Origin of the sequence: Micromonospora sp. CPCC 205554 (assembly GCF_036902745.1) — a bacterium.
In the GTDB taxonomy this organism is placed as follows: Bacteria; Actinomycetota; Actinomycetes; order Mycobacteriales; family Micromonosporaceae; genus Micromonospora; species Micromonospora tulbaghiae.
The window spans coordinates 449,117-506,787 of the sequence record NZ_JBAKHP010000003.1 but is presented as its reverse complement, the minus strand read 5'-3'; the positions used below and the strand labels follow the sequence as shown (position 1 = coordinate 506,787).

Below are 57,671 nucleotides of genomic sequence, written 5' to 3'. Positions count from 1 at the left end.
CGCTGGTGGCGGCCGGTGCCCCGCCCTCGGCGAAGAACGTGAGCGCACCGGAGCAGACGCTGCCGCCGATCGGCTGCGCCGCGCCCGGGCGGGTCTCACCCGGTTGCGCGCCCGGTGCCGGGGCGGCGGCGCCGTCGAGGCGTTCCACCACGTTGCGGCGGATGACGTTCTTGCCCGGCTCGCGTACCAGGTCCATGGCGGCGGCGTTCAGCAGCACGCAGCTCCCGGACGGCCCGGTCACGGTCACCGTGGCCACCTGGCGGTTGTCCAGGTTCGTCACCCGCAGCCGGGTGCCCACCGGGAACCGGTCGCTGGTCGCGGCCGGTGGGCCGCCCTCGGCCGAGAAGGTCACCGACCCGGCGCAGACCGACCGCGCGGCCGGCGCGGTGTCCGCGAAACCCAGTCCGGTCCCCACCGAGACCGCCACCGTGGCGGTCACCGCCACCGTGGCCGCCAGCACGTGCTTACGCTGCACCCTCACGTTCTCTCCCGTCGTCGCAGTCGTTCGACGCGTGGTACGGACGGGAGGGCCGGACCGTTCATCCGGACTCGTCGACTACAACGGACCGTAACGGGTGTGTGGCGCTCCGGTCATCAGCGCCCAGTATCTGTCGCCGTAGGACCAGTGCCACCACTCCGTCGGGTAGTTCACCAGCCCCGCGCCGCTCAGCGCCGCCACCAGTACGTTCCGGTTGCGCCACGCGCTCACCGGGATGTGCCGGGCCGCGGTGAAGCAGGCGTCGGCGCTCTCCTCCGGGGTGGCGTCGAGCGCGGTGCCCATGTCCAGTTCCACACCGTCGGCATCGCACAGGGTGAGGTCGACTGCCCCGCCGGTGCTGTGCGGGGCCACCTCGACCGGCGAGACGAACTTGGTCGTCTCGCGGTGCAGCCGGTCCGCCGGCCAGTCCGGGTGGCGCCGCCGCAGCTCGTCCCGGTAGCCGGTGAAGATGTCGAGCTGCGCCCGGTACGGCCGGTAACCCTCGACCACGAGCAGGCACAGCCCGGCGGGCAGCGCGCGCTGCGCGGCCAGCAACCGGTCCGCGACACCGCGCCGCACCCGGGCGTACGCCCCGGCCGGATCGGCGGCCCGCCCGTCCACCCGCAGCCCGGGCACCTCGCGCAGATCCACCAGCGGTTCGCCGTCGTCCCGGCTGGACACCGCGGCGACCCGGGGGTCGGAGAGCAGGATCACGGCGTACCCCCGGGGTGTTCACGCGACGGCCGGGCCGCGTGCCGGGTGAAGGCGAGCGCGACGAGCCGGTCCACCACCTCGGGGTACGCGACGCCTGACTCGGCCCACACCTTCGGGTACATCGAGTGCGCGGTGAAGCCGGGCAGCGTGTTCAGCTCGTTGACGAACAGGTCGCCGGTGACCTCGTCGTACAGGAAGTCGACCCGGGCCAGGCCCCAGCCGCCGATGGCGGTGAACGCCCGCACCGACAGCTCACGGATCCGCTCGGTGACCTCGTCCGGCAGCGGTGCCGGGACGATCATCGGGTCGGCGTCGCCGAAGTACTTCTGCCGGTAGTCGAACCAGCCGCCCGCGACCCGGACCTCGCCGACCGCCGACGCCTCCGGCTGCCAGCCGCCGAGCACGCCGCACTCCAGTTCCCGGCCGGTCACGCCCTGCTCGACCAGCACCACGTGGTCGTGCCGGAACGCCTCCTCCACCGCTGCCACCAGGTCGTCGCCGTCGGCGACCCGGGAGATGCCGATCGAGGAGCCCATCCGGGCGGGCTTGACGAACAGCGGCCCGCGCAGCCCGACCACCAGCTTCTCCGGGTCCGCCGCGGCCCGCCAGGTCGGCTCGTCGAACCAGACGTACGGCGTGGTCGGCACGTCCTCGGCGCGCAGCGCCCGCTTCATCGCCACCTTGTCCATGCCGACCGCGGAGGCGAGGATGCCGCACCCGACGTACGGCACGCCCAGTGATTCCAGCAGGCCCTGCACCACGCCGTCCTCCCCGTACGGGCCGTGCAGCACCGGGAACACCACGTCCAGTTCGGCGTGCACTGTGGCCGGGGCGTCGGCCGCGCTGACCGCGACGGTGCCGGTGGCCGTTCCGCGCCGCAGCTCGACCGCCGCGCCGGTGACCGGCAGCCGGTCGTCGATCGCGCGTCCGGCCGCCACGGTGCCGAGATGCTGCGCGAGCACGGCCTCCGGCAGCAGCCGGATCCCGCCGGTACGGGTGATGCCGAGCGCCACCACCCGGTGGCCCTGCTCCGCCAGGGCGCGGGCCACGCCGAGCGCCGAGGCGCAGGAGACCTCGTGTTCCGCCGACGGGCCTCCGAACAGGACACCGATCCGCACTGTCGACCTCATGCCGCCACTCCCGCCGTCATCCGGTCGCCCGCCAGCCGGGCCACCAGGTCCGCTTCCACGTTTCCGCCGGTCAGCACCACGCCGACCGTCCTTCGCCGCCCGCCGACCGACGGTCGGGGCGCCATCTCGCCCAGCCGCAGCGCACCGGCCAGCCCGGCCGCGCCGGACGGCTCGACCAGCACCTTGAGGTCCAGCAGGAGCAACCGGAACGCCTCGACGATCGCGTCGTCGTCGACCCGTACCACCCCGCGCACGCCGGTGCGGGCCACCGCGAACGGCAGGTCACCGACGCAGCCGGGACGGAGTCCGTCGGCCAGGCTCGGTGCCGGGGCGACAGGGGTGGGGCGTCCGGCGGCCAGGCTGCGGGCGAGCGAGTCGCACCCGACCGGCTCCACGCCGTACACCTCGATCGTGGTTCCGGCCGCGGCCAGGCAGGCCCCGGCGATGCCGCCGCCCCCGCCCACCGGCACCACGAGCGCGTCCAGCGGTGTGCCGCGCCGCGCCGCCTCCTCGATCAGTTCCAGGCTCGCGCTGCCCTGCCCGGCCACCACGTCCGGGTGGTCGTACGCGTCGACGAGCGGATGGCCCTCCGTCTCGGCGATCCGCCGGGCGACTGCGAGGCGCTCCTCGACAGTGGTGCCGGCCCGGACCACCCGGGCCCCGGCCGCCCGTGCCCGGTCCACCTTGACCGGCGCGGCGTCCACAGGCAGCACGACAGTCGCGGCGAGACCGTGCCGGCGCGCGGCGAGCGCCACCGCGACGGCGTGGTTCCCGGTGCTCTGCGCGACCACGCCGGTGTGCCCGGCGGCGGCGAGCCGGCCCACCGCCAGCATCGCCCCGCGCATCTTGTACGAGCCGCCGTCCTGGAGGTTCTCCGCCTTGAGCAGGATCCGGGCGCCGGCCAGGCGGTCGATCACCGGGCTGTGCAGCACCGGGGTACGCACCACCCGGCCGGACAGCTCGCGGGCGGCCTCCTCGACATGTGTTCGGTCCGGCAGCGCCGGCGCGTCGATTCGGGGCATGGTTTCTCCTTCGGGATTCGAGTGGGCGCGGCGGGGCGGCAGATCGAACAGCCGGTGCGCGCCGAGCGCGGTGAGGCCGCGGTGCGCGGCGAGGCTCAGTGCCAGCACGAGCGCGGTGAGCAGGACCGGGTAGACGGTCACCAGCAGCGCCCGGGCCGGCCCGGGCAGGCCGGCCACCGGTGCGGCCAGCAGCCGGTCCAGCAGCGCCAGCACCGGCATGTGGATCACGTAGACGGGGAGGGTGCGGCGGCCGAGCCGGGCCAGTGCCGGACCAGCCAGGCGCTGCCGGGCCAGCCGGGCGGCGGCGGTCAGCCCGAACGCCACCGCGAGCACGGAGACGAGCAGGTACACGCCGGGCCACCTCTGCGCACCGGCGAGCGCCATCGCGGCCAGCCCGATCGCGTACGCGGCGCCGGCTCCGGCGAGCCGCCGGGTGTTCGCGCCGTCCGCCCACCGTGTGAGGTACGGCCGCAGGTGCACACCGGCCAGGAAGAACACCAGGTTCTGGTAGACCTGCCCCCGGTTGCCGGGACTGTCCAGCAGCCCGGTGGCCGCCAGCGCGGACAGCGCGCCCGCGGCCGTCAGCAGCACCGCCGGGTGGACCCGGCGCAGCGCCTTCGCGAGCGCGAAGTAGAGCGCCAGCGCGTACAGGTACCACAGATTCGAGGGCGTCACGGTGAGCTGGGCCAGCAGTTCACCGGGGCCGGTGGCGCGGTCGGTCGGGAAGCCGGGCGCCAGCGCCAGCAGCGCGGTGTGGATGAGCAGCCAGACCGCGTACAGGTAGAGGTTCCGCGCGATCCGGGGCCGCCCGGACACCCGCCACGGGCGGGCCACCGCGTTCGCCGCGAAGACACCGGAGATCGCGAAGAACAACGGCATCCGCAGCGGCAGCAACTGCTCGCCGAGCAGCCCCCACGCGCCCGGCACCGGCAGGCCGACGCGCCAGTCGATACGCAGGTAGTCCTTGACGACGACGTGCCAGAGCACCACGAGCACGATGCAGGCGCCCTTGGCCACGTCGGCCCAGACCACCCGGTCACCGGGTGGTGCGTTCGGCTCGGTGCGGGTCGGCACTGCGGTCTCCTCTCCGGCCGGTCGGCCGGTCGGTCCTCTCCAGGAGCGGGTGCCGGCGGCGCCGGTCCCGTACTCGGGCAGGTGTCATCGCGGGACGCCGCGACGCGGCTCCCGGAGGTCGTGTGTGAGGTGTCAGCCCACGGGGGGCAGGTGGACGTCGACCCGCAGGCCGCCGTCCTCACCCGGACGGGCGGCGATGATGCCGCCGTGCGCCTGGGTGATGGAGCGGGCGATGGCCAGGCCGAGCCCGGCGCCGCCGCCCTGGTTGGTGCGGTCCCGGGCGAGGCGCCGGAACGGCTCGAACAGCCCGTCGACCGCCTCGGCGGGGACGCTCTGCCCGCTGTTGGTGACCGTCAGCGCGGGGTCGCCGCCGACGGTGACGACGAGCCGGCCGCCCTCGCGGTTGTACTTGACGCCGTTCTCCACCAGGTTCGTGACCAGGCGTTCCAGCAGCACCCGCTCGCCGGTCACGATCCGGGGCGACAGCCGGCTCTCCACGGTCACGCCGGCCTCGGCGGCCCGGTCGGCGTACGCGGCCAGCACGCCGGTGACGATCTGTTCGAGGCGTTGCGGGGTGGAGGACCGCAGGCCCTGGTCGCTCTCGCTGAGCGCGAGCAGCCCTTCGATGAGCCGCTCGTTGCGTTCGTTGGTGGCGAGCAGTTGCGCGGTCAGCAGGTCCAGTTGCTCGCCGGTGAGCGACTGGGCCATGCCGACCTCGATCAGGGTGCGCTGCACCGCGAGCGGCGTCCGCAGTTCGTGCGAGGCGTTCGCGGCGAACCGCCGCTGCCCCTCGTACCCGGCGGTGACCCGGTCCAGCATGTCGTCGATCGCGCGGCTGAGCCCGGCCAGTTCGTCCCGGCCGCCGCGGCGGATCCGGTAGCCGAGGTTCTGCGGCCCCAGGTTCGCGATCGGGGCGGCCAGGTCGTGCACCGGGCGCAGGCACCAGCGGGCCGCGCCCCACACGGCGAATCCGGCGGCCACCAGCACCAGCAACTGGGTCAGCAGCGGCAGCAGCGGCACGAACGGACGGCCCGGCTCGCACACCGCGCCGATCGTGGCCAGGCCGCAGAACCACTGGGCCTGCCCCCACACCAGTTCGAGCAGCGACTTGACCATGTTGGGCACGAAGAACCCGGCGATCAGGGCGAGCACCCCGACCAGCAGGATGCGGCGGCGGGGGCTCACTCCGGCTCGCCGATCCGGTAGCCGGCCTTCGGCACGGTGTGGATGACCGACGGCTGGCCGAGCTTCTTGCGCAGTGTCATCACCGTCACCCGGACCGCGTTGGTGAACGGGTCCGCGAACTCGTCCCACGCCTGTTCCAGCAGTTCCTCGGCGCTCACCACCCGGCCGCCGGCCCGCATCAGCACGTGCAGCACGCCGAACTCCTTCGGGCTCAGCCCGAGCGGGCGGCCGTCCCGGGTCGCGGTGTGCCGGGCGACGTCGAGCACCACGCCGTGCCGCTCCAGCACCGGCGGCAGGGCGGGGGTGGACCGGCGGCCCAGCGCCTGCACCCGCGCCACCAGCTCGGCGAACGCGAACGGCTTGGTCAGGTAGTCGTCGGCGCCCAGCCCGAGGCCGGCGACCCGGTCCCGAATGCCGGCGGCGGCGGTGAGCAGCAGCACGCGGGTGCCCGCGTCGGACCCGGCCAGGCTCCGGCACACCTCGTCGCCGGTGGCGCCGGGCATGTCCCGGTCCAGCACCGCCACGTCGTACCGGTTGACCCCGATCCGTTCCAGCGCGCCGTCGCCGTCGTAGCAGACGTCCACAGCCATGGAGAACCGTCGCAACCCCTCGGCAACCGTGTCCGCCAGGAGCCGCTCGTCGTCCGCCACCAGCACCCGCACCCTCGCGCTCCCCCGTGTCTTCCCTCGTCGTCCGGCACACCTTCGCAGGCCGGAGTTAAGGGTTCCGTAAGCGTCCGCAGCAGCCATCCTCCACGCGGGCCGGGCTGCGACAACCGGCGTAGAGCCGTCTGGGCCGTTCGTCCGTTCCTCGGGCGGCGCGAGCACCGCTGAAGTGACCCGGATCATGCATTGGCGCTCGGGGGTGAGGTGGGTCACGATGGGTGGAAGGAGGCGCTGGTGGCTGACCCGTGGCTCGCCCTGGAGTTCGGCGCGGATCCGGCGGAGCGGATCGCGCAGGTCGGTGCCGCCCACGAGGCGTTCCTCACCAGGGGCGCCACCGGCGGCGTCCGGGACGTGGTGGCCCGTTCCTGGGAGCGGTCCGCGCTGCTCGACCCGGAGGCCACCGCACCGGTCGACCTCACCGACGACGCGCTGGAGACCTACCGCGCCGCGCACCCGCTGGCCCGGGTGATGCCGCTGTTCCGCGACCTGCTCGGTGGCATCGCGCAGGACGGCGCGCACCTGATGGCGGTCTGCGACGCCGCCGGGCGGCTGCTCTGGGTGGAGGGCCACCCCGGGGTGCTGCGGCACGCCGAACGGATGAACTTCGTACCGGGCGCCCGCTGGGACGAGGCGCACGCCGGCACGAACGCCCCCGGCACCGCCCTCGCCGTCGACCACGGCGTGCAGATCTTCGCCACCGAGCACTTCGTCCGGCCGGTACAGCGCTGGACCTGCGCCGCCGCGCCGATCCACGACCCGGTCAGCGGCGCGCTGCTCGGCGCCGTCGACATCACCGGCGGGGACCACCTGGCCAATCCGCAGAGCCTGGCACTGGTCCGGGCCACCGCCCGGGCCGCCGAGGCGTTCCTGGCCGGTGCCGCGCCCGCCGCGCCCGACGTGGCGTACGTGTCGGCGCTCGGGCGCGACGAGGCGGAGCTGCGCGTCGGCGGCCGGCGCATCCGGCTCGGTCGCCGGCACAGCGAGCTGCTGGTGCTGCTCGTCGACCATCCCGAGGGACGCACCGGGGAACAGCTCGGCCTCGACCTCTACGGCGACGACAGGCGGCACCCGGTCACGCTGCGCGCCGAACTGTCCCGGCTGCGCCGCGTGCTCGGCGAGGAACTGCTCGACTCCCGCCCGTACCGGCTGCGGCCGACCGTGCGCGCCGACTTCCGTACCGTCACCGAACTGCTCGAACGTGGCGATCCGGCGGCGGCGCTGCGCGCGTACCCCGGGCCCCTGCTGCCCGGGTCGGACGCGCCGGGAGTGGCGCGACTGCGCCGCCTGGTGGACGGCCAGCTGCGCGCCGCGGTGCTGGCCGGCGCGGACCCGGGGCTGCTCGCGGCCTGGACCGCGACGGCGGCCGGGGCCGACGACCTCGCCGCGTGGCAGGCCCTGGCGCGAGCGCTGCCGCCGGGCGCGCCCCGCCGGCCGCTCGCCGTCGCGCGGGCCCGCCAGCTCGCCGAGGAGTACGCGCTGCCGCGCGCAACGTTCCTGCAACGTCCCGGAAACTAGCCTGCCCGCCATCCACCCCAGACGGACGGCGGAGGTACCCATGACGCGCTACGACGCCCCCACCCACTGGCAGTCCCGCTACGACCACTACATCGGCGGCGAGTACGTGAAGCCGCACGGTGGCAAGTACTTCGAGAACCTCACCCCGGTGACCGGGCAGACCTTCTGCGAGGTGGCCCGGGGCACCGCCGAGGACGTGGAGAAGGCGCTCGACGCGGCGCACGGCGCGGCCGACGCGTGGGGCCGCACGTCGGTCGCCGAGCGGTCGCTGATCCTCAACCGGATCGCCGACCGCATGCAGGACAACCTGGAGTCCCTGGCGATCGCCGAGACGTGGGAGAACGGCAAGCCGGTACGCGAGACGCTCGCCGCCGACATCCCGCTCGCGATCGACCACTTCCGCTACTTCGCCGGGGCGATCCGGGCGCAGGAGGGCTCGCTCGGCGAACTCGACGACGACACCGTCGCCTACCACTTCCACGAGCCGCTGGGTGTGGTCGGGCAGATCATCCCGTGGAACTTCCCGATCCTCATGGCGGTGTGGAAGCTCGCCCCGGCGCTCGCCGCCGGCAACGCGGTGGTGCTCAAGCCGGCCGAGCAGACGCCCGCCTCGATCCACTACCTGCTCTCGCTGATCGGCGACCTGCTGCCACCGGGCGTGGTGAACGTGGTGAACGGCTTCGGCGTCGAGGCGGGCAAGCCGCTCGCGTCCTCGTCGCGGGTGGCGAAGGTGGCGTTCACCGGCGAGACCACCACCGGGCGGCTGATCATGCAGTACGCCAGTGAGAACATCAAGCCGGTCACGCTGGAACTGGGCGGCAAGAGCCCGAACATCTTCTTCGACGACGTCAGCGCCGCCTCCGACGACTTCCTGGACAAGGCCCTGGAAGGCTTCACCATGTTCGCGCTCAACCAGGGCGAGGTGTGCACCTGCCCGTCCCGGGCGCTCATCCAGCAGGGCCACTACTCGGACTTCCTCGCCGCCGCCGTCGAGCGGACGAAGGCGGTCAAGCAGGGGCACCCGCTGGACACCGACACGATGGTCGGCGCGCAGGCGTCGAACGACCAGCTCGAGAAGATCCTGTCCTACCTGGACATCGGCCGGCAGGAGGGCGCTCGCGTCCTCACCGGCGGTGAGCGGTCGGACCTCGGCGGCGAGCTGTCCGGCGGCTACTACGTTCAGCCGACGATCTTCGAGGGCGACAACTCGATGCGGATCTTCCAGGAGGAGATCTTCGGCCCGGTGGTGTCGGTGACGTCCTTCGCCGACCTGGACGACGCCGTGAAGATCGCCAACGACACGCTGTACGGCCTCGGCGCGGGCGTGTGGACCCGCGACCTGAACACCGCGTACCGGGCCGGGCGGGCCATCCAGGCCGGCCGGGTGTGGACGAACTGCTACCACGCCTACCCGGCGCACGCTGCGTTTGGCGGCTACAAGCAGTCCGGCATCGGCCGGGAGAACCACAAGATGATGCTGGAGCACTACCAGCAGACCAAGAACCTGCTGGTCAGCTACTCACCGAAGAAGCTGGGCTTCTTCTGATGGGTGACCCGGTGACCCTGACCCCCGCGGCGGCCGACCTGATCCGGTCGCTGCGGGGGCAGCACGGCCCGCTGATGTTCCACCAGTCCGGCGGCTGCTGCGACGGCAGCGCCCCGATGTGCTACCCGGCCGGCGAGTTCCGCACCGGAGGCTCGGACGTGCTGCTCGCCTCGCTCACGGTCGACGGGGTACCCGAGCCGGTGGAGTTCTGGATGTCGAAGGCCCAGTGGGAGCTGTGGCGGCACACCCGGCTCACCGTCGACGTGGTGCCCGGCCGGGGCAGCGGCTTCTCCCTGGAGGCCCCGGAGGGCGTGCGCTTCCTCATCCGCTCCCACCTGAACCGCTGATCTGTCCGAGATCTTGCAGCTCGCGGGAGTCGCGGCGGTGGGATGCTGACGCCGTCCAGTTCGGAGTCCGCGTCCCACCACCGCCCGACAGGAGACCGCGCATGAACCCGGTCCGACAACCAGTGCTCGCCGCCGGCCTCACCGCCCTGGCCACCGCCGCCACGCTCGGGCTCGCGCCGGGCGCCGCCGTCGCCGCCCCGGCGGCCTCTCCCCGCATCTCCGTCAACTGGTTCGGCGCGGCCGACGTACGGGCGCACACCGCCACCGTCGGCGGCCGGTTCGACTGCGGCGCCGAGCGCGGCCTCGCGTACATCGAGGTGCACCTGGAGCAGCGGGTACGACGCGGCTCGGTCACCGGCTTCGGGTTCGGCGTGATCGGCGCCTGCACCGACGAGCGCACCGCCGGCACCTGGACCGCGACCATCCCCGCCGACCAGGGCAGATTCCGCCCCGGCCCGGCCACGACGATCGCCCGCCTGGTGATCGAGCCCAACTCCCTCACCGAAACCACCGAACGCGTACGCCTGCGCCCCCACTGCGCCCGCCCCTGACCCCACCCCCACCGCCCCCTCGCGCCCTCGCGCCCTCGCGCCCTCGCGCCCTCGCGCCCTCGATCTTGCACTTGGTGCCCCTTGGTTGCCAGATCTGTCCCTTTTGCGGGGTAGGCAAGTGCAAGATCGACGTGACGACGGGGTCGGCGGGGTTGGCGGGGTTGGCGGGGTTGGCGGGGTCCGCGGGGTTGGCGAGGGCGGAGGCAGCGCGGGTCAGGGGGTCAGGGCGGCTCGGAGGGTGGCGAGGATGTGGGACGGGCGTCGGTAGAGGTCGCGGTCGGTGAAGTAGCGCATCCGCCAACCGTTGGCGTCCAGCCAGTTGATCCGGTCGCGGTCGTACCGCATGTGCTCCGGGTCCAGGTGGGACAGACCGTCGTACTCCACGCCCACCCGCCGTTCCCGGTAACCCAGGTCGATGCGGAAGCGGGGCATGCCGTACCGGTCGTGAATCCACATCTGTGGTTCGGGCGCCGGGAGCCCGCCGTCGAGCAGCAACAGCCGCAGCTGGCTCTCCTGCCGGCACTCGGAGCGGCCGTCGGCTCGCGGCACGAGATCGCGCGCCTGCCGGACGCCCCGCAGGGCCCGGTGCAGGGGCAACTCCGCCGCGAGGTCGTCGACCGTCACGGCACCCGAGCGGAGTGCGGCGTCGAGCACGGGGAGGGCATCCATCCGGCGTACGCCTCGGGCAAGGTCGATCGCGCACTGCGTGGCGGGCACGCACGGCAGGCCACCCACGACCACCGGCCGGACCGGCAGGACGGAGTGATGGACGACGAGACCCGGTAGGCGGGGCTTGGCGACGTCCGGCGGCAACTGCACGTGCACCGCGGATTCCCGAAGGACGCCGAATCCGTGGCGGCGGGCCGCGCTCTGCATCGCCAGCATCGCGTTGCCGGGCAGACACAGCAGCAGGGCTCGCAGTTCGTCCTCGTCATCGCACGGTGTCGACGCGTAGACACCGCGCCGCACGCGGATCAGCTCCTCGCGCCCGACTTGGGTGCGTACTCGCTTCACGGTGAGCACCCGCATCAGCTCCCGGGTCCGCCACAGCTGCGTCGACATCCCCGAACCATGCCGCCCCGCCCACGCCCGACCCTCACGCCACTTCCCTCACCTGTGGACAACCCCAGGCATGTGCAAACCCCCCACCCTCCCGTCCCCTTGTGCTAGGCCCTTCCCTCGCCTAGCGCGATCTTGCAGTTAGCGCCCTCTCACCGGGGGATATGACCAGAATGCCGGGGCCGGAAGTGCAAGATCAACGGGGAGGGCGGGGGTGGCGGGTCAGCGGTCGTCCAGGAGCGGCTGGGTGGGGTTCCATGGGGTTCCGGCTCTGGCGTCGTGGCGGCGGCGGGCTATCGCGGACAATGCCTCCAGCACCACCCGGTTGCCCAGGTACGCGGTGATGTCGCCGTGGTCGTACGGCGGCGCGACCTCGACCACGTCCAGCCCCACCACCGGCAGCTCGTAGCAGACCCGGCGGACCGCGTCGAGCAGTTGCCGGGAGGTGAGCCCGCCCGGCTCGGGCGTGCCGGTACCGGGTGCCATGCCCGGGTCGACCACGTCCACGTCGACGGAGAGGAACACGCCCTCGCACTCGTCGGTCGCGATGCCGAACGCCTCGGTCAGGCAGGTGTCCAGCCCGCGCGCCACGATCTCGGTCATCTCGTACGAGCGCATCCGCTGTTCCGCCATCCACGCCAGCGTGTCCGGGCCGGGCCAGTAGCCGCGCAGCCCGATCTGGAGGAAGCGGTCGCCGCGTACCGCACCGGACTCGATGAGCCGCCGCATCGGCTGGCCGTGGCCGTGCAGCGAGCCGAACTCGACGTCCCCGGTGTCGGCGTGCGCGTCGAAGTGCACCAGCGACACCCGGCCGAGCCCGTGGTGCCGGGCCACCCCGGTGGCGTCGGGCAGCGCGATGGAGTGGTCGCCGCCGAGCACCACCGGGATCGCCCCGGCCGAGGCGACGGCGTGCACGGCGGTCTCCAGCGCGGCGAGTGAGCGCTCGATGTCGCCGCCGAACATCTCCACGTCCCCGGCGTCGTAGACGCACAGATCCTTCAGCGCGTCCACGCGCAGCGCCAGCGACGGCCGCGAGCCGTCGTGCGGCAGGTAGCAGGCCTGCCGGATGGCGGACGGCCCGAACCGGGTGCCGGGCCGGTGCGAGGTGCCGCCGTCGAAGGGCGCCCCGATGATCACCACGTCCGCGTCGGTGTACGTGACCGGCTCCTCGACGGTGCACGGCGGCACGCCGAGGAACGTGATGTCGGGACCGTACATCGGGCCGTACCGGGTCATCGTTCCTCCATCCCCCACGGCGAACCGTAGCCGGTGAGCAGGTCCAGGAAGGGGGTCGGCGGGAACGCCTCCGGCCCGAGCACGCCCGCACCGGACCACGCGCCGGTGGCGAGCAGTTCCAGCGCGACGACCGGGTTCACGGCGGTCTGCCAGACGACCGCCTGGTGGCCGTACTCGGCCATGGACCACTCGTTGTCGACCACGTGGTAGAGGTAGACGCGGCGGGGCCGCCCGTCCGGCCCGGTGCCGGTGACGTACGTGCCGGCGCAGGTCTTGCCGCTCATCCGGTCGCCCAGCGTGGCCGGGTCGGGCAACGCGGCGGCCACCAGGTCGCGCGGCGACACGTCGACGCCGCGCACCCGCACCGGCTGGGTCGAGTCCAGTCCGAGCTTGTGCAGCGTGCGCAGCACCTCGATGAACTCGGTGCCGAGCCCGTACTTGAAGGTGACCCGCTTCGCCGGCACCCAGCGCGGGATGAGCAGCACCTCCTCGTGCTCGACGTTGACGCACTCGACCGGGCCGATCCCGGCCGGGAAGTCGAAGACCTCCGGCTCACTGAACGGTTCGGTGGTGAACCAGCCGCGCCCGGCCTCCCAGATCACCGGCGGGTTGAGGCACTCCTCGATGGTGGTCCAGATGGAGAACGACGGCGCGAAGTCGTATCCGGCGACTGTGAGGTTCGCGCCGTCGCGTACCCCGATCTCGTCGATCTCGGCGAACAGTTCGTCGGCGGCGTAGCGGGCGAAGACGTCGGACAGTCCCGGTTCGACGCCGATGCCGCACAGCGCGAGCCGCCCGGCTGCGGCCCACCGGTGCGCGACGGCGAACTGCTCGTCGCCGAGCTTGACCCCGGTCGCGGCGTAGGGGCGCTCGGGGTGCGGCCGGGACAGCGACATCGCCATGTCCAGGTAGTCGGCCCCGGCGGCGAACGCGCCGTTGAAGATCGGCATGACGAAGCGCGGGTCGACCGCGTTCAGCACGTGGGTGATGCGGTGTTCCCGGCACAGCGCGGCCACCGCGTCGGCGGAGGAGGCGCCCACTGTGGCGGCGACGAACCGGTCGCCGTGCCCGGCGACGGCACGCGCGGCACGCGCCGGGTCGTGGTCGGCGACCACCATGACCTCGAAGAAGGAACGACGGGCGGCGATGGATACGGCGGCGGAGCCGACGCCACCGGCGCCGACGAGGAGGATACGCATCAGGAGTCGAACCCCAGTCCAAGACGGTCGAGAGTACGGAGCCAGAGGTTGCGCCGTCCGTCGCGCGCGTCGGCGCGGGCGAGCGACCAGCGGGTGAGGTTGATGCCCACGGACCGGGCCGGTTCCGGCGGGAACGGCAGCGGCTTGCGGCGCACCAGGTCGAGCCGGGTCAGCGGGGTGTCCGCGCCGGAGAGCAGGTCGAGCGTGACGCGGGCGCCGAACCGGGTCGCGCCGACGCCGAGCCCGGTGAACCCGGCCGCGTACGCCAGGCGTCCTTCGTAGGCCGTGCCGAAGAACGCGCAGAACCGGGTGCAGGTGTCGATGACGCCACCCCAGCGGTGACTGAACCGCACATCGGCGAGCTGCGGGAACGTGGAGAAGAAGTGGGACGCCAGCGTGGTGAAGGTGGCCTCGCGCCGCTCCAGCGCGGGCGCCATCCGGTTGCCGTAGTGGTAGATCGCGTCGTAGCCGCCGAACAGGATCCGGTTGTCGGCGGTGAGCCGGTAGTAGTGGAACTGGTTGCCGGTGTCGGCGAGCCCCTGCCGGTGCCGCCACCCGATCGCGTCGCGCTGCGCCCCGGTCAGCGGCTCGGTCATCAGCGCGTAGTCGTACACCGGCACGACCCAGGAGCGCAGCCGGCGCAGCAGCGACGGGAACGCGTTCGTGGCCAGCACGACCTGCCGCGCCCGCACCGCGCCGGGCGCCGCGTCCGCACCGCCCGCCGTGGTGGCCCGCAGCCCGGCGCCGTCGCGGGCCAGGCCGGTGACGCGGGTGTGCTCGTGCACGCGTACGCCCAGGCCGAGCGCCGCCCGACGCAGTCCCCAGGCGAGCTTCGCAGGGTCGAGCAGGGCAACCCGGTCGCGGTCCCACATCCCGCCCAGGTACGTCGGCGACGCCACCTCGGCGCGTACCTCGTCGCGGTCGAGCAGCCGCACGTCGTGGCCGTACCGGCGGGCCAGCTCGGCGTCGGCGGCGAGCCCGTCGAGCTGGTACGGCTCGACCGCCACCGCCAGTTCCCCGGTGCGTTCGAGGTCGCAGTCGATGTCGTACTTCGCCACCGTGGCGGCGATGGCGTCCAGGTTCTCCCGGCCCAGCCGTTCCAGCTCGCCGATCTCGCCGGGGAACCGTTCGACGCCGTTGGCGAGCCCGTGGGTGAGCGACGCGGCGCAGAACCCGCCGTTGCGCCCGGACGCCGCCCAGCCGCACGTGCCCGCGTCGACGAGCAGGACGTCGCGGTCCGGGTCGGCCTCCTTTGCGAGCAGCGCGGTCCACAGCCCGGCGTACCCGCCGCCGACCACGAGCAGGTCGGCGGTGTGCGACCCGGCCAGCGGCGGCAGCGGGTCGGGGCGTGCCGGGCGGTCCAGCCAGTACGACACGGGCGCGGCGTCGGCCAGCGCCCGGCCGGTATGCGGGAGTGTCATGGCTTGCCCGCAGGTGTGGCGACCACCGCGAGGGCGGCCCGTCGCGCCCGCCGCCCGCGCAGCGAGGTGGCCCCGACCAGCAGCAAGGCGATCACGAACATGGCCGTGCCGATCACGTTGACCTGCGGCGGGATGCCCCGCTGGGAGGCGCCCCAGACGTACATGGGGAACGTGACAGTGGTGCCGGCGTTGAAGTTCGTGATGATGAAGTCGTCGAAGCTGAGCGAGAACGCCAGCAGCGAGGCGGCCACGATGCCGGGTAGCACCAGCGGCAGCGTGATCCGGCGGAACGTCTGCCACTCGCTGGCGTACAGGTCCATCGCGGCCTCCTCCAGCCGCCGGTCCATGCCGGCGAGCCGGGCCTTCACGGTGACCACGACGAACGACACGCAGAACATGACGTGCGCGATGACGATGGTCCAGAAGCCCTGCGGCACCCCGGCGGCGACGAAGAGGGCGAGCAGCGAGGTGCCCATCACCAGTTCCGGGGTGGCCATCGGCAGGAAGATCAGCCCGTTGAGCCCGGACCGGCCGCGGAAGCTGTGCCGGACCAGCGCGAACGCCATCAGCGTGCCGAGGAGCGTGGAGACGACTGTGGCGATGAGGCCGATCTGCATGCTGCGCACGACGGCGTCGCACATGTCCGAGGTGGCGCAGGGCTGCTTCCAGTTGTCGAGCGTGAACTCGTTGAAGTCGTAGGAGAGCCGGCTGGAGGGCCGGTTGAAGGACAGACCGGCGACCACCATGATCGGCAGGGTCAGGTAGCCGAGGACCAGCAGGGCCACGCCCATCACCCACCGGTCGGCGAGCCAGCGCCGCATCAGAGCCTGCCTCCATTCGCGACTGCGGGGCTCCGCTTCGCTGCGCTCCTCGCGCTCATCAGAGCACCTCCTCCGTGCCGGCCTTACGCAGGTAGACGAAGACGATCGCCAGGATCGCGGCCATCAGCAGGAACGACAGCGCCGCGCCCTGCGGATAGTCCAGCCGGACCAGGAACGCCGAGTCGATGACGTTGCCGATCATGTACTCGTTCGGCGTACCGAGCAGCTCGGCGTTGATGTAGTCACCGGTGGCCGGGATGAAGAACAGCAGCGTGCCGGCGATCAGGCCGGGCATCGACAGCGGAAGCGTCACCTTGGCGAACGCCCGCAGCGGGCTCGCGTACAGGTCGCTCGCCGCCTCCAGCAGCCGGGGATCGAGCCGCTCCAGGCTCGCGTACAGCGGCAGCACCAGGAACGGCAGGAAGTTGTACGTCAGGCCGAGCACCACGGCGATCGGCGTGGCCAGCAGCCGGCCGTCCGGGCCGAGCAGGTGCACGTCGCGCAGCAGTCCGACCAGCGCGCCGTTGTCCGACAGGATGGTCTTCCAGGCCAGCGTGCGCACCAGGAAGCTGGTGAACATCGGCGCGACCACGGCGACCAGCAGCAGGTTCTTCCACCGGCCGGCCTTCTGCGCGATCGCGTACGCCAGCGGGTAGCCCATCAGCAGCGCGAGCACCAGCGCGATGGCGGAGTAGAGGAACGACCGGGAGAACTGCGGCCAGTACGCTTGGAGCGCGTCCGGGTAGTTGCCGAACGCCCAGGTCATCGCGTACCCGGTGGAGAGCGACCCGGCCGGGTCGTAGAGGCTGGCCGAGGCGAGCTGCACCAGCGGCAGCGCGAAGAAGACGAGCAGCCAGGCCGCGCCCGGGAGCAGCAGCAGGTACGGCAGGAGGCGGCTGCGCCCGCGCCGCACCGGCGGCGGCTTCCCGTTGGAGGTCGGCACGTGGGCCAGCGCGCTCATGGCAGCGCACCCACCGGCGGCTCGTCGAGCAGCGGCGTGGTCTGGTCGTCCTCACCGGCGGCCCGGGGCAGCAGGAACGCGTGCCGCGGATCCCAGTGCGCGGTCACCGCCGTGCCGACGGCGAGCCGGCCGCCCAGCCCGCTGTTGGCGGCGAACGCGGACAGCTCGCTGCCCCACGCGGTGCGCACCAGGTACTGCGTGCTCACCCCGACGTAGGACGTGTCGGTGACGACGCCGCCGACGTGCTGGTGCCCGGCCGGCACCCGGTCCGGCCCGTCGGCCAGGTGAAGCTTCTCCGGACGTACGCCGAGGAAGGCCGGCCCGTCGGTGAGCCGGGCCCGGCCGGCGGGCACCGAGAAGCGCGCGCCGTGCGCCGTGACCAGCACGTCGTCGGCGGCGCGACCGCCGGCCTCGGCGGCGAGAAGGTTGGACTGGCCGAGGAAGTTCGCCACGAACGCGGTGGCCGGGTACTCGTAGATGTCGGCGGGCGCGCCGAGTTGCTCGATCCGGCCGGCGTTCATCACCGCGACCGTGTCGGCCATCGTCATGGCCTCCTCCTGGTCGTGGGTGACGTGCACGAACGTGATGCCCACCTCGGTCTGGATCCGCTTCAGCTCGATCTGCATCTGCCGGCGCAGCTTCAGGTCGAGCGCGCCGAGCGGCTCGTCGAGCAGCAGCACCTGCGGGTGGTTGATGAGCGCCCGGGCCAGCGCGACGCGCTGCTGCTGGCCGCCGGAGAGCTGGGCCGGGCGGCGCCGGCCGTACCCTTGGAGCTGGACCAGCGCGAGCATCCGCTCGACCTGGTCGCCCACCTTGCGGATACCGCGGCGGCGCAGCCCGAACGCCACGTTCTCGTGGATGTCCAGGTGCGGGAAGAGGGCGTAGCTCTGGAAGACGGTGTTGACCGGCCGCTTGTACGGCCGCAGCCCGGCGATGTCCTGGTCGCCGAGCAGCACCTGCCCGCTGGTGGGCTGCTCCAGCCCGGCGATCATCCGCAGCGTGGTGGTCTTGCCGCAGCCGGACGCGCCGAGCAGGGCGAAGAACGAGCCCTGCGGGACGGTGAGGGTGAGGTCGTCGACGGCGGTGAAGACGCCGAACCGCTTGGTCAGGTCGACCAGTCGCAGGTCGCCGGCCGGGGTCTGCTGCCCCTTCACGCGCCGATCACCTGCTGGAACTTGGTCTCGTACTCCTTCTCCTGCGCTTCGTCGAGCGCCATGAAGACCTTGGCCTTGGACAGCATCGCGTCGTCCGGGAAGATCAGCGGGTTGGTGGCCAGATCCGGGTCGATCTTCTCCATCTCGGCCTGCGCGCCCTGCACCGGACAGATGTAGTTGACGTACGCGGCCAGCTTCGCGGCCACCGCCGGGTCGTAGTAGTGGTTCATCAACGCCTCGGCGTTGGCCTTGTGGGTGGCCTTGTTCGGCACCAGCATGTTGTCCGACCAGAGCATCACGCCGGACTCGGGCACCACGAACTTGATCTTCTCGTCCTCGAAACCGAGCTGCACCACGTCGCCGGACCAGCCGATGCACGCGGCGATGTCGCCCTTCGCCAGGTCGGGCGCGTAGTCGTTGCCGGTGAACCGCCGGATCTGCTTGCTGTCCACGGCCTTCTTGAGCTTGTTCAGCGCGTCGTCGAACTGGGCGGCGGTGAACTCGGCCGGGTCGTGGCCGAGCGACTGGAGCAGCAGGCCGATGGTGTCGCGCATCTCCGACAGCACCGTCACCTTGCCCTTGAGATCGGGGCGGGTGAGCAGCTCGTCGACGGTGCGGATCTCCTTGGTGACCTTCGCGTTGTACGCGAGCCCGGCCAGACCGGACTGCCACGGGACCGCGAGCTGGGTCTCGGCGTCGAAGGAGCGTCCGCGCAGCGACGACAGCAGGTTCGCCTCGACGTTGGGCATCTTCGACTTGTCCAGCTTCTGCACCCAGCCGAGGCGGATCATCCGGGCGGCCATCCAGTCGGTGAGCACCATGATGTCCCGCCCGGTGCTCTGACATCCGGCGAGCTGGTTGCGGACCTTGCCGAAGAACTCGTTGTTGTCGTTGACGTCCTCGGTGTACGTCACCTGGATGCCGGAGGCGGCCACGAACGCGTCGAGCGTGGGGCGCTTGGACTCGTCCTTCTCGTCGGTGTCCATGTACTGCGGCCAGTTCGAGAAGGCGACCTTCTTCTCGGTGGCGGACAGATCCTCGCTCTTGCAGCCGGCTTCGGTCTGCTGGGCGCCCTTGGTCCCGCAGCCGGCCAGGGTGCCCGCGGTGGCGAGCAGCGCGGCCGAGCCGACGGTCCCGGTGAGCAGACCACGCCGGGTGAGGGTCCGGAGGGGACTACGCATGTGACGACTCCTTGGGGGGCATCGTCGGCGGCGGGACGGGGGCGGCGCGCCGGCGGGAGGGTCAGTGGCGATGGACGACTGATCCTGACATGAGAAAACCTCTCTCACAAGGGATTCCGTTGCCGGAATAGCCAGTCGCCACGAAATACGCCAGACTGCGCGGGGCACTACGCTCAACACGGAGATTCGGACACGAGGAGCGTCGATGGTCAACCGGCACCAGGAGAGCGGGAACGGCACCCGCCGGGTCACCGTGCGTGATGGGGCCAATCACGCTCTGCTCGACGACGTGGCCAAGCAGATCATCGAGCAGCTCCAGGAGGACGGGCGCCGCCCGTACGCGAGCATCGGCAAGGCGGTCGGCCTCTCCGAGGCGGCGGTACGCCAGCGGGTGCAGCGACTGCTCGACGCGGGCGTCATGCAGATCGTCGCGGTCACCGACCCGCTCCAGCTCGGCTTCCCCCGCCAGGCCATGATCGGGCTGCGCACCGACGGCGACCTGGAACCGGTCGCGGACCGGCTGGCCGAGTTCGAGGAGATCGACTACGTGGTGATCACCGCCGGCTCGTTCGACCTGCTGGCCGAGGTGGTCTGCCGCAACGACGCGCACCTGCTGGAGATCCTCCAGAAGCTGCGCGGCGTCCCCGGAGTGCTCTCCACCGAGGCGTTCGTCTACCTGAAGCTGCGCAAGCAGACCTACAGCTGGGGTACCGCCTGATGCGGATTCCGTTGACCGCGCAGTGATACAGCGCTGAATCCGTCGCGATGAAGCTTGTTCGCTTGCCTTATCGGCATCGCCTGTGGGATAACCGTGGGCAGAGCGGCCGGTGTCACCCCTGACCGGCCCGAGACCCGATGGGGCTGACATGGCCAACGCCACCGACCATCTCTGGATGCACTTCACCCGCATGGCGAGCTACCCCGCCGGCGAGGTTCCGACAATCGTCCGGGGCGAGGGCGCGTACGTCTGGGACGCCCAGGGCCGCCGCTACCTGGACGGGCTGGCCGGGCTGTTCGTCGTCAACGCCGGCCACGGCCGTACCGAGCTGGCCGAGGCCGCCGCCAAGCAGGCCGGCGAGCTGGCCTACTTCCCGCTCTGGTCGTACGCCCACCCGAAGGCCGTCGAGCTGGCCGAGAAGATCGCCACGCTCACGCCCGGCGACCTGAACCGGGTCTTCTTCACCACCGGCGGCTCCGAGGCCGTCGAGGCGGCGTGGAAGCTGGCCCGGGCCTACTTCAAGCGCACCGGCAAGCCCACCAAGCACAAGGTGGTCAGCCGCTACATCGCCTACCACGGCACCTCGATGGGCGCGCTGTCGATCACCGGCCTGCCCGGCATCAAGACCGACTTCGAGCCGCTGGTGCCCGGCGGCATCAAGGTGCCGAACACCAACTTCTACCGGGCCCCCGAGCACGGCGACGACGCCGAGGCGTTCGGCCGCTGGGCCGCCGAGGAGATCGGCCGGGCGATCGAGCGGGAGGGGCCGGAGACGGTCGCCGCCGTCTTCCTGGAGCCGGTGCAGAACTCCGGCGGCTGCTTCCCGCCGCCGCCCGGCTACTTCGAGCGGGTACGCGAGATCTGCGACGCGTACGACGTGCTGCTGGTCAGCGACGAGGTGATCTGCTCCTGGGGCCGGCTCGGCGAGTACTTCGGCGCCGTCCGCTACGGCTACCAGCCGGACATCATCACCACCGCCAAGGGCATCACCTCCGGCTACGCCCCGCTCGGCGCGATGATCGCCAGTGAGCGGCTGATGGAGCCGTTCCTCACCGAGACCGGCATGTTCGCGCACGGCGTGACGTTCGGCGGCCACCCGGTCTCCTGCGCGGTCGCGCTGGCCAACCTGGAGGTGTTCGCCCGGGAGGACCTGATCGGGCACGTCCGGGCCAACGAGGGCGCGTTCCGGTCCACCCTGGAGAAGCTGCACGACCTGCCGATCGTCGGCGACGTCCGGGGCGACGGCTACTTCTACGGCATCGAGCTGGTCAAGGACAAGACGACCCGGGAGACGTTCGACGAGGCCGAGTCCGAGCGGCTGCTGCGCGGCTTCCTGTCCACCGCGCTGTTCGACGCCGGGCTCTACTGCCGGGCCGACGACCGGGGCGACCCGGTGGTGCAGCTCGCCCCGCCGCTGATCGCCGACCAGCAGCACTTCGACGAGATCGAGCAGATCCTGCGCGCGGTGCTGACCGAGGCGTGGTCCCGGCTCTGACGCCGATGACCGACTACCGGCATCTGTCGTACTGGCTGTCCGGCCTGGACGAGCCGCTGACACCGCGACCCGGGTTGCCCGGCGACACGGACGCCGACGTGGCGATCGTGGGCGCCGGGTACACCGGGCTGTGGACGGCCTGGTACCTGGCCGAGGCCGATCCCACGTTGCGCGTCGTCGTCCTGGAGCGGGAGATCGCCGGGTACGGCGCATCAGGGCGCAACGGCGGGTGGTGCTCGGCGCTGTTCCCCACCTCGCTGCCGGCGCTGGCCCGCCGGCACGGCCGGGACCGGGCACTGGCCATGCAGCGGGCCATGCACGACACCGTCGGCGAGGTGGGGCGCGTGGCCGCCGCCGAGGGCATCGACTGCGACTGGCGGGCCGGGGGCACCGTGACGCTCGCCCGCGGCGAAGCCCAGCTCCAGCGGGCCCGGGCCGAGGTCGCCCAGGCCCACGCGCACGGGCTCACCGACGCAGACCTGACGCTGCTCGACGCCGGCGAGGCCGCCGAACGCTGCGACGCCGAGGGGGTACGCGGCGGCACGTACACCCCGCACTGCGCCGCCGTACACCCGGCGAAGCTGGTCCGGGGCCTGGCCCGGGCGGTGGAGCACCGGGGCGTACGCATCCACGAGCGCACAGCGGTGACCGCGCTGCGGCCCGGCGCGGCGGTGACGGCGGCGGGCGTGGTCCGGGCGCCGGTGGTGGTCCGCGCGACCGAGGGCTACACGCCGGGGCTGCCCGGCCGGCGGCGTGCGGTGGCACCGGTCTACTCGCTGATGGTGGCCACCCCGCCGCTGCCCGAGGAGACGTGGGCGCGGATCGGGCTGGCGGAGCGGGAGACGTTCTCCGACTACCGGCACGTCATCGTGTACGGCCAGCGCACCGCCGACGGCCGGCTCGCGTTCGGCGGGCGGGGCGCGCCCTACCACTACGCCTCCCGGGTGCGGCCGGGCTTCGACCGGGAGCCCCGGGTGTTCACGGCGCTGCGCCGGGCGCTCGGGGAAATGTTCCCGGTGCTCGGACCGGACGTGCCGGTGACGCACGCCTGGGGCGGGCCGCTGGGAGTGGCCCGGGACTGGTCCGCGTCGGTGGGGCTGGACCGGCGCACCGGGCTGGCCTGGGCGGGCGGCTACGTCGGTGACGGCGTCGGCACCAGCAACCTCGCCGGGCGTACGCTCGCCGACCTGATCCGGGGCGTGGACAGCGACCTCACGGCGCTGCCCTGGGTCGGGCACCGCTCCCCCGAGTGGGAACCGGAGCCGCTGCGCTGGCTGGCGATGAACGCCGGCCTGAAGATCATGTCCTCAGCCGACCGCACCGAGCACCGCACGTCTCGCCCGTCCCGCCGAGCCGCCCTCTTCACCCACTTCCTGGGCCACTGACCACTCTCCACCCACCCCGTTGATCATGAAGTTGGCGGCGCTCAGGGAGATCGAAAACGCCGTCAACTTCATGATCGACCGAGCGAGCCGCGGGCGCGGGCGCGGGCGCGGGCGGCGGTCAGTGGTGGGGTGGGATCACCCGCAGGTGGCCCCGGCGGCCCTGCTGGGGGGTCTGGTGGGGCTTGGTGGTGGGTTCGTCCTCCGGAGGACGGGGCGGGGCCGGGCGGGCCGCCTCGCGTACCGCCTCGGCCAGCGCCACCAGGTCGTCGGTGGTGGGCGGCGGCGGCTCGAACTCGCCCTCGTGCCGCACCACGTCCCAGCCGCGCGGGGCGGTCAGGCTACGGGCGTGCGGCTCACACAGGTCGTACGTGTGCGGTTCGGCGAACGCCGCGAGCGGGCCCACCACCGCCGTCGACTCGTTGTAGACATAGGTCAATGTGGCGACCGCTTGCCGGGGGCAGCCGTTACGGGAGCAGCGCCGTGGTGACCTCACGGCGGCAGGGTATCCCCATTACCGGGTCCGGCGCACCGCTTCGCGTTACGACACGCCCGTCATGGTGATCACAATTCCTCCGACCGGCGCACCGGCACGCCGGACGGCCGCACGACAGCGGGTGGACCGCCGACCCGGGCTACCCTGTGCGTCATGACGAGCCCCCAGAACCGCCGCCCCGGCTCCGGCCGGCGCACCCACCGTGACCGGCACGGTCGTGGGCTGCGCGGGCGGCTGGTGCCGGCCACGGTGCCGCTGGCGCGGACGAAGGCCGAGGTCTTCGACGATCTGGTGCTCGACACCGTGGAGACGCTCGAACGCCGGTTCGCCAAGGAGTTGGCCGGGGTGGAGTTCGCGGTCGAGGACGTCCCGCCGGACCTGAACGTCTACGACTCGGACGTGCTGGAGGACGGCGAGGTGCCGCTCGCCCGGCTGCTGCCCGGGCGGCCCGGCCGCCAGGAGGTGCCGCCACGGATCGTGCTCTACCGGCGGCCGCTGGAGTTCCGCGCGATGGACCGCGAGGACCTCGCCGACCTGGTGCACGACGTGATCATCGAGCAGGTGGCGAATCTGCTCGGGGTCGACCCGGACGAGCTTGCCTGACCGGTTCGGCCGGACAGGACGCCGCCACCCGGCCGGACGCACCGGCCGGACGGCGACCCGGGTCCGGGCGGCCCCCACCGCCCGCGGACCCGTACGTGGATCAGGCGGCGACCCGCCGCTTGAGCTTGCGCCGCTCCCGCTCGGAGAGGCCACCCCAGATCCCGAACCGCTCGTCGTGGCCGAGCGCGTACTCCAGGCATTCCGTCTTCACTTCGCACCGCGAGCAGATGCGCTTCGCCTCGCGGGTCGAGCCGCCCTTCTCGGGAAAGAACGCCTCCGGGTCGGTCTGCGAGCAGAGCGCCCGCTCCTGCCACTCCGGCGCGTTCCCGAGCAGGTCGGCCACCTCGAGCTGGCCGTCCATCGATTGCCTCCTTGTCGCGCACCGGCGTCATTCGCCGCTGCAACCCCCCACGCGAAAGGCGTGCCTGTCCGTACGGTCACCATTTGTTGCGTTCCGTGCGAACAACCCCATTCAAATTACACGCGTGTAATGCGTGCGCCGTCAAGCCAAACTTGATAATGGAGTCGCCCTCCCGACACGTCCGGGACGACCGCCGCGGTCGCCCGTAGCCTCGCAACCTGCCCTATCGATTCAGACCCCGGACGAGTAACGCCCTCCCCGGCGAGTTGCCGGAAGTTTTCTGCCGTGGCGCATCGCCGACAGGCCGGCCGGACGCCCCCGCCGGCCGCTCGTACCAAGATCAGAATTGGTGGGGCAAAGGGTAACCCGCTTCCCGCGGTACCGCCCGTCGAGCGGTCCAACGCCGACCGCGCCCCGTCCATCATGTGGACGGGGCGCGGGTTCCGGCGCGACTGACGGCTCAGTCCAAGCGGGCTGGTGAGCTGGTGGGCCAGACGAATTCGGCGACCGACCCGCCGGTGACCGAGATCGCGCCGGCGGACGTACTCTCGTCCCACCAGACGGTATAAACGCCGGCCTCCAGATCAGGGTAGACGGCACTGTGGAACACCCCGTCCCGGACGTGCCGCTCGCGTACTGCGGAGTGGGTCCGCGGGCCGTCGAGGTCCACGCGGCTGATCTCGATCTCCCGGCCGTGCAGGTCGCGCCCGGTGTGGATGATCAGTGCGCCCCGGTCGCCGCCGAGGTCGAGCACGACGCTGCCGACCTCCGACGGGCCGAGATCGTGATGGTGTGACATCGGCCGCCTCCCGTCAGGACTTCTTCGCCTGCGGGTTGCCGAACCCGTCGTACGGCGTGCCGAGGAACGGGAAGTCGGCCAGGAACGGCGCCGTCACGTCGGCCGCGCTCAGCCCCGGCGTCACCGCCGCGGCGGCGGCGTCCGGCCGGAACGTCTTGTCGACGAGCGGCACGGTCAGCCCGGCGATGGCGCGCAGCGCGATCGTCACCACGTCGTCGGCGACGCGGCGGCCGTTGGGGAAGCCGGCCAGGTCGCCGCCGAGCACGCCGAACCGGTCCGGCCTGGGGTTGGGCCGGATCGCGGTGTTCAGCCGCAGCATGTCCGCCTGGACGTCGCCGGTGGTGTTGGCGAAGCCGTCGATCAGTCCGGCCGGGACGCCGGTGAGCAGGATGGCCACCAGGTCGGCACGCGGCTTCTTGGACTTGTTCAACGCGTCCAGGTTGGGGAACACGCCCGGGTAGAGCGTGGGCAGCAGGGCGGCCAGCTCGGGCCGCTCGACGAACCCGGCGAACCGCTTGTCCTCCGACGGCGGCAGCGTGTTCCAGACGTCCTTCCTGGACATCGGCACGATGACCTCGTTGAACAACGGGTTTCCGAGCCGCGACACCTGGGTGAAGGGCCCGGCGGCGGTGTCGGCGGCGACCCGGTCCCCGAGCACCCGCACCTGCTGGCGGGACGCGCTGGTCCAGACCCCGATCGTCGAGGCGCGGTCGGCGTAGCCGTAGCGGGCCGCCTTGCGGCGTACCTGGTTCAGCGGCACCTGCACGGCGAGGCTGTGCACGTTGAGCCGGTCCAGCGCGTTCACCGGCTCGCCCTCGGTCCGGAACAGCTTCTTGCCGGCGACGTGCAGCTGCTGGAACGGCCGCAGCGTACCCAGGTCGAACACCGCGCCCAGGTCGACGAAGAAACCGTCGGCCCGTTGCCCCGCGAACACCTTCTCGCCGGTGGACAGCTTGAACGTCGCCTGCCGGACCAGGTTCTGGTAGTTCGGCGTGGACAGCGGCCCGACGTTGCACGGCGGGCAGGGCAGTTTGTGCGCCAGGACACGGGCGCGGCCGTCCGCGATCCGGGTCAGCCGGTAGAACTGCCGCCGGTTCCAGTTCTTGCTCTCCAGCGACTCGATCGGGCCGGTGTTGTAGAGAAAACTGTTTTGGTTCGTGATCTCGGTAGTGAATTCGAAACGATAGGTGACGTCCGGATAACCGTCCCCATCGTTGTCGATGTGAATCTCGTACCGGACGTCGTCACCGAACTCGAAGAAGTTCGGGCCGCCGGAGGGAAGCTGCACCGGCACGTAGTTGGCGATCAACGTGACCGTGTCCGGCTGGCTCGGTGTGACGAACGCGTACAGGTCGGAACTGTCGGCGACCGGATCCTTGGCGATCTCCGGGGCCTCGCGGTGAGAGGACATGGCGGACGCACCTTCGTCGGGGGAACGGAAAGCGGAACCGGCGCCGGGAGCCCGCGCCGGCGGAGGGTGGGATCAGCGCCGGCCGGCGGCGCGCACCAGGCGGTCGGCCAGGCCGCGGTCGCGTACCTCGACCCGGGTGGTGCCGACGAAGACGTCCATGACGCCGGTGGCGGCGTCACGGAGGTGGACCACGATCGGCTCGTCGCGCCGGCCCGCCGTGGGGGCGTTCTGCGCGGCGGACAGGCCCGGCACGGTGAGGGCGGCGGCGCCCAGTGTCGCGCTCGCCGCGGCGGTGAGCGTCTGCCTGCGGGTCAACCGCGGCCAGGTCCGCCGTTTCGGCGCGTCGGTGGTCTCGTCAGTGCTCATCGGCAGCCTTTCCGGACCGGCGCCGCAGCGCCGCAGCGGGCCGGGCGCCCGGACGCCGCCGGACCCCGGTTCAGGGTCACCGGCGGCGGTCCTCGCCGAAACCGCCGCCGGCATCCACAGGTACGGCGTGCGGCCGGGAAAGGTTCGACCTCAGGCGCGGGCGTGACCGTACGCGGTCGTCCGCTTGCGGAACGGCCGCCCGGCGGCGGTGGCGATCGCCCGCAACTGCTCCTCGGTCCGGGCCGAGCCGTTGCCCGAGCCGGCCATCCGGGAGATCGTCTCCTCCATCAGCGTGCCGCCGAGGTCGTTGCAGCCGCCGCGCAGCATCTCCGCGGTGCCCGCGTCGCCGAGCTTCACCCAGGAGCACTGGATGTTGTCGATCCGGCCGTGCAGCAGCAGCCGGGCCATCGCGTGCACCGCCCGGTTCTCCCGCCAGGTCGGACCCGGGCGGGCGATGCCGGCCAGGTAGATCGGCGCGTTGGTGTGCACGAACGGCAGCGCCACGAACTCGGTGAAGCCGCCGGTACGGTCCTGCACGCCGGCCAGCACCCGGAAGTGGGCGAGCCACTGGCCCGGGTGGTCCACGTGGCCGTACATCATCGTGGAGCTGGACCGGATGCCCAGCTCGTGGGCCGTGCTCACCACGTCGACCCAGGCGGCGGCCGGCAGTTTGCCCTTGGTGAGCACCCAGCGCACGTCGTCGTCGAGGATCTCGGCGGCGGTGCCCGGGATGGTGTCCAGCCCGGCCTCGCGGAGCTGGAGCAGCCACTCCCGCACCGGCACGCCGGCCTTCGCCGCGGCCGTGACGATCTCCATCGGGGAGAACGCGTGCACGTGCATGTCCGGCACCCGCGCCTTGATCGCGCGGACGATGTCGGCGTAGCCGGTCACCGGCATCTTCGGGTCGATGCCGCCCTGGAGGCAGACCTCGGTCGCACCGGCCGTCCACGCCTCCTCGGCCCGGTCGGCCACCTGCGAAAGCGAGAGCCGGAACGCGTCTGCGTCGCTCTCCCGCTGGGCGAACGCGCAGAACCGGCAGCCCACGTAGCAGACGTTCGTGAAATTGATGTTGCGGTTGACCACGTAGGTCACGTCGTCGCCGACCGCGTCCCGGCGCGCGTCGTCGGCCAGCCGGCACAGCTCGTCGAGCGCCGGGCCGTCCGCGCCGAACAGCGCCAGCGCCTTGGCCTCGTGCGCCGGCGTCAGCAGAGCGGCCGGGTCGTCGGCGGCCAGCCGCAGGCCCGCGCGCAGGTCCGCGTCCGCGCCACCACCCAGGGGTACGCCCGCGCGCGCCTCCGGCGCCACCTTGCCGGCCACCTCGGCCCAGTCGCCGTAGACGCTGTCGAAGTCGCCCCGCCGGTCGTCGGTACGGCCGGTGACGTCGATGGTGACGTGCAGGTCGGTGCGGCCGCCGTAGACCTCCTCCGGCTCCTGCCACGGCCGCCCCACCGGGCGGGCCGCCTCGACCGCGAGCCCGGTGGCCGGGTCGGCGAGCGCTGTCACGTGCGGCAGCAGGCGCGGGTCCAGCCACGGCTCGCCCGCCCGCACGTACTCCGGGTAGACCGTCAGCCGCTCGCGCAGCGTGAACCCGGCACTCGCGGTACGGGCGGCCAGATCGTCGAGGTGCGGCCAGGGCCGCTCCGGGTTGACGTGGTCGGGCGTGACCGGGGAGACGCCGCCCCAGTCGTCGATGCCGGCGCGCAGCAGCAGGTCGTACTCGCCCGCGATGAGGTTCGGCGGCGCCTGGATGCGGGCCTTCGGACCGAGCAGCACCCGGGCCACCGCCACCGTGGCGGCCAGGTCGTGCAGCTCCGCGTCGGGCATGCCGCGCATCGCGGTGTCCGGCTTGGCGCGGAAGTTCTGCACGATCACCTCCTGGAGGTGGCCGTACTCCCGCATCGCCCGGCGGATCGCGAAGATCGCGTCGACCCGCTCGGCCCGGTTCTCGCCGATGCCGATCAGGATGCCGGTGGTGAACGGCACCCCGACCCGGCCGGCGTCGTCGAGCACCCGCAGGCGTACCGCGGGTTCCTTGTCCGGCGAGCCGTAGTGCGGGCCGCCCGGTTCCGACCAGAGCCGGGTGGCGGTGGTCTCCAGCATCATGCCCATGCTCGGCGCGACCGGCTTGAGCCGCTGCAACTCCGACCAGGTGAGCACGCCCGGGTTGAGGTGGGGCAGCAGGCCGGTCTCCTCCAGCACCGCCACCGCGCAGGCGCGCAGGTAGTCCAGCGTCGAGTCGTACCCCCGCTCGTCCAGCCAGAGGCGGGCGGCCGGCCACCGCTCCTCGGGCCGGTCGCCGAGCGTGAACAGCGCCTCCTTGCAGCCCTGCGCGGCGCCCTCGCGGGCGATCGCCAGCACCTCGTCGCGTTCCAGGTAGGCGGCGGGCAGCCGGTGCGGCACTGTGGCGAACGTGCAGTAGTGGCAGCGGTCCCGGCAGAGCCGGGTCAGCGGGATGAAGACCTTCTTCGAGTACGTCACCACGCCCGGCCGCCCGGCGTCGCGCAGCCCGGCGTCGCGGATGTCGGAGGCGATCCGGAGCAGGTCGTCGAGCATCGGCCCGCGAGCGGCGAGCAGCGCGCTCGCCTCGCCGGCGTCGAGCGCCCGGCCGGTGGCGGCCCGCCCCAGTGCCCGCCGGATGCTCGCCTCGGTCGGTTCGGGGTCGCTGCGATCAACCATCCGCCCAGCCTAAGCGCTGCCGGAGCGCCGGATGCCCGCCCCCGGCCACGGTCCGGGCAACGGGACGGCGCGGGCGGGCCGCGGCACAGCGACGGACCCGAGGTGGCGGCGGGCGACGACGTCCCGTCGCCCGCCGCCGGGGTTCAGCGGGGCTGGTTCGGGTCCTCGCGGTCGAACCGCTGGGTGCGCTCGTCGTCGGCGGCGGGCGACGGCGCGCCCGGCTCGGCGGACTGGCGCGGGATCGCCTGCGTCGGGTCGGCCGACGGCGGCTGGCCGAACGGCGGCGCGGGCTGCGGCGAGCCGTACTGCGGCGCCTGCTGCGGACCGGCGAACGGGACGCCGGACTGCGGGGCGTGCGGCGGGGCCGTGTTGAACGGCGGTGCCGACTGCGGCTGGCCGTACGGGCCGGGCTGCTGCGGCCAGCCGGGCGGGGGCGAGCCGGCCTGCGGGTAGCCCTGGCCCGGCTGCTGCGGGTAGCCGCCCGGACCGGGGTAGCCACCGGGCTGACCCGGCTGCTGCGGCCAGCCGGGCTGGGCCTGGCCGTACACGCCGGGCTGCGCCTTGGGCTTCGGCACGTAGTAGAGCGTGCGCCAGATCTTGAACACCACGAACGCGGCGACCGCGAAGATCGCGAGCCAGGCCGCGCGGGTCAGCAGGCCGAGGAACGCGTCCAGCACCTCACCGTCGGCGAGCCGCCCGACCAGCCAGATCAGGAACGTCAGCGCGCCGAACACGGCGGACACGGCGTACTCGACCAGCGCCACCTGCGTGATCAGCTTGGCCTTCGGCACGACCGGGAGGATCACGGTGGCGATCAGGACCGCGAGCACCGGCAGGACCGTCGACTCCAGGCCGATGAAGGTGAAGTACGTGCTTCCGGCCCGGCCGCTGAACGTGCTGTAGTCGTCGACCGGCACCAGCAGGCGCAGCAGGCCGACGAAGAGCAGCACGGCGTTGGCGCCGAGAAGGACGAGCGCGGCCAGTTCGCGCAACGGCTTGATCAACTGGCTGGCCTGCGTGGCGTCGCCGGACGCGGGCTCGGCGGGGCTGGTCACGGACTCCCCCAGGGGACGAAAGCGGACAGTTGCCGAAGTGAGCGTAGTCTCTCCGGCCACCGGACGATCGACGGCGGCGCGTGCGGAAGGATGGACGCCATGCGCATCGTGGTACTGACCGGCGGCATCGGGGGCGCCCGTTTCCTGCTCGGCGTGCGGGCGTACGCCCGCGAGGTGGGCGCCGAGGTGACCGCCGTGGTCAACGTCGGCGACGATCTGCTGTTGCACGGGCTGAAGGTCTGCCCCGATCTGGACAGCGTGCTCTACACGCTCGGCGGCGGCGCCGACCCGGAGCGTGGCTGGGGCCGGGCGGGCGAGACCTGGACGGTGAAGAACGAGCTGGCCGCGTACGGCGCGGAGCCGAGCTGGTTCGGCCTGGGCGACAAGGACGTCGCCACCCACCTGGTGCGCACCCAGATGATCAACGCCGGCTACCCGCTGTCCCAGGTCACCGAGGCGCTGGCGGCCCGCTGGCAGCCGGGCGTACGGCTGCTGCCCGCCACCGACGACCGCCTGGAGACCCACGCCGTCGTCACCGACGAGCAGGGCCGGCGGGCGATCCACTTCCAGGAGTGGTGGGTCCGCCATCGGGCGGACGTACCCACCGACCGGTTCGTCTTCGTCGGCGCCGACGCGGCGAAGCCCGCGCCCGGCGTGGTCGAGGCCCTCGCCGCCGCGGACGTGGTGCTGATCGCGCCGAGCAACCCGGTGGTGAGCATCGCCCCGGTGCTGGCCGTGCCCGGTCTGCGCGACGCGGTGACCGGCGGCCCGGCCCCGGTGATCGGGGTGTCGCCGATCATCGGCCGCGCGCCGGTGCGCGGCATGGCCGACCGCTGCCTCGCCGTGCTCGGCGTGGAGTGCAGCGCGGCCGGCGTGGGCGGCCTCTACGGTGCCCGGTCGGCGGGCGGGCTGCTCGACGGCTGGCTGGTCGCGCCGGAGGACGAGGACGCCGTGGTGCCGGACGTGACCGTCCGCGCGGCGCCGCTGCGGATGACCGACGAGGCGGCGACCGCCGCGATGGTGCGCGCCGCGCTGGAGTTGATGTGAGGCTGGAGATCCTGCCGGTGCCGGGCATCGGCGACGTGACCGAGGGCGACGACCTGGCGGCGCTGATCGCCGGTGCGGCGCCCTGGCTGCGCGACCACGACGTGCTGGTGGTGACCAGCAAGATCGTGTCGAAGGCCGAGGGCCGGCTGGTCGACGTGCCGGCCGACGGCCCGGAACGGCTCGCCGAGCGGGACCGGATCCTGGCCGGGGAGACCGCCCGGGTGGTGGCGACCCGCGGCGCGACCCGGATCGTGCAGACCCACCACGGGTTCGTGATGGCCTCCGCCGGCATCGACGCCTCGAACGTGGACAAGACCCGGCTGGTGCTGCTGCCGGTCGACCCGGACGCCTCCGCCCGGGCACTGCGCGCCGACTTGCGCGACCGGTACGGCCTCGACGTCGCCGTGATCGTCAGCGACACCATGGGCCGTCCGTGGCGCAACGGGCTCACCGATGTGGCGCTCGGGGTGGCCGGCATGCCGGCGATCCGCGACCACCGGGGCGAGGTCGACCCGTACGGCAACGAGCTGTTCGTCACCCAGATGGCGGTGGTCGACGAACTCGCCGCCGCCGGTGAGCTGATCAAGGGCAAGTGCGACCAGGTGCCGGTCGCGGTGATCCGGGGTTACCTCGCCGCCACCCGGGACGACGACGAGGGCGCCCGCACGCTCGTCCGCGACGCCTCGATGGACCTGTTCTCGCTCGGTACGGCCGAGGCGCGCGCCGCCGGTCTGCGGGCGGCGGCGACGCTGGCGGACCGGACGGGCCCCGAGCCCGCCGACCCGGCCGCGGTGCGGCGGGCGATCGACGCGGTCGCCGACGTGGTCGCCCCGGGCACCGTGTTCACCCACGTCACCGACGACGAGGTACGCGCCGGACTCACCGCCACGGTGCCCGGCTGGCCCGCCTCGGCCACCGGCCTGCTGCTCGGCGCGGCGCCCACCCCGGTCGACCGGGCGGACCTGGTCCGGTTCGGCGCGGACCTGCAACGCCTGCGCGCCGCGCTGGCCGCGGAGGGGGTCGACTCGACGTTGCTTCCGCCCCCGTCCGGCAGCGCCGCGAGCGCCACGCTGGCGCTCTGACCCGGCGGGCGACGCTCAGGCGTCGAGGACGGCCCGGCCCAGCGGGGTCAGCGTGTGCAGGACGGTGTTGCGGTCGCGCTGGCTGACCAGCAGCCCCGCGTTGCGCAGCACAGTGGTGTGCTGGCTGGCCGCGGCGGCGGAGATGCGCAACCGGCGTGCCATCTCGCCGGTGGTGCAGCCCTCGTCGGCGGCCTGGAGCACCCGGGAGCGGGTGCGGCCGAGCAGGGCGGCGAGCGCCTCGCCCTGCGGTGACGCGGCGGCGCCGGACGCGGGCGTCAGGCCGGCCAGCCGGTCGACCGGGTAGACCAGCACCGGGGGCAGGGTCGGGTCGACGAGCGCCACCGGGGTACGCGAGCAGAAGAACGACGGCACGAGCAGCAACCCGCGGCCGTCCAGGTGCAGTTCCCGGGTGTCCGGGTAGTCGAGCACCTCCAGCACGCCCGAGACCCAGCGCATGTTCGGCCGCAGGCTGGCCAGGAGCCCTTCGGCGCCGCCGTCGAGCATGGCACGGGCACGCCGGGCCCGGTCCGCCTCGACCGCCGCCTGCACCCGGGACCAGTACGGCGTGACCGCCAGCGACTGGTAGCGCGTCATGGCGTCGGTGAGGTGGTGCAGCGTCGCCGGTTCGCCACGGGCGAGCGCGGTGGCCGACGACGGCAGTGTGGTCTCCCCGGCGAGCAGCGTCAGGTCGCGGCGCAGCATGTCCACAGGGGTGCCCCGGACCGCGTCCAGCCCGGCCTGGAAGCCCTCCCGGCTGGCGAACGGGGTGAGGAAGTCGGGGAAGTAGCCACGCGGCGGGTTGAGCGCGAGCAGCAGGCGGTACTGCTCGGCGTCGGTGTCGGTCCGCAGGCCGTGCGCCACGGTGCGCCGCCACGTGGTCATCATCGGATCCCGGCTGCGGCCCTGGAGCAGGTGCAGGCTGAGGACCAGTTCCCAGAGCGGATCCGCGGCCGGGGCGACCCGGGTCCGCAGGACGTCCTCGCCCGAGAAAATGATCTTCAACATGGGTTGCTGCTCCCGTGCGGACGGCGGGGGTGCCCGCCACACCTCGCACTCTACCCGCCGGTACTAATCTCCATCTTTAAGCGTCAGGTGAAAAACCTCGACGCTGGGCGGGCGGGTTCGGCAAACTCTCTGTTGCCCGCCGACGCCGGGGCGCAATGTCGACCCGGACGCCGGCTGACGGGCGTGGCCGGGTGGCACCACGAGGGTCTGCGACATCGTCGCAGGGGTGCTGCCCGGCCCTCGCTCATCCGATCCAGAGCGCGACCCGATGGTCCTCGTCGGTGACGTAGTAGCAGCGTCCCGCCAGCTCGGCCAGCCCCTCCACGTGATGGAACGGCGCCAGCTCCGCGACCACCTCCCCGGCAACCAGCGCGGCCCCGCCCGCATCGTGCCGGAACCGCACGTGCCGGGAGGTCACCTCGCCGCCGTGCGGGTGGTCGTCCAGCAGCACCGAACCCTTGCCCAGCGCGTCGATCGACCCGGTCACCGCCGCGTAGCCGCCGTCGCCGGTCGGGGTGATCGCGCGGAAGCCCGCCAGCGCCCCGGGCGGCGTCACACCGGTGAGCGCGTACGCCCCGAGCCCCAGCAGGTCGCCCGGCCGCTCCGGGGCGTCGAACATCTCCGGTACGCCGGCCAGCTCGACGTAGACCGGCTCCCCCTCGGCGGTCACCGGGAAACGCAGACCCAGCAGCGCCGTACCGGCCGGGGTGAACGCCGCCGCCTCGACGTTGATCGGCAGGTCGTCCGCGGCCAGCCGGGTCACCCAGCCCTTGGCACGGGCGGTGCCCCGGGCCAGCGTCTCCACGATGAACCGCTGCCGGACCCGGTCACCGGGCGGCAGCAGCGTCAGCGGAGCGGCGGCGAGCGCGTCGTTCACCGCCCGGTGCAGCCGGAAGCGGTTGCGCACCACGCGTACCGGCAGCGGCCCGGCCACCGCGTCGTCCTCCCGGAACCGGGCCACGAACGCGCGCCGGGGCCGCAGCGGACCGCCCTTGGACCCGAAGTGCGAGCCGAAGACGTACACCCAGCCGTCGTGGTGGGCCAGCGCCTCGCCGTCCTCGGTACGGCCGTTCTCCCGGCCGGCGTCGGCGGGCACGTGGTGCGCCACCCACTCGCCGTCGTCACGTTCCAGCAGCAGCGCCAGGCACTGCTCGACCGGCCCCTCGTCCAGCACCGTCCAGAAGCCGCGGCGCGCGCCGTGCGCCCGCAGCAGCGCGGCCGACCGCACCGGCAGGAGGTCGCTCGCCTCGTTGCCGGCCACCAGGAACTCGACGAGTCGCAGGGTCACCGCGCCAGGGTACGGAGGCGGCGCTCGTAGAGTGTCCGGGTGCCCGATCTCATCCCGTACACCGAGTTGCACGCCGACGCCGTCGCGACGCTGAGCCGCTGGACGGCGACCGGCCCCGCCGCCGACGCGGCCCGGGACCGGACGCTGGCGCTGCTGGCCGACGGACCGGTGGCGATGAGCCGGACGCACCGGGCCGGGCACGTCACGGCGAGCGCGCTGGTGCTCGACCCGGACGGCCGGGTGCTGCTCTGCCTGCACGGCAAGATCCGCAGGTGGGTGCAGCTCGGCGGGCACTGCGAGCCCGGCGACCGGACGCTGGTGGCCGCCGCGCTGCGCGAGGCCACCGAGGAGTCCGGCATCAGCGGCCTGACCGTCGAGCCGGAGCCGATCGACGTGGACATCCACCAGGTCGCCTGCCAGGGCGGGTCGTTCCACTACGACGTCCGGTACGCCGTCCTGGCCCCGGCCGGGGCGGTCGAGCGGGTCAGCGCGGAGTCCGAGGCGCTCGGCTGGTTCCCGCCGGACCGGCTGCCCGAGCCGCTCGCCCACGCCACCGCTCAGCTCGTGCCGCCGGCGCTCGCGGTGCTGGCCCGCCACGCCGGCGGCTGACCGGCGCTGCCACGCCACGCCGCCGGACGCGTCCCCACTCCGGCGGCCAGGCGGATCAGACCAGGCCCTCCTCGCCGCGTTCCTTCAGCTCGTCCACGATCTTCTTCACGTCCTGCGCGCGACCCCGGGGGCAGACCAGCAGCGCGTCCGGGGTGTCCACGACGATCAGGTCGTGCACCCCGACGGTGGCCACGAGCCGGCCGGAGTGCGGCACCACCACGGTGCCGGTGGTGTCGTGCAGCAGCACGCCCGGCTTCGAGTCGCCGCCCAGCACCACGTTGCCCGCGCCGTCGGCGGGCAGCACCTCGCCGAGCGTGTGGAAGTCGCCCACGTCGTTCCAGCCGAAGTCACCGGGCACCGTACCCACCCGGCCGGCCGTCGCCGCGCCCTCCATCACCGCGTAGTCGACCGAGATCCGGGGCAGCGTCGGCCAGATCCGGCCGAGCACGTCGTCCTGCTCCGGCGTGCCCCAGGCCGCCGCGATCGCGATGATCCCGGCGTGCAGCTCGGGCTGCTGGCGGGCCAGCTCGGACAGGAAGACGTCCACCCGCCAGACGAACATGCTGGCGTTCCAGAGGTGCCGGCCGGAGCGGACGTACACCTCGGCCACCTCGGCGGCCGGCTTCTCCTTGAACTCGCGTACCGGGCGCAGCGGGCCGTCCCCCACCGGGTCGCCGGTCTCCAGGTAGCCGTAGCCGGTCTCCGGCCGCGTCGGGGTGATGCCCACCGTCATCAGCAGCCCCTGCTCCGCCCCCCGGATGGCCTGCCGTACCACCTCCGCCAGCCGAGCCGGGTCACCGATCAGGTGGTCGGCGGCGAACGAGCCCATCACCGCGTCCGGGGTCCGGGCGGCGATCACCGCGGCGGCCAGCGCGATCGCGGCGCAGGAGTCCCGCGGCGACGGCTCGACCAGGATGTTCTCCTCCGGCAGGCCGGCCAGTTGCCGAGCCACCGCCGCGGCGTGCGCGGCCCCGGTGACCACGAGCGTGCGCTCCGGAGTGGTCAACGGCGACAACCGGTCGACAGTGGCCTGCAGCAGCGAGGCGGGAGTGCCGGTCAGCGGGTGGAGGAATTTGGGATGGCCGGCACGGGACAACGGCCACAACCTCGTGCCGCTGCCGCCCGCCGGGATGACGGCGTAGAACATCAGCACATCATGCCCGAAGCGGGCGAGCCGTCACGGTCGGTCGCCCGGGACCGGCAGCCGGCGCTCAGGACCGGGCCCGTCGCCACGCCGCGATGTGGACCTCCGCGCTGGACTCCCAGGTGAACTCCTTGGCCCGATCGAACCCGGCCTTGGCCAGGGACAGCCGCCGCTGCTCGTCGTCCAGCAGGGCACCGAGGTCGGTGGCGATCTGGTCCGGGTCCTCGCTGGTGTAGGCCACCGCGTCGCCGCCCACCTCGGGCAGGGACAGGCGCGGCGTGGTGAGCACCGGGGCGGCGCACGCCATCGCCTCCAGGATCGGCAGGCCGAAGCCCTCGCCGTAGGACGGATATGCGGCCACCAGCGCGCCGCCGAGGAAGCCGGGCAGGTCGGCGTAGCGCAGGTAACCCGGGCGCAGCAGCCGCAGGTGCGACGGGACCTCGGCCACCGCGCGGTCGATGTCGTCGTCGTGCCCCTGGCCGCCGGCCACCACCAGCGCGGGCGGGTTCGGCCGGTCGGCCACCGCCCGGGCCCAGCCGCGGATCAGGTTGGGTACGTTCTTGCGCGGCTCCTTGGCCCCGAGGAACGCGATGTAGCTGCTGTCGCCGAGACCCAGGCGGGCCCGGACACGTGCCTTCTCCTCGTCGCCCGGCGCGTGGAACGCGTCCTGGTCGACGCCGTGGTAGGCGACGTCGATCCGGGTCGGGTCGGCGTCCAGCAGCCGGATCAGCTCGTCGCGGGTGGCCTTGCTCGGCACGATCACCCGGCCGGCCCGGCGCAGCGAGGTCTTGATCGCGCTGCGGAAGAACGTCCGGCGCGACTTGTCGTAGTGCTCCGGCTCGGTGAAGAACGTCGCGTCGTGCACGGTGACCGTCACCGGACAACCGGCCCGCAGCGGGCAGGTGTAGAACGGCGAGTGCAGCACCTCGGCGCCGACCTGCTGGGCCAGCAGCGGCAGGCCGGTCTGCTCCCAGGCCAGCCGCGCCGGCCGGTGCGCCACCGCCGCCGGGGCGGGGATCACCTCGGCGCCGGGCAGCATCCGGGTGTAGCGCTCCAGGTCGGTGCGGAGGCTGACCACGGCCAGGTCGACGCTGGTGCCGCAGACCCGGCCCAGCGCGCCGAGCAGTCCGTCGACGTATCTACCGACGCCGCCACGGTCGGCGGGGACACTCGTGGCGTCGATGAGAACGCGGGGCGGGCGACCGGCGGTCACGGGGCGACTCCTCAGGTGGCGCAGTTGTGGGGAAGAACACTCTCGGCAAGCCTACGCCGGGCCGGGCGGAAGGTGCTGACCGCGACCCGACGGTACGCCGACTTGTCGTTGTCATCGAGTACGCACACGGGGCGCGTATCGTTCGCGCCGATGGCCGACAACATTGCCCGGGTGTTCGCCGACGCGATCGCGCCCGACCCCACCCGACCGCTGCTGACCTGGTACGACGACGCCACCGGCGAGCGCACCGAACTGTCCGGGGCGACGCTCGCGAACTGGGTGGCGAAAACCGCGAACCTGCTCACCGACGAGGCGGGCGCCGGACCCGGCGACGCGGCCGGGGTGCTGCTGCCGCCGCACTGGCAGACCGCCGCCGTGCTGCTCGGCTGCTGGTCGGCGAAGCTGACGGTGACCGGCACGCCGGGCCCGGTGGAGGCGCTGTTCGTGGCCGTCGACCGGGTGGACGAGGCGGCCGGGTGGGCGGCCGGCGAGCGGTACGCGCTGGCGCTCGACCCGTTCGCGCTGCCGATGCGGCAGGTGCCGGCGGGCTGCACCGACTTCGTCTCGGCGGTACGCGGACACGGCGACCACTTCACGCCGTACCCGGCCGCCGGGGACGGGGACGCGGCGCTGCTGGCCCGCGCGGCGGCCCGCGCCACCGAGCTGGGCCTGACCCAGGGCGACCGCCTCCTGGTGGACGTGACCGCCCACCCCGACCCGGTCGACTGGCTGCTCACCCCGCTCACCGCGGGAGCCAGCGTGGTCGCGTGCGCCCACCCCGACCCGACCCGCCTCGCCGCCCGCGCCGAAACCGAGAAGACCACGCACACCCTGGCCTGAGCCCGCCACCTCTCCCGTCGATCTTGCACTTTCGGTCCTCGGCGCGGGGTATTCGCCCCTTTCGCCGGGGCGGAAAGTGCAAGATCAGCGAGGGGAGACAGGGCTGTCGGTGGTGGCGCGGCGCTGGGCCAGGGCGGCGAACGCCGTCAGGGACTCGGGATTGGCGAGGGCGCCCTTGGCCGCCGCGCTGTCCACCGGGGTGCCCGTCAGGATCTTCTTGACCGGCACCTCCAGCTTCTTCGCGCTCAGCGTGCGGGGCACGGCCCGGACCTGGTGGATCTCGTCCGGCACGTGCCGTGGCGACAGGGCGGTACGCAGCTCCCGGCAGATCTTCCCTCGCATGTCGTCGTCGAGTTCCAGGCCCTCGGCGAGCACCACGAACAGCAGCAGCTCGCCCGCGCCGCCCTCGTCGTCCTCCAGGTGCACGACCACCGAGTCGACCACCTCGTCCAGGCCCTCGACCACGGAGTAGAACTCGGCGGTGCCCAGCCGTACGCCGCCCCGGTTGAGCGTGGCGTCGGACCGGCCGGTGATCACGCAGCCGCCGCGCTCGTTCACAGTGATCCAGTCGCCGTGGCGCCACACGCCGGGATAGACCTCGAAGTACGCCTCCCGGTAGCGCGCGCCGTCCGGGTCGTTCCAGAACCCGACCGGCATGCTCGGCATCGGCTCGGTGATCACCAGCTCGCCGAGCTGCCCGATCACGGCGCTGCCGTCGGCGGAGCGGGCCTCCACCTTCGCGCCGAGCGCCCGGCAGGCGATCTCCCCGGCGTACACCGGCAGCAGCGGCACGCCGCCGACGAAGCCGGTGCACACGTCGGTGCCGCCGGACAGCGACTGGAGCTGGAGGCGGTCGCTGACGTTCTCGTACACCCAGGTGAAGCCCTCGGCCGGCAGCGGCGCGCCGGTCGAGCCGAGGCCGCGCACCGCGGACAGGTCGGCGATCTCGCGCGGCACCAGACCGGCCTTGCGGCAGGCCAGCAGGAACGGCGCGGACGTGCCGAAGTACGTGGTGCCGGTCTCGGCGGCCAGCCGCCACAGCGCGCCCAGGTCGGGGTGACCCGGGTTGCCGTCGAACAGCACGATCGCCGCGCCCACCGCCGGGCCGGAGACCAGGAAGTTCCACATCATCCAGCCGGTCGTGGTGAACCACAGGAACCGGTCGGACGGGCCCAGGTCGTGGTGCAGCGCCAGCATCTTGAGGTGTTCCAGCAGGATGCCGCCGTGACCGTGCACGATCGGCTTGGGCAGGCCGGTGGTGCCGGAGGAATAGAGCACGTACAGCGGGTGGTCGAAGGCCACCGGGGTGAACGTCAGCGGCTCGTCGGTGTCGGCCGCCAGCTCCGCCCACGGCAGCGCGCCGTCGGGGGCCGGGCCGTCCGGATCGAGGTACGCGACGGCGACCGTGTGCCGCAGCGACGGCAGCGCGGCCCGGATCGCGGCGACCTCGGCGCGCCGGTCGACCGGCTTGTCGCCGTACCGGTAGCCGTCGACGGCGACCAGCACCGTGGGCTCGATCTGCTGCCAGCGGTCGGTGACGCTGCGGGTGCCGAACTCGGGCGCGCAGGAGGAGAAGATCGCGCCGAGGCTGGCGGTGGCGAGCAGCAGCACGTACGTCTCGGGGATGTTCGGCGCGTACGCGGCCACCCGGTCCCCCGGTCCCACGCCGAGGCGGCGCAGCCCGGCGGCCACCCGGCGGACCCGCTCGCGCAGCCCGGCCGCGGTGAGCGTCTCCGGTGTGCGGGTCTGCCCGTGCGCGATCACCGCCGGGTCGTCGTCGCCCAGTCCCGGCATCCGCAGCACGTTCTCGGCGTAGTTGAGCGTCGCGCCGGGGAACCAGCGGGTGCCGGGCATGGCCCGGCCGGTGAGGGTGGCGCTCGGCGGGGTGTGCGCGACGACGTCGAACCAGTCCCAGATCGAGCGCCAGAACGCGTCCAGGTCGGTCACCGACCACTGCCACAGCGCGTCGTAGTCGGCGAACTCCAGCCCGCGGTGCTCGGCCAGCCAGCGCAGGTAGTCACCGATCCGGGACCGCTCCCGCACGTCCGCCGGCGGCGTCCACAGCACGTCAGCCACTGTTCCACCCTCCCCTGGGCCCGCCACGACGGTGTGCCGGGGCCGTGGCGCCATCTTGCCCTACCTCGTGCCGCCATTGTCCGCGCCGGGTGCGCCGTACGGGGCGTGCCCCGCCCACACCCCGCGCCCCGGGCCGGTGTGGGCGGGCACCGGTCAGCCGGCCCGGTGGGCCTGGATCGCGCGGCGCCGGGCGAGCCGGTGCGCGCGCCGGATCTCGGCCTCCCGGAAGCGGCGCTCGTCCTCCGGTGTCTCGGGCAGCACCGGGCGGACCGGGCGCGGCGCGCCGCCCACGTCGACGCCCACGAAGACCAGGTACGCGGTGGCGACCCGCACCGGCTCCTCCTCGGCCGAGTCCCAGCGCTCGGCGACCACCCTCACCCCGACCTCCATCGAGGTCTGGCCGGTCCAGTTGATCTGCGCGTGGGCGTGCACGAGATCGCCCACCCGGACCGGCTCGGAGAAGACGATCTCATCGATGGAGGCGGTCACCGCGGTGCCGCCGCTGTGCCGCGCCGCCGCCGCGCCCGCGACGTCGTCCACGAATTTCATGAGTACCCCACCGTGCACGGTCCCGTACAGATTGACATCGACCGCGGTCATGATGCGACTGAGCGTGACGCGGGAGTACGAGGTGGGCTTACCCGGCGGGACCGCGGGATGATCTGTCATGCCGAAAACGGTACGGTGCGCGGATGCGACATCTCTGGAGCTTCCTCGCCGGGTTGGCGGTGGCGCCCGTCACCTGGGTGCTCGTCACGCTCGGTCAGGACGGATCTGAGCGGACCGTCGACCGCTGGGTGGAGATCGGGACGTACAGCACGCCGAACCTGATCGAGCCGGCCGTCTATCTGGGCGTCGCCGGCATCCTGCTCGGCCTGCTCGGCACGTTGCGTTTCTCGCCCTTCGGCCCGCTGGTGGCCGGCCTGCTGCTCGCGGTCCCGTACCTCGGGCTGTTCGTCGCGCCGTTCAGCGTGCGGGACCGGGTGCCGGACGACCTGAAGCTGCTCGGTGACCCGCTGCCGCTGCGCGACCCGCTCGACAACGGCACGCTGTTCCTCATCGGCGTGCTGCTGCTGATGGCCGTGTTCAGCACGAGCCGCTGGCGGCGCCCCGCCACACCCCCGACGGCCGAGGCGGAGCTGACCCCGGCCGCCACACCGGTGGAGCACAAGCCGGCGCTCACCGACTGGCCCCCGGCGCCGGCGAAGGACCCGGACACGCCGCCGCTCACGCTGGCGTACCCGGAGCCCCCCACCGAACCCCTGCCCCGCCGCACCGGCGGCGAGTCGCCGTGGTCCGCGCCCCCGCGCGGCGCCGGCCGGCCGGAGGGCACCGAGAACCGTTGAACGAGCGCGGGCGGGCCGGTACGCAACCGGCCCGCCCGCCCGAACGTCGTGCGGTCAGCCCTTGAGCAGCTGACGCGCCATGACGATGCGCTGGACCTGGTTGGTGCCCTCGTAGATCTGAGTGATCTTGGCGTCCCGCATCATCCGCTCGACCGGGTAGTCGCGGGTGTAGCCGTAGCCGCCGAGCAGTTGGACCGCGTCCGTGGTGATCTCCATGGCGGCGTCCGAGGCGAAGCACTTCGCGGCCGCGCCGAAGTAGGTCAGGTCCGCGTCGCCGCGCTCGGACTTGCCGGCGGCGGCGTACGTGAGCTGCCGCGCCGCCTCCAGCTTCATGCCCATGTCGGCGAGCATGAACTGGATGCCCTGGAAGTCGGCGACCGGCTTGCCGAACTGCTTGCGCTCCTGGACGTAGCCCTTGGCGTAGTCGAGAGCGCCCTGCGCGATGCCGACCGCCTGGGCGGCGATGGTGACCCGGGTGTGGTCCAGCGTCTTCATCGCGGTGGCGAAGCCGGTGCCCTCGGCGCCGATCATGCGGTCGGCCGGGATCCGGACGTTGTCGAAGTAGACCTCGCGGGTGGGCGAACCCTTGATCCCGAGCTTCTTCTCCGGGGCGCCGAAGCTGACGCCCGGGTCGGACTTCTCCACCACGAACGCGGAGATGCCCTTCGACCGGGCTGTGGGATCGGTCACGGCGAACACGGTGTAGTACTCGGACACGCCCGCGTTGGTGATCCACCGCTTCACGCCGTTGAGCACCCAGTGGTCTCCGTCACGTACCGCCTTGGTGGTCATCGAGGCGGCGTCGCTGCCCGCCTCCGGCTCGGAGAGGCAGTAGGAGAACATGCCCTCGCCGGCGGCGACCGGGGTGAGGTACTTGCGCTTGAGCTCCTCGGAACCGGCCAGCAGCAACGGCATGGTGCCCAGCTTGTTCACCGCCGGGATCAGCGAGGACGACGCGCAGGCCCGGGCCACCTCCTCGATCACGATGGCCGTGGCCAGCGCATCCGCGCCGGCGCCGCCGTACTCGGCCGGGATGTGCGGGGCGTGGAAGTCGGCCGCGCGCAGAGCCTCGTAGGACGCCTTGGGGAACTCACCTGTCTCGTCGGCCTCGGCGGCGTGCGGAGCCACCTTGGCCGCACAGACCTCACGGACCGCCTCCCGGATCGCCTCGTGCTCCTCCGGCAACCGGTAGACGTCGAACGACTGCTCTGCGGCCATGTCGGCCCTCCCCTTTCACCGCTATCATGCGCAGTCTGTGCCGCCCGGAGGCCGACGACTGCCGCAAACTGAAGGATAGCCACCGGCCCCGGCCGAACCTTACCGGCGGGTAGGCTCGCGCCCGAGCCTCGCCCGCCCGACCCCATTACCCTCACAGCAGACATCCAGTTCCCTCGGTGCCCGGCTCGGCGCCCCAGCAGAATGCGACGCGTGGAAGCGCCGCCAGTGCGAGCGGAGAAGACAGGCGTGACGATCCCGTACCCGAACACCCAGCCGATGCCCGCCATCGCCGCGGTGACCCCGCCGTCCGGCGCCGCCCGCCCGCGGGTGACGTTCCTCGGCACCGGCTACCTCGGTGCGACCTACGCCATCTGCTATGCGGAGCTGGGTTACGAGGTGCTCGGCTTCGACGTCGACTCGGACAAGATCGCCAAGCTGAACGCGGGCGAGGTGCCGATCCACGAGCCGGGCCTCGACGAGCTGCTGCGGCGCAACCTGGCCGCCGGCCGGCTGCGGTTCAGCACCGACATCCAGGAGACCGCCGACTTCGGCGACGTGCACTTCATCTGCGTCGGCACCCCCCAGCGGGCCGACGGGATGGGCGCCGACCTGTCGTACGTCGAGGCGTCCGTGACCAGCCTCGCCCAGCACCTGACCCGAAAGGCGCTGATCGTCGGCAAGTCCACCGTGCCGGTGGGCACCGCCGAGTGGGTCGAGCAGCTCGTCGGCAAGCACACCCCGGCCGACCTCGGCGTCGAGGTGGCGTGGAGCCCGGAGTTCCTCCAGGAGGGCTTCGCCGTCGACGACGTGCTGCGTCCGAACCGGATCGTGGTCGGCGTCAAGAGCGAGTGGGCCAACGGCATGCTCTTCGCCGCCCACAAGGGCGTCTTCGACCTGGCCGCCACCGAGGACCGCGAGGTGCCGCTGGTGGTCACCGACTTCGCGACCGCCGAGCTGGTCAAGGTCGCCGCGAACGCGTTCCTCGCCACCAAGATCTCGTTCATCAACGCGATGGCCGAGGTCTGCGAGGCGGCCGGCGGCGACGTCACCCAGCTCGCCCGCTCGATCGGCTACGACCCGCGCATCGGCAACCGCTTCCTCCAGGCCGGGCTCGGCTTCGGCGGCGCCTGCCTGCCCAAGGACATCCGCGCCTTCCAGGCCCGGGCGCAGGAGCTGGGCGCCGGTGAGGCGCTGCGCTTCCTGCACGAGGTCGACCTGATCAACCAGCGCCGCCGCAGCCGCGTCGTACAGCTCGCCGCCGAACTGCTCGGCCGCCGCTCCGGGCCGGCCGGACCGGACCTGTCCGGCACCCGGGTCGCGGTGCTCGGCGCCACGTTCAAACCCAACACCGACGACGTACGCGACGCGCCGGCGCTCGCGGTCGCCTCGCTGCTCGGCAAGGCCGGCGCCGACGTGCACGTGTTCGACCCGCAGGGAATCGAGAACGCGCGCCGGGCGGTGCCCGAGCTGACGTACGAGGAGACGATGAACGACGCCGTCCGCGGCGCCGACCTCGTCTGCGTGCTCACCGAGTGGGCCGAGTTCCGCAACGCCGACCCGGTCACCCTGGGCGAGCTGGCGAACGGCCGCAAGGTGGTCGACGGGCGCAACTGCCTCGACTCGACACTGTGGACACAGGCTGGCTGGGAGTACCGCGGCATGGGCCGCCCCTGACCCGCTGACCGTGCGGACCGGCCGCCGGGGATGGTCTCCCCGGCGGCCGGTCCGTTTTTGTTGTCCGGAACGCGGCGGCAACTGTCGAAATCCCGGCCCACTCAAGGCATGCTGCCTCTGGGAGGTCCACAGTGCGGGGGCACGGGCGGACGGGAGACTGTCGTGGAGAGCTTCAGGTGCGCCTCGTGCGGGCAGGACATCAAGCCCGCCGTCGTCTGCCCGCACTGCGGCGCGCACCAGCCCCAGTGGGCCGAGCACCTGGCCGACATCGAGCGCTCGATCGCCGAGATGAAGGCCCGCGACGCCGAGATCGCCCGGGAACAGCGGCAGATCGCCGCCAAGATGCAGGCCGCCCTCTTCCAGCGGGACATCCTGGCGCACGCCGGTGAGGAACGGATCCGGCAGGCCACCCGGCCGCGCCGGGTCCTGCGCCGGCGGCCCGGCCGCCGCCCGCCCACCGCCGCCACCGGCGCGCCGCCCCGGGTGCCCCGCCAGGGCACTCCGCCGCCCGGTCCCCCGGAGGACCTGCCCCCGTCGCCGCCACGCGGCCGCCCGCGCTGGCTCGACGCGGACGACCCGGAGCACCCGCCCGAGGCGTCCTCGCGCGAGGTGCAGAACATCCCGCTCGGGCTCGGCGCGCTCCTGCTCGGCGTCGCCGCCGTGGTCTTCGCCGCGGTCGCCACCAGCTCGATGGACGCGCTGGCGCGCCTCGGCGTGCTGCTGGTGGCGACGGCGCTGATGCTGCTCGCCCCGCCGGTGCTGGCCCGGCGCGGGCTCACCTCCACCGCCGAGACCATCGCCGCGGTCGGGTTGCTGCTGGTGCCGCTGGCCGGGTACGCGCTCTGGGCCGTCGACCGGATCGGCGGCGGTTCCTCGGGTGCCGCGTTCGCCGGGACGATCTTCCTGGTCACCACGCTCGTCGCCCTCGGGTACGCGTACGGGACAGGTCTGCGCGCACCACGCTTCGCCACCGTACTGGCCGCCCAGCCGGTGCTGCCCCTGCTGGCGTACGAACGGATCACCGGGCCGGTCGGCTGGGCGCTGGTGCTGACCGTGGTGGCAGTGCTCGACCTGGCGCTCGCCCGCTCGGCGGTGGTACGAGAGCGCCCCGTCCGGCGTGACCTGCCCGCCACCGAGCCGGCCCCGCCCGTCCCGCCCCGGCAACGCGCCGACGACGACCGGCCCGAGTCGGCGCCGGAGGAGGCCGCCGAGGTGCTGGGCGGGGAGACGCCGTCGGGTCCGGCCGCCACCGCCCGCCCGGTGCCCTGGCTGCCCGAGCTGACCTGGCTGCTGCACGGCGTGGCGGTCGCGTTCGCGCTGGCGTACGCGGTCACCGGCCTGCTGCGCGCGACCACGGTGGCGCCGGCCGCCGCCGCGGGCACGGTGCTGCTGCTCGCCGCCCTGGTCGCGCTGGCCGGGACGCTCGTGCTGCGCCGGCCGCCGCTGCCGGACGTCGGCGCCGGCATCCTCACGCTGGCGGTCATCGGCGCGCTCGGGCGGGTCGCCTCGGTGGCCCTGCCCGGCCGGTCCCTGCTGCTCATCTCCGCCGTCATCGCGCTGACCGGGCTCGCCGTCCGCGCCGTACCGGAGACGGCCCGGCGTGGTCCGCAGATCGCCTCCGCGGTGGCGCTCACGGTCAGCGGCCTGGTGGTGGCCGGTGGCGCGCTGCGTGCCGGGCTGGCCCCGGTCCGGGCCGCGCTGCCCGCCTGGTCGGCGGACCTGAGCGGATGGCACGCCGAGCTGGCCCGCGCCGTCGGTCCGACCGGCTGGCAACTCGCGGCCAGCGCGTTGCTGCTCACCGTCGCCGCCGTGATCGCCCTGCCGGCCGAGATCCGGCGCGAGTTCGCCGTGGTCGGCGCGGCGCTCACCGCGCTCGCCGTGCCCGCGTCGCTCGGTCTGGGCTGGGCGGCGGCCTGCTGGCCGATGCTGCTCACCGCTGTCGCGATCGGCGTGCTCGGGCTGACCGCACGTACCGAACGGGCCGCGGTGGCGCACGCGGTGACAGCGGCCGGGCTGGGCCTGATCGGCGCGGGCGCGGCCCTCGCCCGCCCGGCGCTCACCGCCGCCGCGCTGACGGTGCTGTTCCTGGCCGGTGCGCTGGTCTCCCTCGCCCCACGGGTCCGGCTCGCCGCCGCCGCGACGGACACGGTCTGCGCCTGGGCCGCTGGTGGCGCGGCGTTCGCCCTGCCCGGCGCCGTCGCCGCGTTCGTGGCGGCCACGGTGCCCACACCGCCGGTCGCCACACCGGCGAACCTGCGCGAGATCACCGTGCCGATCCTCGCGGCGAGCTTCCTCGCCGTCTGCATCACGCTCGGCTACGCCGCCCTGGTGCAGGTGGCGCAGCGGCATCTGAGCATGCCGCACGCGCTCGGCACGGTGCTCGGCACGGTGGCGGTCGCCGCCGCCGCGTTCGGTGCGCCGGGCGCGACCTCGGCCGACGCCTGGGTGGGCAGCCTGCTCCTGGTCGCCGCCGCACTGCTGGCGCTCGCCCCGCGCATCGACGCGGGGCGCCGGGCCGACATGTCCCTGGACGGGTCCGACCTGGCGCTGGCCGCCACCACGGTGGCGCTCGTCGCCACGCTGGCCCGGATCGCCGCGGTACTCGCCCCCGGCGGCCAGCTCGTGGTGGCCTCGGCACTGGTGCTGCTGGTGGCGGTGGCCGCCCGGGCGCTGCCCGAGGAATGGCGGCGCGGCCCGATCCTCGGCATCGCCGCCGGCGGCACGCTGATCGGATTGATCGCCGCCTGGAGCGCCTTGCGCGGCGGGCTCGGCGTGCTCGCCACGCCCGGCCCGATCTGGGCCGGTGACCTGACCGGCTGGCCGGCCGCGCCGACCGGCGGGTCGACCTGGCAGGCGCCGGTCGCGCTGGCGCTGCTGGCGGTGACAGCGGCCATCCTGCTGCCCCCACCGTGGAAGTACGACGTCTCCGGCCTGGCCGTCGTGCTCGCCACGGTGGGCGCCCCCGCCGCGTTCGACCTGCCCTGGTGGTCCCCGGTGCTGGTCGGCTGCATGGTGGCCACCGTGTACGGCATGGCCGCCGCGGCCGCTGTCGATCCCCGGGCCGCGCTGTCCCGGGCCACTGTGGCCGGGGTGGTGGCGCTGCACGCCGCCGGTGCCGGGCTGGTGCGACCGTGGACCACCGCGCTGGCGCTCGGCAGCATCGCGCTGATCGGCGCGACGGTGGCCGCCGTGGCCCGCACGCTCGCGCCGTCCCTCGTCGACGACATCCGCACCGAGGGCATGCCGCCGCACCTGGTGCAGGTGGGCGGTGCGGGCGCCGGAGCCGCAGTGCTCGCGCTGCCCGGCGCGGTGGCCGCGCTGGCAGTCGAGTACGGCCGCCCGCCCCAGGTGGTGCTCACCGCCGCGCTCGCCGCCGCCAGCATCGGTCTGGCCGCGATCGCGGCGGTACGCCGGCAGGTGCCGCAGTATCTTCCGTACGCCAGCGTCGCGGTGGTCGGCGCGGCCACCGTCACCGCCGCCGCGGCGCTCGCGGTCGGCCTGCCGGCGGGCGTGTTCGCCGCCGCCGCCGCGCTGCTCGGTGTGCTCGCCGAACTGGTACGGGCGGCCACCGTCCCGCCCGCCGGTTCGGGCCGGCCGGTACGCCGCTGGACCGTGCTGCTCAACGGCGCGCTGCGGCGTGCCCCGGACGATCCCGAGCTGCGCTGGCGGGTCAGCCCGGCCGCCGGTGCGCTCGCCGCCGCGGCACTGCCCACCGCGCTGGCCCTGGCCACCCTGGCTCCCTCGCTCGTGGTGGCGCTGTTCTCGCCGTTCGCGGTGCTGAGCCGGGTGTGGCAGGGACCGCCACCGGAGTTGCTGACCCCGCCGCCGGAGGCGGTCAACCCCACTCATGTGCTCACCGCGCTGCTGCTGACGATGACCGCGGCGCTCGCCGCCACCGGGTTCAGCGGCGGGCGGCGGTCGCGGGCGGTGCCGGTGATCCTGCCGGGCGCGGCGATCACGCTGCTGATCACTCCGGTGGCGCTCGGCAAGGGCTGGCCGGTGACCGCGCTGGCCGCGCTCGCGGTGTTCACCATCTCGATGCTCGGGCTGGCGCTGACACCGCCGCCGGCGATCGCCGAGCCGGGCCGGTCGATCCGGGTGGCCCGGGTGCTGGTCTTCGCGCTCGGGCTGGCCGCCGGCGGCGCCGGGCTCGCCGGCAGCCTCGCCACGAGCGACCTGACCGTGTTCACGCTCGGCGGGGCGGTCGGCGTGGGCGCCGTCGCCGCGTTGTTCGGCACCACCCAGCGGGCGCGCATCCTGGGCTGGTTGTTCGGCTCGGTGATGGCTCAGCTGTTCGTGCTCACGATCGGCCTGAAGTCCGGGCTGGCCGCCGTCTGGTCCGCGTTCGGGGTGCTCGCGGTCGGCGCGGCGTTGCAGGTGTTCGCCGCCACGCTGCCCCGGTTGCGCCGCCCCGAGGCGTACCGGGAGGCGGCCACAGTCGAGTGGAGCGGCTACGGGGCGGCGCTCATCGCGTTGGCGCTGGCGTACGACTCGCCCCGGCACATCGCCGCGCTGCTGGCCGCCTGGGGTGCGGTCCTCGGGGTGGCGGCCAGCCGTCCGGGGCGCCGGCCGATGGAACGCAACCTGCTGTTCTGGGCGGTGGTGGCCTGCGAGATCAGCGCCTGGTGGATCCTGATGCGGGTGGCCGACGTGGCGCTGCCGGAGGCGTACACGCTGCCGTTCGCCGCGCTCGCCCTGCTGGTCGGCGTCCTGCAACTGCGGCACCGGCCCGACCTGTCGAGCTGGGTGGCATACGGGCCGGCGCTGGTCACCGCGTTCCTGCCCACGCTGGCGATCGTGATCGCGACCGAATCCAGCATGCTGCGGCAGGTGCTGCTGCTGCTCGGTGCCGTCGCGGTGCTGATCTTCGGCTCGACCAGCCGGCAGCAGGCCCCGGTGATCGTCGGGGCGACGGTGACCGCGATCGCGGCCGTGCACGCGTTGTTCAGTCTCGGCCCGTGGCTGGTGCTGATCCCGGTGGGCATCGTGCTGCTGGTGCTCGGTGCGAGCAACGAGCGTCGCCGTCGCGCCCAGGAACGCCTCCAGACCGCGCTGCGCGGCATGCGGTGAGCCGTCCGGCCCGGCTGTGACCGGTCGGCCTGGCCGGCTCGCGCCCAGATCCGCAGCACCCCGGCCTGACCACCCTCAATCCGGTCACGCTCCGTGCCGACAGGTCGCAGCCCGGGTAGTTCCCCTCTGCCGGCTTTGCTCTGCACCCACCAACGCAACAGTCACCCGTCGTGACGATCACTGCTATGGAATCGTCGGCATCGGAATGCCGCGCCACAGGTCAGCGCCGTGCTGCACCGATGGCTGCAGAGCAAAGGCGGCGGAGGGCACCCACACTCGCCCGCCAGGTCGGTCACGCGGAGCAACCAGCCGGGTTGAGCACGCAGGGTGACGGATGGTCAGGCCAGGGAGGCGCGCAGCGCGGCTTCCTTCTGGGCGACCAGGTCCTCCAGGCTCGCCTGATAGGCGGCCATCCTGTCGCGCAGCACCGGGTCGGAGGCACCCAGGATGCGTACCGCGAGCAGACCGGCGTTGCGGGCGTTGCCGATCGACACGGTGGCGACCGGCACGCCGGCCGGCATCTGCACGATGGACAGCAGCGAGTCCATGCCGTCCAGGTACTTCAGCGGCACCGGGACGCCGATCACCGGCAGCGGGGTGACCGAGGCGACCATGCCGGGCAGGTGGGCCGCTCCACCCGCACCCGCGATGATCACCTGGACACCACGGGCGGCGGCGTCCCGGCCGTACTCGATCATCTTGACCGGGGTGCGGTGCGCGGAGACCACGCCCACCTCGTACGGCACGCCGAACTCGTCGAGCGCCTCGGCGGCGGCCTTCATGACCGGCCAGTCCGAGTCGCTGCCCATGATCAGCCCGACGGTGCTCATCACTGCCCCTCCTGGAGCCAGCGGGCGGCACGCGCGGCCCGGGCCCGTACGTCATCGAGGTCGTTGCCGAGCACGGTGACGTGCCCGATCTTGCGGCCCGGGCGGACCTGCTTGCCGTACAGGTGGACCTTGGCCCCGGGCTCGGCGGCGAACAGGTGGTGCAGCCGCTCGTCGATGGACATGCCGCCCGGCTCGCCGCCCAGCACGTTCGCCATCACCACGACCGGCGCGGTCAGCGAGGTGTCCCCCATCGGGTAGTCGAGCACCGCCCGCAGGTGCTGCTCGAACTGCGAGGTCCGGGCCCCCTCGATCGTCCAGTGCCCGGAGTTGTGCGGCCGCATCGCCAGCTCGTTGACGACCAGACCGGACGGCGTGTCGAACAGCTCCACCGCGAGCAGGCCGACCACGCCGAGCGCGGTGGCCAGGTCGATGGCGAGCTGCTGCGCGGCGACGGCCTGCTCCTCCGACAGGTCGGGCGCGGGCGCGAGCACCTCGACGCAGATGCCGTCGCGCTGCACCGTCTCCACCACCGGGTACGCGGCGACCTGCCCGAACGGCGAGCGGGCCACCTGCACGGCCAGCTCCCGGCGCAGCGCCACCCGCTCCTCCACCAGCAGCGGGGTGCCGCCGGCGAGCAGCGTGGCGGCCAGCTCGCCGGCCTGGCCGGCGTCGTCGACCATCCAGACGCCGCGCCCGTCGTAGCCGCCCCGGGCGGCCTTGAGCACCACCGGCCAGCCGGTCTCCTCGCCGAAGGCGACCAGGTCGGCCGGGGACTCCACCGGACGCCAGGCCGGGTTCGGCGCGCCCAGCTCACCGAGCCGCTCCCGCATCACCCGCTTGTCCTGCGCGTGCACCAGCGCCCCGGCCGGCGGGAACAGCTTCACGCCCTCGTCGGTCAGGGCGCGGATGTGCTCGTTGGGGACGTGCTCGTGGTCGAAGGTGACCACGTCGCAGCCCTTGGCGAACGTCCGCAGCGCGGCCAGGTCGGTGTGGTCGCCGTACTGGACGTCGGCGGCGACCAGCGCGGCGCCGTCGTCCGGGGCTTGCGCCAGCACGCGCAGCGACTGGCCGAGAGCGATGGCGGCCTGGTGGGTCATCCGGGCGAGCTGGCCGCCACCCACCATGCCCACGACGGGGAGACCGGTACGGGAGTCCATAGCGCCGCCAGCCTATAAGGGCCGGTGCCGGGCCGGACCGTGAGGGCAGCCCGGCCCGCTCCGCTCAGCCGAGCTGCTCGATCAGCTCCTCGACGCCGGTCACCGGCCGCCGGCAGACGAAGCCCCGGCAGACGTATGCGGCGGGCTTCCCGTCGACGAACGGCCGCCCGGCCAGCAGCGGCACGCCGGGCTGGTCCGGAGCGCCGGCCACCACCACCGCGCCGGGCGGGGCGTGGCGCCGCGCCGCGGCCACCAGCGGGTCGCCCTCCGGGTCGCCGGTCGCCACCGCGATCTCGTACGGCCCGGACAGCAGCGCTTCGCCGACAGTGGCCGCGTACCCGGTGAAGCGGGCGTGTCGGCCGACGATCGGCGCGACAGTCGACAACGTCTGCTCGGCCGCCTCCCGGTAGCGGGTCTCCCCGGTCAGCGCCGCGTACGCCACGAGCGCCGCGACGATCGCCGACCGGCCCGACGGGGTCGCGTTGTCGGTCGGGTCGGCGGGCCGGGTGACCAGGCGCTCGGCGTCGTCGGCCGTGTCGTAGAAGGCGCCGTCCGGGCCGGCGAACCGGGCCAGCGCCACGTCGAGCAGCTCACCGGCCAGCGTCAGCCACCGCCCCTCGCCGGTGAGCTGATGCAGTGCGCAGAACGCCTCGGCGACGCAGCCGTAGTCCTCCAGCACCCCGGCCGGCTCACCCACGATCTTGTCCCGGGAGACGCGGCGCAGCCGGCCGTCCACCAGGTGCACGGCGGCCAGGTGCTCGGCGGCGTCCCGCATCGCGCCGTCGGAGACGATCAGCACGCCGTCCATCAGGTTCGCGTCCTCGTCGTCGGGCGACACCAGGAGCGAGGCGACCTGCTGGAACTCCGCGACGGCGGTGATCGCGAGCCCGTTCCAGGCGGCCACCACCTTGTCGTCGCGGGCCGGCTGGGGGCGGGTGTCGCGGGCGGCCAGCAGCCGGCCCACCACGTCCTGCCAGCGGGCCCGCACCTCGGGGTCGGCGTCGTCGACGTCCCGGGCCAGCCGCAGCACGCTGGTGCCGTGCTCGAACGTGCCGTCGGCGGTCACCCCGAACAGGTCCGCGGCGAACCGGCCGTCGTCCTCCCCCAGCACCTCGACGAGCTGGTCGGGCGTCCAGACGTAGGTGAGCCCCTCGACGCCCTCGGTGTCCGCGTCGAGCGCCGAGGCGAAGCCCTCACCGGCCCGGTGCAGCTCGTCGGCGAGGAACCGGGCGGTGTCGCGGGCCACCCGGCGGGCCAGCCGGTCGCCGGTGAGCCGCCAGAGCTGGGTGTAGACCCGCAGCAGCAGCGCGTTGTCGTAGAGCATCTTCTCGAAGTGCGGCACGGTCCAGTGGCCGTCCACCGAGTAGCGGGCGAAGCCGCCGGCGAGCTGGTCGTTGAGGCCGCCGCGAGCCATCGCCTCGCAGGTGTGCCGGACGATCTCCAGGCTGCGCGCCGAGCCGGTGCGCTGGTGGTGCCGGAGCAGGAACAGCAGGTTCATGTGCGGCGGGAACTTCGGCGCGCCGCCGAAACCGCCGTTCGTCTCGTCGTACTCCTGGGCGAGCTGACCGGCCGCGGCGTCGAGCAGTTCGGCGGTGAGCGGGGCGGTGACGCCGCCGACGGCCTGCGCGCCGCCGATCGCCTCGACCACGGCGGCGCCCTGCCGCAGCACCGCCTCGCGCTGGTCGCGCCAGGCGGTGGCGACCGAGCCGAGCAGGCGGACGAAGTTGGCGCGGGGGAAGTACGTGCCGCAGAAGAACGGGGTGCCGTCCGGCGTGGCGAAGACGGTCATCGGCCAGCCACCCTGCCCGGTCATCGCCTGGGTGGCGGTCATGTAGACCGCGTCGACGTCGGGGCGCTCCTCGCGGTCGACCTTGACGCAGACGAAGTCGTCGTTCATCAGCCGGGCGACTGCCTCGTTCTCGAACGACTCGTGGGCCATGACGTGGCACCAGTGGCAGGCCGCGTAGCCGACCGAGATGAGCACCGGCACGTCGCGCCGCTTCGCCTCGGCGAAGGCCTCGTCGCACCAGGGCCACCAGTCGACCGGGTTGTCGGCGTGCTGGAGCAGATAGGGCGAGGTGGCCTTGGCGAGTCGGTTCACCACCCGACCATAGCGAGCGCGCGGAGCCGGTGCGCCGTGAGTGCGTCGGCCGGGCCGGGACCGCCGGCCCGGCCCGGCCGGCGCCTCAGCGGGTGAGCGTGAGCGTCGAGGTGTCCCGCACGGTGAACTCGTTCCAGTACTCGAAGTCGCGGACCAGGATCTCGCTGACCGCCTGGGCGGTGCCGCGCTGGAACTTGACGTCGGCCGGGTAGGTGGTGGCCGACCAGGGCACCACCTGGCCCGGAACGCACGGGATGTGGGGTGAGAAGTAGCCACGCACCATGCCCGCCTTCTTCTGCTCCTGGACCAGCTCGCCCGCGATGGAGAAGGAGTCCGCCCGGGTGCAGGTGATCGATCCGCGGACGGTGGCGATGCCCTTGTTGTCCACCGTCGCCACCGGGTCGACGGTCAGGGTGACGTCGAGTGCCGGCAGCGGCGGCGGGTTCCCGATGTGGATCTCGCCGCGCAGGCTGCCGGCCGCGCCCTCACACCGGATCTCGAAGGTGGCGTCGAAGCGCTCGACGTAGTCGAACGGGCCCCAGTCGGCGTGCAGGACCGTGAACGAACCGGTGCTCTGCGCGCAGGAGCGCCCCCAACCGCCGTTGTAGAGCTGCAGGCTGGCCGCGTCGCTCCCGTAGACCGGCTGGCTGACGTTCTGGTAGGTGTCACCCGCCTTCAGCGTCTGACCGGCCGGGGCGGAGATGCCCAGGCGCCAGGTGTTGTCGGTGTCGCTCCAGAACTCCATCCCGAACCGCTGCTGCTCGCCGCCCCACGCGTTCATCTCGTCGCCCGGCGTCGGCGCGGCGGAGCTGTAGGAGTAGGAGTTGCCGGCGGTGATCGGATCACCGGGCTCGCCGGTGACACTGAACGACCAGGACTCCGCCGGCCGGGCCTGCGCCGGCGCGGACATGACCAGGCCGGTGGCGCCGGTGACCAGCGCCATGGTCGAGGCGAGCAGAACCTGTCGCCAGGAACGTCTCATCGTCGTCCTCCCCGTGTGGACGTCAGCGGGGACGCCCGTCGCGCCCGCCGTGCCAGCAGCGTAGGACCGGCCGGGTGTCCTCCGCTGCCCCGTCCACGGCGGACGGACCGGTCAGGAGGCGCCGTCGGCGCGCAGCGGGAAGACGTTGCCCGGGGCGGCGTCGCGCAGTGACCCGAGCACCGCGCCGATCTTGTCGGCCGGCATCGGCTTGAAGAAGTGGTAGCCCTGGGCGGCGGTGCAGCCCAGCTCGGCCAGCGCGGTGCGCTGCTCGGCGGTCTCCACGCCCTCGGCCACCACCCGCAGCCCCAGTTCGTGGGCCAGCCCGACGGTGGTCCGGACGATCGCCGCCGCCTCCGGTGAGTCGGCCATCCGGAGCACGAACGAGCGGTCCACCTTCAACTCGTCCACGGCGATCCGGGTGAGGAACGTCAGCGACGAGAACCCGGTGCCGAAGTCGTCCACGGCGAGCTGCACGCCCATGGCACGCAGCGTGGCCAGCACCTCGTCGATGACCTCCAGCTCGCTCATCACCACCGTCTCGGTGATCTCCAGAACCAGCCGGTGCGGCGGCACCTGGTGGCGGCGCAGCGCCTCCTCGATCTCGGCGGGCAGCCGCGGGTCGAGCAGGCTGCGCGCGGACAGGTTCACCGAGATCGGGACGTCCAGCCCGTCCCGCGCCCAGCCGGAGGCGACCTCCAGTGCCTTGTCCAGTACGTACCGGGTGAAGCTGCCGAGCTGCTCGCTGTTCTCCACCGGGCGGATGAAGTCGGCCGGGCCGAGCCAGCCCCGGCGCGGATGCCGCCACCGGATCAGCGCCTCCACCCCGGTCGGCGCGCCGGTGGCCAGGTCCACCGCCGGCTGCAACGCCAGCACCAGCTGGTCGTCGGCGGCCAGCGCCTCCCGCATCTCCGCGAGCAACGCCAGGTGGTCGGTGCTCGCCGCGTCGCGGGAGCTGTCGTACGCGGCGACGCTGCCGCCGCCCTCCTTCGCCTGGTACATGGCGATGTCGGCGCGCCGCAGCAGCTCGGTCAGGTCGGCGGCGCCCGCGTCGGCCACCACCACGCCCACCGCCACCTCGACCGACATCCGCACCCCGGCCACCTCGGTCGGCGCGGCGAGGCGCTCGGCGACCTCCCGGGCCTGGCGCAGCGCGTACGCCAGCGGGGCTGTCCGGTCCTCGACCAGCGGCACCGAGGTCAGCAGCAGGGCGAACTCGTCGCCGCCGAGGCGCCCGAGCAGGTCGCCCGGCCGGGTCAGCGCGGCGAGCCGGTTGGAGGTGAGCCGCAGCAACTGGTCGCCCGCCGAGTGCCCGAGCGTGTCGTTGACCTCCTTGAACTGGTTCACGTCGAGCAGCAGCAGGGCCACCGGGTGGTCGTGCGCACGCTGCCGCAGCGCCTGGTCCCCCTTGGCCAGCAGCGCCGCCCGGTTGAGCAGTCCGGTGAGCTGGTCGTGCACCGCGTCGTACGACGAGCGGGCGGTGACCAGACGCAGCTCCCGGTGCGTGGCGGCGTCGTGCAGGGCGGCGGCCAGGGCGTCGCCGAAAGCCGCCACGCCGTCGCGTTCCCGGGCGCTCGGCGGGGCGGACCGGGCGAACCGCACCCGCAGGCGTCCGACCTCGTTCGATCCCACCGCGAGGCGCCGCACCAGTTCGTGCTCCCCCGGGTCGGCGCCCGCGGACGGCTCCACCTCCCGGTCGCGTACCTGCCCGCCGCGGTCGGCCCGGTAGCGGCGCCAGCGGCCCTCGCCCCGGGCCACGTCGACCTCGACCAGTTCCGCGCCGAACAGGGTGAGCGCGCCGGTCACCGCGGCGGTCGCCACGCCGCGCTCGTCGAGCTGGTTGAGCGCGGCCGTGGCCTCGGCGAACGCCCGCCAGGTGCGCCGCTCCTGGTCGGCGCGGAGCCGGTGGCGGTAGGTCTGCTGGAGCAGCCAGAGCGGCGGCGGCAGGAGCAGCAGCCAGCGCGCGTCGAGTTCGAGCAGCGCGACGACCACCAGGCCGACCGCCACGTTGCCGACGAACATGAGCAGCTTGCCGCGCAGCGCGGCGAGCAGCGGCGGCCCGATCGCGATGCCGTGCCGCAGGGCGAGCGTGACCGCGCCCAGGAAGGCGGTGGTCAGCAGGTACGTCACCGCGGCGGCGGTGAGCGTGAGGGCCAGCTCCGGGGTGGGCGCGGCGGGCAGCGGCGGGCCGAGCGCGGTGGCGACGGCCGCGGCGAGCGCGGTGGCGGCGGTGAGCGAACCGGCGATCCCCACCAGTTCCAGCGCGGGACGGCGGTCGGAGACGACCGACATTACGGTCCAGGCGGCGCCCACGCCCAGCAGGGCGGCGGCCGGGAGCCAGCCGGCCGGCACCAGCCAGAGGCACACCACG

The 57,671-nt window shown here is 73.4% G+C and carries 48 protein-coding genes (2 of these 48 running past the window's edge); 15 read left to right on the top strand and 33 right to left on the bottom strand.

Translation table 11 applies throughout. The features are described 5' to 3' along the window. From V6U82_RS08335 to V6U82_RS08310, 6 genes are all read right to left on the bottom strand, one after another. Positions 1-481: the 5' portion of a hypothetical protein gene (locus V6U82_RS08335; protein WP_128136706.1), read on the bottom strand. Its footprint begins 179 nt before the window's first position; only the first 481 of its 660 coding nucleotides appear in the window; its start codon is at positions 479-481; the stop codon falls past the left edge of the window. A gap of 75 nt (positions 482-556) precedes the next feature. After that, positions 557-1,192: a M15 family metallopeptidase gene (locus V6U82_RS08330; RefSeq protein ID WP_128136705.1), complete on the bottom strand. Its 636-nt coding sequence runs from the start codon at positions 1,190-1,192 to the stop codon at positions 557-559. Further along, the gene (locus V6U82_RS08325; protein ID WP_128136704.1) at positions 1,189-2,322 is read right to left on the bottom strand and encodes a D-alanine--D-alanine ligase family protein; all 1,134 of its coding nucleotides are present in this window, start codon (positions 2,320-2,322) and stop codon (positions 1,189-1,191) included. The genes V6U82_RS08330 and V6U82_RS08325 overlap by 4 nt, the downstream gene beginning before the upstream one ends. Continuing rightward, the gene (locus V6U82_RS08320) at positions 2,319-4,418 is read right to left on the bottom strand and encodes a pyridoxal-phosphate dependent enzyme (protein ID WP_334460207.1); all 2,100 of its coding nucleotides are present in this window, start codon (positions 4,416-4,418) and stop codon (positions 2,319-2,321) included. Before V6U82_RS08320 ends, V6U82_RS08325 begins: the two co-directional genes overlap by 4 nt. 132 nt (positions 4,419-4,550) lie before the next feature. Further along, positions 4,551-5,603 carry a sensor histidine kinase gene (locus tag V6U82_RS08315; RefSeq protein WP_334460206.1) on the bottom strand — a complete coding sequence of 351 codons (1,053 nt, stop codon included), beginning with the start codon at positions 5,601-5,603 and terminating at the stop codon, positions 4,551-4,553. Beyond that, complete coding sequence (locus V6U82_RS08310) at positions 5,600-6,265, bottom strand: response regulator transcription factor (RefSeq protein WP_128136703.1); 666 nt, start codon at positions 6,263-6,265, stop codon at positions 5,600-5,602. The genes V6U82_RS08315 and V6U82_RS08310 overlap by 4 nt, the downstream gene beginning before the upstream one ends. A 237-nt stretch (positions 6,266-6,502) precedes the next feature. Between V6U82_RS08310 and V6U82_RS08305 the strand changes: the two genes are divergently transcribed. The 4 genes from V6U82_RS08305 to V6U82_RS08290 all read left to right on the top strand — a co-directional run bounded on the left by V6U82_RS08305 (position 6,503) and on the right by V6U82_RS08290 (position 10,227). Then, positions 6,503-7,783 (top strand): transcriptional regulator, encoded by a 1,281-nt coding sequence (locus V6U82_RS08305; RefSeq protein WP_334460205.1) that lies wholly within the window; start codon positions 6,503-6,505, stop codon positions 7,781-7,783. 40 nt (positions 7,784-7,823) lie between these two features. Beyond that, the gene (gene adh, locus V6U82_RS08300) at positions 7,824-9,329 is read left to right on the top strand and encodes an aldehyde dehydrogenase (protein WP_334460204.1); all 1,506 of its coding nucleotides are present in this window, start codon (positions 7,824-7,826) and stop codon (positions 9,327-9,329) included. Further along, the gene (locus V6U82_RS08295; RefSeq protein ID WP_128139092.1) at positions 9,329-9,676 is read left to right on the top strand and encodes a DUF779 domain-containing protein; all 348 of its coding nucleotides are present in this window, start codon (positions 9,329-9,331) and stop codon (positions 9,674-9,676) included. Before adh ends, V6U82_RS08295 begins: the two co-directional genes overlap by 1 nt. 101 nt (positions 9,677-9,777) lie before the next feature. Further along, on the top strand, positions 9,778-10,227 hold the full coding sequence (locus V6U82_RS08290) for a hypothetical protein (RefSeq protein ID WP_334460203.1): 450 nt from the start codon (positions 9,778-9,780) through the stop codon (positions 10,225-10,227). 213 nt (positions 10,228-10,440) lie between these two features. Here the strand turns inward: V6U82_RS08290 and V6U82_RS08285 are convergent, their stop codons facing one another. The 8 genes from V6U82_RS08285 to V6U82_RS08250 form a co-directional block, all read right to left on the bottom strand. After that, positions 10,441-11,289 (bottom strand): DUF559 domain-containing protein, encoded by an 849-nt coding sequence (locus V6U82_RS08285; RefSeq protein ID WP_334460201.1) that lies wholly within the window; start codon positions 11,287-11,289, stop codon positions 10,441-10,443. A 219-nt stretch (positions 11,290-11,508) separates the two neighbouring features. Next, a complete protein-coding gene (gene speB, locus V6U82_RS08280; protein WP_334460200.1) occupies positions 11,509-12,522 on the bottom strand; it encodes an agmatinase in 1,014 nt (337 codons plus the stop codon). Next, positions 12,519-13,721, bottom strand: a complete 1,203-nt coding sequence (locus V6U82_RS08275) for a saccharopine dehydrogenase family protein (protein WP_334460198.1) — start codon at positions 13,719-13,721, stop codon at positions 12,519-12,521. The genes speB and V6U82_RS08275 overlap by 4 nt, the downstream gene beginning before the upstream one ends. Continuing rightward, entirely contained in the window at positions 13,721-15,142 is a 1,422-nt protein-coding gene (locus V6U82_RS08270; RefSeq protein ID WP_334460196.1) for an NAD(P)/FAD-dependent oxidoreductase, read from the bottom strand. The genes V6U82_RS08275 and V6U82_RS08270 overlap by 1 nt, the downstream gene beginning before the upstream one ends. Continuing rightward, the gene (locus V6U82_RS08265; protein ID WP_334460193.1) at positions 15,139-15,963 is read right to left on the bottom strand and encodes an ABC transporter permease; all 825 of its coding nucleotides are present in this window, start codon (positions 15,961-15,963) and stop codon (positions 15,139-15,141) included. Before V6U82_RS08265 ends, V6U82_RS08270 begins: the two co-directional genes overlap by 4 nt. Before the next feature lie 58 nt (positions 15,964-16,021). Beyond that, the gene (locus V6U82_RS08260) at positions 16,022-16,924 is read right to left on the bottom strand and encodes an ABC transporter permease (RefSeq protein ID WP_334460191.1); all 903 of its coding nucleotides are present in this window, start codon (positions 16,922-16,924) and stop codon (positions 16,022-16,024) included. Then, positions 16,921-18,078 carry an ABC transporter ATP-binding protein gene (locus V6U82_RS08255; RefSeq protein ID WP_334460189.1) on the bottom strand — a complete coding sequence of 386 codons (1,158 nt, stop codon included), beginning with the start codon at positions 18,076-18,078 and terminating at the stop codon, positions 16,921-16,923. Before V6U82_RS08255 ends, V6U82_RS08260 begins: the two co-directional genes overlap by 4 nt. Continuing rightward, on the bottom strand, positions 18,075-19,259 hold the full coding sequence (locus V6U82_RS08250) for a polyamine ABC transporter substrate-binding protein (protein WP_128137037.1): 1,185 nt from the start codon (positions 19,257-19,259) through the stop codon (positions 18,075-18,077). Before V6U82_RS08250 ends, V6U82_RS08255 begins: the two co-directional genes overlap by 4 nt. A gap of 205 nt (positions 19,260-19,464) precedes the next feature. Here V6U82_RS08250 and V6U82_RS08245 point away from each other — a divergent pair, with 205 nt between their 5' ends. From V6U82_RS08245 to V6U82_RS08235, 3 genes are all read left to right on the top strand, one after another. Beyond that, positions 19,465-19,977 carry an Lrp/AsnC family transcriptional regulator gene (locus V6U82_RS08245; protein ID WP_128137036.1) on the top strand — a complete coding sequence of 171 codons (513 nt, stop codon included), beginning with the start codon at positions 19,465-19,467 and terminating at the stop codon, positions 19,975-19,977. Positions 19,978-20,125: 148 nt separating this feature from the next. Beyond that, positions 20,126-21,472: an aspartate aminotransferase family protein gene (locus V6U82_RS08240; protein ID WP_128137035.1), complete on the top strand. Its 1,347-nt coding sequence runs from the start codon at positions 20,126-20,128 to the stop codon at positions 21,470-21,472. 5 nt (positions 21,473-21,477) lie between these two features. After that, positions 21,478-22,857 (top strand): NAD(P)/FAD-dependent oxidoreductase, encoded by a 1,380-nt coding sequence (locus V6U82_RS08235; RefSeq protein ID WP_334460331.1) that lies wholly within the window; start codon positions 21,478-21,480, stop codon positions 22,855-22,857. A 118-nt stretch (positions 22,858-22,975) separates the two neighbouring features. Here the strand turns inward: V6U82_RS08235 and V6U82_RS08230 are convergent, their stop codons facing one another. Then, positions 22,976-23,350: a DUF3499 domain-containing protein gene (locus V6U82_RS08230; protein ID WP_334460188.1), complete on the bottom strand. Its 375-nt coding sequence runs from the start codon at positions 23,348-23,350 to the stop codon at positions 22,976-22,978. 153 nt (positions 23,351-23,503) lie between these two features. Here V6U82_RS08230 and V6U82_RS08225 point away from each other — a divergent pair, with 153 nt between their 5' ends. Beyond that, the gene (locus V6U82_RS08225; protein WP_018787548.1) at positions 23,504-23,953 is read left to right on the top strand and encodes a metallopeptidase family protein; all 450 of its coding nucleotides are present in this window, start codon (positions 23,504-23,506) and stop codon (positions 23,951-23,953) included. A 100-nt stretch (positions 23,954-24,053) separates the two neighbouring features. Here the strand turns inward: V6U82_RS08225 and V6U82_RS08220 are convergent, their stop codons facing one another. The 6 genes from V6U82_RS08220 to V6U82_RS08195 all read right to left on the bottom strand — a co-directional run bounded on the left by V6U82_RS08220 (position 24,054) and on the right by V6U82_RS08195 (position 30,621). Further along, a complete protein-coding gene (locus V6U82_RS08220) occupies positions 24,054-24,314 on the bottom strand; it encodes a WhiB family transcriptional regulator (protein ID WP_013284161.1) in 261 nt (86 codons plus the stop codon). 460 nt (positions 24,315-24,774) lie between these two features. Next, a complete protein-coding gene (locus tag V6U82_RS08215) occupies positions 24,775-25,113 on the bottom strand; it encodes a phospholipase (protein ID WP_121683624.1) in 339 nt (112 codons plus the stop codon). 13 nt (positions 25,114-25,126) lie between these two features. Then, positions 25,127-26,524 (bottom strand): DUF4331 domain-containing protein, encoded by a 1,398-nt coding sequence (locus V6U82_RS08210; RefSeq protein ID WP_334460185.1) that lies wholly within the window; start codon positions 26,522-26,524, stop codon positions 25,127-25,129. Positions 26,525-26,596: 72 nt separating this feature from the next. Next, on the bottom strand, positions 26,597-26,890 hold the full coding sequence (locus V6U82_RS08205; RefSeq protein ID WP_334460184.1) for a hypothetical protein: 294 nt from the start codon (positions 26,888-26,890) through the stop codon (positions 26,597-26,599). Between the two features lie 150 nt (positions 26,891-27,040). Continuing rightward, a complete protein-coding gene (locus tag V6U82_RS08200; protein ID WP_334460183.1) occupies positions 27,041-29,566 on the bottom strand; it encodes a bifunctional FO biosynthesis protein CofGH in 2,526 nt (841 codons plus the stop codon). Positions 29,567-29,709: 143 nt separating this feature from the next. Continuing rightward, positions 29,710-30,621, bottom strand: a complete 912-nt coding sequence (locus V6U82_RS08195; protein WP_334460181.1) for a hypothetical protein — start codon at positions 30,619-30,621, stop codon at positions 29,710-29,712. A 99-nt stretch (positions 30,622-30,720) separates the two neighbouring features. Here V6U82_RS08195 and cofD point away from each other — a divergent pair, with 99 nt between their 5' ends. Then, complete coding sequence (cofD, locus tag V6U82_RS08190) at positions 30,721-31,668, top strand: 2-phospho-L-lactate transferase (RefSeq protein ID WP_334460180.1); 948 nt, start codon at positions 30,721-30,723, stop codon at positions 31,666-31,668. Then, positions 31,665-32,750 (top strand): coenzyme F420-0:L-glutamate ligase, encoded by a 1,086-nt coding sequence (locus V6U82_RS08185; RefSeq protein ID WP_334460179.1) that lies wholly within the window; start codon positions 31,665-31,667, stop codon positions 32,748-32,750. The genes cofD and V6U82_RS08185 overlap by 4 nt, the downstream gene beginning before the upstream one ends. A gap of 15 nt (positions 32,751-32,765) precedes the next feature. Here the strand turns inward: V6U82_RS08185 and V6U82_RS08180 are convergent, their stop codons facing one another. Both V6U82_RS08180 and V6U82_RS08175 read right to left on the bottom strand, forming a co-directional pair. Beyond that, positions 32,766-33,755 carry an ArsR/SmtB family transcription factor gene (locus tag V6U82_RS08180; RefSeq protein WP_334460177.1) on the bottom strand — a complete coding sequence of 330 codons (990 nt, stop codon included), beginning with the start codon at positions 33,753-33,755 and terminating at the stop codon, positions 32,766-32,768. Positions 33,756-33,999: 244 nt separating this feature from the next. Beyond that, complete coding sequence (locus V6U82_RS08175; RefSeq protein ID WP_334460176.1) at positions 34,000-35,043, bottom strand: hypothetical protein; 1,044 nt, start codon at positions 35,041-35,043, stop codon at positions 34,000-34,002. Positions 35,044-35,082: 39 nt separating this feature from the next. Between V6U82_RS08175 and V6U82_RS08170 the strand changes: the two genes are divergently transcribed. Beyond that, positions 35,083-35,652, top strand: coding sequence for an NUDIX hydrolase (locus V6U82_RS08170; RefSeq protein ID WP_334460175.1), 570 nt, complete (start codon positions 35,083-35,085; stop codon positions 35,650-35,652). A gap of 55 nt (positions 35,653-35,707) precedes the next feature. On the opposite strand, the gene V6U82_RS08165 is transcribed toward V6U82_RS08170, so the two are convergent. Both V6U82_RS08165 and V6U82_RS08160 read right to left on the bottom strand, forming a co-directional pair. Continuing rightward, on the bottom strand, positions 35,708-36,799 hold the full coding sequence (locus V6U82_RS08165; RefSeq protein ID WP_334460174.1) for a mannose-1-phosphate guanylyltransferase: 1,092 nt from the start codon (positions 36,797-36,799) through the stop codon (positions 35,708-35,710). Positions 36,800-36,863: 64 nt separating this feature from the next. Beyond that, the gene (locus tag V6U82_RS08160; RefSeq protein WP_128138382.1) at positions 36,864-38,009 is read right to left on the bottom strand and encodes a glycosyltransferase family 4 protein; all 1,146 of its coding nucleotides are present in this window, start codon (positions 38,007-38,009) and stop codon (positions 36,864-36,866) included. Positions 38,010-38,159: 150 nt separating this feature from the next. On the opposite strand from V6U82_RS08160, the gene V6U82_RS08155 reads away from it, so the two are divergent. Beyond that, a complete protein-coding gene (locus V6U82_RS08155) occupies positions 38,160-38,849 on the top strand; it encodes a TIGR03089 family protein (RefSeq protein WP_128138383.1) in 690 nt (229 codons plus the stop codon). A gap of 84 nt (positions 38,850-38,933) precedes the next feature. Here V6U82_RS08155 and V6U82_RS08150 read toward each other — a convergent pair whose 3' ends face one another. Both V6U82_RS08150 and V6U82_RS08145 read right to left on the bottom strand, forming a co-directional pair. Beyond that, the gene (locus V6U82_RS08150; protein WP_334460172.1) at positions 38,934-40,925 is read right to left on the bottom strand and encodes an acetoacetate--CoA ligase; all 1,992 of its coding nucleotides are present in this window, start codon (positions 40,923-40,925) and stop codon (positions 38,934-38,936) included. A gap of 153 nt (positions 40,926-41,078) precedes the next feature. Continuing rightward, positions 41,079-41,594: an acyl-CoA thioesterase gene (locus V6U82_RS08145; protein WP_128138571.1), complete on the bottom strand. Its 516-nt coding sequence runs from the start codon at positions 41,592-41,594 to the stop codon at positions 41,079-41,081. 23 nt (positions 41,595-41,617) lie between these two features. Here V6U82_RS08145 and V6U82_RS08140 point away from each other — a divergent pair, with 23 nt between their 5' ends. Continuing rightward, positions 41,618-42,271: a hypothetical protein gene (locus V6U82_RS08140; protein ID WP_334460171.1), complete on the top strand. Its 654-nt coding sequence runs from the start codon at positions 41,618-41,620 to the stop codon at positions 42,269-42,271. A 54-nt stretch (positions 42,272-42,325) separates the two neighbouring features. On the opposite strand, the gene V6U82_RS08135 is transcribed toward V6U82_RS08140, so the two are convergent. After that, positions 42,326-43,489, bottom strand: a complete 1,164-nt coding sequence (locus V6U82_RS08135) for an acyl-CoA dehydrogenase family protein (protein WP_334460170.1) — start codon at positions 43,487-43,489, stop codon at positions 42,326-42,328. Positions 43,490-43,735: 246 nt separating this feature from the next. Between V6U82_RS08135 and V6U82_RS08130 the strand changes: the two genes are divergently transcribed. Further along, positions 43,736-45,163: a UDP-glucose dehydrogenase family protein gene (locus tag V6U82_RS08130; RefSeq protein WP_334460169.1), complete on the top strand. Its 1,428-nt coding sequence runs from the start codon at positions 43,736-43,738 to the stop codon at positions 45,161-45,163. 162 nt (positions 45,164-45,325) lie between these two features. After that, complete coding sequence (locus V6U82_RS08125) at positions 45,326-50,233, top strand: SCO7613 C-terminal domain-containing membrane protein (protein WP_334460168.1); 4,908 nt, start codon at positions 45,326-45,328, stop codon at positions 50,231-50,233. A gap of 338 nt (positions 50,234-50,571) precedes the next feature. On the opposite strand, the gene purE is transcribed toward V6U82_RS08125, so the two are convergent. The 5 genes from purE to V6U82_RS08100 all read right to left on the bottom strand — a co-directional run. Then, complete coding sequence (purE, locus tag V6U82_RS08120; protein ID WP_128137031.1) at positions 50,572-51,063, bottom strand: 5-(carboxyamino)imidazole ribonucleotide mutase; 492 nt, start codon at positions 51,061-51,063, stop codon at positions 50,572-50,574. Then, on the bottom strand, positions 51,063-52,220 hold the full coding sequence (locus tag V6U82_RS08115) for a 5-(carboxyamino)imidazole ribonucleotide synthase (RefSeq protein WP_128137030.1): 1,158 nt from the start codon (positions 52,218-52,220) through the stop codon (positions 51,063-51,065). Before V6U82_RS08115 ends, purE begins: the two co-directional genes overlap by 1 nt. A gap of 64 nt (positions 52,221-52,284) precedes the next feature. After that, on the bottom strand, positions 52,285-54,321 hold the full coding sequence (locus tag V6U82_RS08110; protein ID WP_334460165.1) for a thioredoxin domain-containing protein: 2,037 nt from the start codon (positions 54,319-54,321) through the stop codon (positions 52,285-52,287). Between the two features lie 85 nt (positions 54,322-54,406). Continuing rightward, positions 54,407-55,303, bottom strand: a complete 897-nt coding sequence (locus tag V6U82_RS08105) for a hypothetical protein (protein WP_128137029.1) — start codon at positions 55,301-55,303, stop codon at positions 54,407-54,409. A 111-nt stretch (positions 55,304-55,414) separates the two neighbouring features. Further along, positions 55,415-57,671: the 3' portion of a putative bifunctional diguanylate cyclase/phosphodiesterase gene (locus V6U82_RS08100; RefSeq protein WP_334460329.1), read on the bottom strand. The gene runs 239 nt beyond the window's last position; only the last 2,257 of its 2,496 coding nucleotides appear in the window; the start codon falls outside the window, past its right edge; the stop codon is at positions 55,415-55,417.

Bases quoted from the DNA above. Each gene is read 5' to 3' on its own strand.
- V6U82_RS08325 (WP_128136704.1), bottom strand. From the start codon at position 2,322: ATGAGGTCGACAGTGCGGATCGGTGTCCTGTTCGGAGGCCCGTCGGCG.
- adh (WP_334460204.1), top strand. From the start codon at position 7,824: ATGACGCGCTACGACGCCCCCACCCACTGGCAGTCCCGCTACGACCAC.
- V6U82_RS08295 (WP_128139092.1), top strand. From the start codon at position 9,329: ATGGGTGACCCGGTGACCCTGACCCCCGCGGCGGCCGACCTGATCCGG.
- V6U82_RS08290 (WP_334460203.1), top strand. From the start codon at position 9,778: ATGAACCCGGTCCGACAACCAGTGCTCGCCGCCGGCCTCACCGCCCTG.
- V6U82_RS08285 (WP_334460201.1), bottom strand. From the start codon at position 11,289: ATGTCGACGCAGCTGTGGCGGACCCGGGAGCTGATGCGGGTGCTCACC.
- speB (WP_334460200.1), bottom strand. From the start codon at position 12,522: ATGACCCGGTACGGCCCGATGTACGGTCCCGACATCACGTTCCTCGGC.
- V6U82_RS08275 (WP_334460198.1), bottom strand. From the start codon at position 13,721: ATGCGTATCCTCCTCGTCGGCGCCGGTGGCGTCGGCTCCGCCGCCGTA.
- V6U82_RS08270 (WP_334460196.1), bottom strand. From the start codon at position 15,142: ATGACACTCCCGCATACCGGCCGGGCGCTGGCCGACGCCGCGCCCGTG.
- V6U82_RS08265 (WP_334460193.1), bottom strand. From the start codon at position 15,963: ATGCGGCGCTGGCTCGCCGACCGGTGGGTGATGGGCGTGGCCCTGCTG.
- V6U82_RS08260 (WP_334460191.1), bottom strand. From the start codon at position 16,924: ATGAGCGCGCTGGCCCACGTGCCGACCTCCAACGGGAAGCCGCCGCCG.
- V6U82_RS08250 (WP_128137037.1), bottom strand. From the start codon at position 19,259: ATGCGTAGTCCCCTCCGGACCCTCACCCGGCGTGGTCTGCTCACCGGG.
- V6U82_RS08245 (WP_128137036.1), top strand. From the start codon at position 19,465: ATGGTCAACCGGCACCAGGAGAGCGGGAACGGCACCCGCCGGGTCACC.
- V6U82_RS08240 (WP_128137035.1), top strand. From the start codon at position 20,126: ATGGCCAACGCCACCGACCATCTCTGGATGCACTTCACCCGCATGGCG.
- V6U82_RS08235 (WP_334460331.1), top strand. From the start codon at position 21,478: ATGACCGACTACCGGCATCTGTCGTACTGGCTGTCCGGCCTGGACGAG.
- V6U82_RS08225 (WP_018787548.1), top strand. From the start codon at position 23,504: ATGACGAGCCCCCAGAACCGCCGCCCCGGCTCCGGCCGGCGCACCCAC.
- V6U82_RS08220 (WP_013284161.1), bottom strand. From the start codon at position 24,314: ATGGACGGCCAGCTCGAGGTGGCCGACCTGCTCGGGAACGCGCCGGAG.
- V6U82_RS08215 (WP_121683624.1), bottom strand. From the start codon at position 25,113: ATGTCACACCATCACGATCTCGGCCCGTCGGAGGTCGGCAGCGTCGTG.
- V6U82_RS08210 (WP_334460185.1), bottom strand. From the start codon at position 26,524: ATGTCCTCTCACCGCGAGGCCCCGGAGATCGCCAAGGATCCGGTCGCC.
- V6U82_RS08205 (WP_334460184.1), bottom strand. From the start codon at position 26,890: ATGAGCACTGACGAGACCACCGACGCGCCGAAACGGCGGACCTGGCCG.
- V6U82_RS08200 (WP_334460183.1), bottom strand. From the start codon at position 29,566: ATGGTTGATCGCAGCGACCCCGAACCGACCGAGGCGAGCATCCGGCGG.
- cofD (WP_334460180.1), top strand. From the start codon at position 30,721: ATGCGCATCGTGGTACTGACCGGCGGCATCGGGGGCGCCCGTTTCCTG.
- V6U82_RS08180 (WP_334460177.1), bottom strand. From the start codon at position 33,755: ATGTTGAAGATCATTTTCTCGGGCGAGGACGTCCTGCGGACCCGGGTC.
- V6U82_RS08165 (WP_334460174.1), bottom strand. From the start codon at position 36,799: ATGTTCTACGCCGTCATCCCGGCGGGCGGCAGCGGCACGAGGTTGTGG.
- V6U82_RS08155 (WP_128138383.1), top strand. From the start codon at position 38,160: ATGGCCGACAACATTGCCCGGGTGTTCGCCGACGCGATCGCGCCCGAC.
- V6U82_RS08145 (WP_128138571.1), bottom strand. From the start codon at position 41,594: ATGACAGATCATCCCGCGGTCCCGCCGGGTAAGCCCACCTCGTACTCC.
- V6U82_RS08140 (WP_334460171.1), top strand. From the start codon at position 41,618: ATGCGACATCTCTGGAGCTTCCTCGCCGGGTTGGCGGTGGCGCCCGTC.
- V6U82_RS08135 (WP_334460170.1), bottom strand. From the start codon at position 43,489: ATGGCCGCAGAGCAGTCGTTCGACGTCTACCGGTTGCCGGAGGAGCAC.
- purE (WP_128137031.1), bottom strand. From the start codon at position 51,063: ATGAGCACCGTCGGGCTGATCATGGGCAGCGACTCGGACTGGCCGGTC.
- V6U82_RS08115 (WP_128137030.1), bottom strand. From the start codon at position 52,220: ATGGACTCCCGTACCGGTCTCCCCGTCGTGGGCATGGTGGGTGGCGGC.
- V6U82_RS08105 (WP_128137029.1), bottom strand. From the start codon at position 55,303: ATGAGACGTTCCTGGCGACAGGTTCTGCTCGCCTCGACCATGGCGCTG.